General features: G+C 72.6%; 56 protein-coding genes and 1 pseudogene (1 of these 57 cut by a window edge). 39 read left to right on the top strand and 18 right to left on the bottom strand.

Annotated elements, in window-relative coordinates; all coding sequences use genetic code 11:
• On the bottom strand, positions 1-201 hold the 5' portion of the coding sequence (locus tag AB0F98_RS22810; RefSeq protein WP_076467128.1) for a hypothetical protein. The gene continues 162 nt to the left of window position 1, outside the view; the window shows 201 of its 363 coding nt (coding positions 1-201); its start codon is at positions 199-201; its stop codon lies off the left edge, out of view.
• 12 nt (positions 202-213) lie between these two features.
• Positions 214-528, bottom strand: coding sequence for a hypothetical protein (locus AB0F98_RS22805; protein ID WP_076467126.1), 315 nt, complete (start codon positions 526-528; stop codon positions 214-216).
• A gap of 355 nt (positions 529-883) precedes the next feature.
• Between AB0F98_RS22805 and folP the strand changes: the two genes are divergently transcribed.
• From folP to AB0F98_RS22770, 7 genes are all read left to right on the top strand, one after another.
• Positions 884-1,774, top strand: coding sequence for a dihydropteroate synthase (folP, locus tag AB0F98_RS22800; protein WP_357738378.1), 891 nt, complete (start codon positions 884-886; stop codon positions 1,772-1,774).
• Entirely contained in the window at positions 1,771-2,136 is a 366-nt protein-coding gene (gene folB, locus AB0F98_RS22795; protein ID WP_357738375.1) for a dihydroneopterin aldolase, read from the top strand. Before folP ends, folB begins: the two co-directional genes overlap by 4 nt.
• A complete protein-coding gene (gene folK, locus AB0F98_RS22790; protein ID WP_357738372.1) occupies positions 2,133-2,660 on the top strand; it encodes a 2-amino-4-hydroxy-6-hydroxymethyldihydropteridine diphosphokinase in 528 nt (175 codons plus the stop codon). The genes folB and folK overlap by 4 nt, the downstream gene beginning before the upstream one ends.
• A 19-nt stretch (positions 2,661-2,679) precedes the next feature.
• A complete protein-coding gene (locus AB0F98_RS22785) occupies positions 2,680-3,207 on the top strand; it encodes a DUF3180 domain-containing protein (protein WP_357738369.1) in 528 nt (175 codons plus the stop codon).
• A gap of 132 nt (positions 3,208-3,339) precedes the next feature.
• The gene (locus AB0F98_RS22780; protein ID WP_357738366.1) at positions 3,340-4,545 is read left to right on the top strand and encodes an ABC transporter permease; all 1,206 of its coding nucleotides are present in this window, start codon (positions 3,340-3,342) and stop codon (positions 4,543-4,545) included.
• Between the two features lie 54 nt (positions 4,546-4,599).
• On the top strand, positions 4,600-4,908 hold the full coding sequence (locus tag AB0F98_RS22775; RefSeq protein ID WP_350784248.1) for a hypothetical protein: 309 nt from the start codon (positions 4,600-4,602) through the stop codon (positions 4,906-4,908).
• A 37-nt stretch (positions 4,909-4,945) separates the two neighbouring features.
• Entirely contained in the window at positions 4,946-5,446 is a 501-nt protein-coding gene (locus tag AB0F98_RS22770) for a hypothetical protein (RefSeq protein ID WP_357738363.1), read from the top strand.
• Positions 5,447-5,504: 58 nt separating this feature from the next.
• Here AB0F98_RS22770 and AB0F98_RS22765 read toward each other — a convergent pair whose 3' ends face one another.
• Entirely contained in the window at positions 5,505-6,521 is a 1,017-nt protein-coding gene (locus tag AB0F98_RS22765) for an ATP-binding cassette domain-containing protein (protein ID WP_357738360.1), read from the bottom strand.
• A 2-nt stretch (positions 6,522-6,523) separates the two neighbouring features.
• Between AB0F98_RS22765 and AB0F98_RS22760 the strand changes: the two genes are divergently transcribed.
• From AB0F98_RS22760 to AB0F98_RS22745, 4 genes and pseudogenes are all read left to right on the top strand, one after another.
• Positions 6,524-7,210 carry an ABC transporter permease gene (locus tag AB0F98_RS22760; protein WP_357738357.1) on the top strand — a complete coding sequence of 229 codons (687 nt, stop codon included), beginning with the start codon at positions 6,524-6,526 and terminating at the stop codon, positions 7,208-7,210.
• Positions 7,207-7,929: an ABC transporter permease gene (locus AB0F98_RS22755; RefSeq protein ID WP_357738355.1), complete on the top strand. Its 723-nt coding sequence runs from the start codon at positions 7,207-7,209 to the stop codon at positions 7,927-7,929. Before AB0F98_RS22760 ends, AB0F98_RS22755 begins: the two co-directional genes overlap by 4 nt.
• A 165-nt stretch (positions 7,930-8,094) precedes the next feature.
• Positions 8,095-9,213: pseudogene (locus AB0F98_RS22750) on the top strand (glycine betaine ABC transporter substrate-binding protein).
• Positions 9,214-9,342: 129 nt separating this feature from the next.
• Complete coding sequence (locus AB0F98_RS22745) at positions 9,343-10,884, top strand: hypothetical protein (RefSeq protein WP_357738353.1); 1,542 nt, start codon at positions 9,343-9,345, stop codon at positions 10,882-10,884.
• A 20-nt stretch (positions 10,885-10,904) separates the two neighbouring features.
• Here the strand turns inward: AB0F98_RS22745 and AB0F98_RS22740 are convergent, their stop codons facing one another.
• Positions 10,905-12,092: an NADH-quinone oxidoreductase subunit D gene (locus tag AB0F98_RS22740; RefSeq protein WP_357738351.1), complete on the bottom strand. Its 1,188-nt coding sequence runs from the start codon at positions 12,090-12,092 to the stop codon at positions 10,905-10,907.
• A complete protein-coding gene (locus AB0F98_RS22735; protein WP_357738438.1) occupies positions 12,089-13,078 on the bottom strand; it encodes an SAM-dependent methyltransferase in 990 nt (329 codons plus the stop codon). Before AB0F98_RS22735 ends, AB0F98_RS22740 begins: the two co-directional genes overlap by 4 nt.
• A 683-nt stretch (positions 13,079-13,761) precedes the next feature.
• Between AB0F98_RS22735 and AB0F98_RS22730 the strand changes: the two genes are divergently transcribed.
• The 7 genes from AB0F98_RS22730 (at position 13,762) to AB0F98_RS22700 (ending at position 20,672) form a co-directional block, all read left to right on the top strand.
• Entirely contained in the window at positions 13,762-14,727 is a 966-nt protein-coding gene (locus AB0F98_RS22730; protein ID WP_357738348.1) for a DUF2520 domain-containing protein, read from the top strand.
• A 61-nt stretch (positions 14,728-14,788) separates the two neighbouring features.
• A complete protein-coding gene (gene panC, locus AB0F98_RS22725; RefSeq protein WP_357738345.1) occupies positions 14,789-15,634 on the top strand; it encodes a pantoate--beta-alanine ligase in 846 nt (281 codons plus the stop codon).
• A 29-nt stretch (positions 15,635-15,663) separates the two neighbouring features.
• A complete protein-coding gene (panD, locus tag AB0F98_RS22720; RefSeq protein ID WP_357738342.1) occupies positions 15,664-16,086 on the top strand; it encodes an aspartate 1-decarboxylase in 423 nt (140 codons plus the stop codon).
• Between the two features lie 125 nt (positions 16,087-16,211).
• The gene (locus AB0F98_RS22715; protein ID WP_357738339.1) at positions 16,212-17,105 is read left to right on the top strand and encodes a septum formation family protein; all 894 of its coding nucleotides are present in this window, start codon (positions 16,212-16,214) and stop codon (positions 17,103-17,105) included.
• Positions 17,106-17,188: 83 nt separating this feature from the next.
• Positions 17,189-18,892, top strand: coding sequence for an L-aspartate oxidase (locus AB0F98_RS22710; protein WP_357738336.1), 1,704 nt, complete (start codon positions 17,189-17,191; stop codon positions 18,890-18,892).
• Positions 18,889-19,785: a carboxylating nicotinate-nucleotide diphosphorylase gene (gene nadC / locus AB0F98_RS22705; RefSeq protein WP_357738334.1), complete on the top strand. Its 897-nt coding sequence runs from the start codon at positions 18,889-18,891 to the stop codon at positions 19,783-19,785. Before AB0F98_RS22710 ends, nadC begins: the two co-directional genes overlap by 4 nt.
• A gap of 128 nt (positions 19,786-19,913) precedes the next feature.
• Positions 19,914-20,672 (top strand): type III pantothenate kinase, encoded by a 759-nt coding sequence (locus AB0F98_RS22700; protein WP_357738331.1) that lies wholly within the window; start codon positions 19,914-19,916, stop codon positions 20,670-20,672.
• Positions 20,673-20,681: 9 nt separating this feature from the next.
• Here AB0F98_RS22700 and AB0F98_RS22695 read toward each other — a convergent pair whose 3' ends face one another.
• Positions 20,682-21,425 carry a class I SAM-dependent methyltransferase gene (locus tag AB0F98_RS22695; RefSeq protein WP_357738329.1) on the bottom strand — a complete coding sequence of 248 codons (744 nt, stop codon included), beginning with the start codon at positions 21,423-21,425 and terminating at the stop codon, positions 20,682-20,684.
• Positions 21,426-21,512: 87 nt separating this feature from the next.
• On the opposite strand from AB0F98_RS22695, the gene lysS reads away from it, so the two are divergent.
• The 3 genes from lysS (at position 21,513) to AB0F98_RS22680 (ending at position 26,751) form a co-directional block, all read left to right on the top strand.
• Positions 21,513-23,021 (top strand): lysine--tRNA ligase, encoded by a 1,509-nt coding sequence (gene lysS, locus AB0F98_RS22690; RefSeq protein WP_357738326.1) that lies wholly within the window; start codon positions 21,513-21,515, stop codon positions 23,019-23,021.
• Positions 23,022-23,132: 111 nt separating this feature from the next.
• Positions 23,133-23,477 carry an Lsr2 family protein gene (locus tag AB0F98_RS22685; protein WP_165947327.1) on the top strand — a complete coding sequence of 115 codons (345 nt, stop codon included), beginning with the start codon at positions 23,133-23,135 and terminating at the stop codon, positions 23,475-23,477.
• Positions 23,478-24,213: 736 nt separating this feature from the next.
• Entirely contained in the window at positions 24,214-26,751 is a 2,538-nt protein-coding gene (locus AB0F98_RS22680; protein WP_357738324.1) for an ATP-dependent Clp protease ATP-binding subunit, read from the top strand.
• 550 nt (positions 26,752-27,301) lie between these two features.
• On the opposite strand, the gene AB0F98_RS22675 is transcribed toward AB0F98_RS22680, so the two are convergent.
• Positions 27,302-28,213, bottom strand: coding sequence for an A/G-specific adenine glycosylase (locus AB0F98_RS22675; RefSeq protein WP_357738322.1), 912 nt, complete (start codon positions 28,211-28,213; stop codon positions 27,302-27,304).
• Positions 28,214-28,309: 96 nt separating this feature from the next.
• Here AB0F98_RS22675 and AB0F98_RS22670 point away from each other — a divergent pair, with 96 nt between their 5' ends.
• The 3 genes from AB0F98_RS22670 (at position 28,310) to AB0F98_RS22660 (ending at position 30,253) form a co-directional block, all read left to right on the top strand.
• On the top strand, positions 28,310-28,822 hold the full coding sequence (locus AB0F98_RS22670; RefSeq protein ID WP_357738320.1) for an ACT domain-containing protein: 513 nt from the start codon (positions 28,310-28,312) through the stop codon (positions 28,820-28,822).
• Positions 28,823-28,830: 8 nt separating this feature from the next.
• Positions 28,831-29,415: a peptide deformylase gene (locus AB0F98_RS22665; RefSeq protein WP_357738435.1), complete on the top strand. Its 585-nt coding sequence runs from the start codon at positions 28,831-28,833 to the stop codon at positions 29,413-29,415.
• Between the two features lie 118 nt (positions 29,416-29,533).
• Complete coding sequence (locus AB0F98_RS22660) at positions 29,534-30,253, top strand: hypothetical protein (RefSeq protein ID WP_357738318.1); 720 nt, start codon at positions 29,534-29,536, stop codon at positions 30,251-30,253.
• A gap of 83 nt (positions 30,254-30,336) precedes the next feature.
• On the opposite strand, the gene disA is transcribed toward AB0F98_RS22660, so the two are convergent.
• The 4 genes from disA to AB0F98_RS22640 form a co-directional block, all read right to left on the bottom strand.
• Positions 30,337-31,512, bottom strand: coding sequence for a DNA integrity scanning diadenylate cyclase DisA (gene disA, locus AB0F98_RS22655; protein ID WP_355143256.1), 1,176 nt, complete (start codon positions 31,510-31,512; stop codon positions 30,337-30,339).
• Positions 31,513-31,644: 132 nt separating this feature from the next.
• A complete protein-coding gene (radA, locus tag AB0F98_RS22650) occupies positions 31,645-33,102 on the bottom strand; it encodes a DNA repair protein RadA (RefSeq protein WP_357738315.1) in 1,458 nt (485 codons plus the stop codon).
• 113 nt (positions 33,103-33,215) lie between these two features.
• Complete coding sequence (locus AB0F98_RS22645; protein WP_357738314.1) at positions 33,216-33,941, bottom strand: hypothetical protein; 726 nt, start codon at positions 33,939-33,941, stop codon at positions 33,216-33,218.
• A 139-nt stretch (positions 33,942-34,080) separates the two neighbouring features.
• Complete coding sequence (locus AB0F98_RS22640) at positions 34,081-34,920, bottom strand: UbiA family prenyltransferase (protein WP_357738312.1); 840 nt, start codon at positions 34,918-34,920, stop codon at positions 34,081-34,083.
• A 46-nt stretch (positions 34,921-34,966) separates the two neighbouring features.
• Between AB0F98_RS22640 and AB0F98_RS22635 the strand changes: the two genes are divergently transcribed.
• The 4 genes from AB0F98_RS22635 to AB0F98_RS22620 all read left to right on the top strand — a co-directional run bounded on the left by AB0F98_RS22635 (position 34,967) and on the right by AB0F98_RS22620 (position 38,830).
• Positions 34,967-35,728, top strand: coding sequence for a methyltransferase domain-containing protein (locus AB0F98_RS22635; RefSeq protein WP_357738311.1), 762 nt, complete (start codon positions 34,967-34,969; stop codon positions 35,726-35,728).
• 43 nt (positions 35,729-35,771) lie between these two features.
• A complete protein-coding gene (locus tag AB0F98_RS22630; protein WP_357738309.1) occupies positions 35,772-36,938 on the top strand; it encodes an acyl-CoA dehydrogenase family protein in 1,167 nt (388 codons plus the stop codon).
• 64 nt (positions 36,939-37,002) lie between these two features.
• Complete coding sequence (locus AB0F98_RS22625; RefSeq protein WP_357738306.1) at positions 37,003-38,061, top strand: type III polyketide synthase; 1,059 nt, start codon at positions 37,003-37,005, stop codon at positions 38,059-38,061.
• A gap of 22 nt (positions 38,062-38,083) precedes the next feature.
• Positions 38,084-38,830: a hypothetical protein gene (locus AB0F98_RS22620; RefSeq protein ID WP_357738304.1), complete on the top strand. Its 747-nt coding sequence runs from the start codon at positions 38,084-38,086 to the stop codon at positions 38,828-38,830.
• 127 nt (positions 38,831-38,957) lie between these two features.
• Here the strand turns inward: AB0F98_RS22620 and AB0F98_RS22615 are convergent, their stop codons facing one another.
• The gene (locus AB0F98_RS22615; protein WP_357738303.1) at positions 38,958-39,638 is read right to left on the bottom strand and encodes a hypothetical protein; all 681 of its coding nucleotides are present in this window, start codon (positions 39,636-39,638) and stop codon (positions 38,958-38,960) included.
• A 331-nt stretch (positions 39,639-39,969) separates the two neighbouring features.
• On the opposite strand from AB0F98_RS22615, the gene AB0F98_RS22610 reads away from it, so the two are divergent.
• The 4 genes from AB0F98_RS22610 to AB0F98_RS22595 are packed head-to-tail and all read left to right on the top strand — an operon-like array spanning position 39,970 to position 42,742.
• The gene (locus AB0F98_RS22610; protein WP_076467066.1) at positions 39,970-40,455 is read left to right on the top strand and encodes a CarD family transcriptional regulator; all 486 of its coding nucleotides are present in this window, start codon (positions 39,970-39,972) and stop codon (positions 40,453-40,455) included.
• A gap of 56 nt (positions 40,456-40,511) precedes the next feature.
• A complete protein-coding gene (gene ispD / locus AB0F98_RS22605; protein WP_357738300.1) occupies positions 40,512-41,207 on the top strand; it encodes a 2-C-methyl-D-erythritol 4-phosphate cytidylyltransferase in 696 nt (231 codons plus the stop codon).
• Positions 41,208-41,220: 13 nt separating this feature from the next.
• The gene (ispF, locus tag AB0F98_RS22600) at positions 41,221-41,706 is read left to right on the top strand and encodes a 2-C-methyl-D-erythritol 2,4-cyclodiphosphate synthase (RefSeq protein ID WP_357738432.1); all 486 of its coding nucleotides are present in this window, start codon (positions 41,221-41,223) and stop codon (positions 41,704-41,706) included.
• 10 nt (positions 41,707-41,716) lie between these two features.
• Entirely contained in the window at positions 41,717-42,742 is a 1,026-nt protein-coding gene (locus AB0F98_RS22595) for a tetratricopeptide repeat protein (protein ID WP_357738298.1), read from the top strand.
• Positions 42,743-42,798: 56 nt separating this feature from the next.
• Here the strand turns inward: AB0F98_RS22595 and AB0F98_RS22590 are convergent, their stop codons facing one another.
• The gene (locus AB0F98_RS22590; protein WP_357738296.1) at positions 42,799-43,965 is read right to left on the bottom strand and encodes a cupin domain-containing protein; all 1,167 of its coding nucleotides are present in this window, start codon (positions 43,963-43,965) and stop codon (positions 42,799-42,801) included.
• Between the two features lie 94 nt (positions 43,966-44,059).
• Between AB0F98_RS22590 and AB0F98_RS22585 the strand changes: the two genes are divergently transcribed.
• From AB0F98_RS22585 to AB0F98_RS22560, 6 genes are all read left to right on the top strand, one after another.
• On the top strand, positions 44,060-44,941 hold the full coding sequence (locus AB0F98_RS22585; protein ID WP_357738294.1) for a hypothetical protein: 882 nt from the start codon (positions 44,060-44,062) through the stop codon (positions 44,939-44,941).
• A gap of 48 nt (positions 44,942-44,989) precedes the next feature.
• Complete coding sequence (gene fahA, locus AB0F98_RS22580; protein ID WP_357738292.1) at positions 44,990-46,189, top strand: fumarylacetoacetase; 1,200 nt, start codon at positions 44,990-44,992, stop codon at positions 46,187-46,189.
• Between the two features lie 200 nt (positions 46,190-46,389).
• Entirely contained in the window at positions 46,390-46,599 is a 210-nt protein-coding gene (locus AB0F98_RS22575; protein WP_357738290.1) for a DUF397 domain-containing protein, read from the top strand.
• A gap of 154 nt (positions 46,600-46,753) precedes the next feature.
• The gene (locus tag AB0F98_RS22570) at positions 46,754-47,236 is read left to right on the top strand and encodes an SRPBCC family protein (protein ID WP_357738288.1); all 483 of its coding nucleotides are present in this window, start codon (positions 46,754-46,756) and stop codon (positions 47,234-47,236) included.
• Between the two features lie 147 nt (positions 47,237-47,383).
• Positions 47,384-48,637 (top strand): PQQ-binding-like beta-propeller repeat protein, encoded by a 1,254-nt coding sequence (locus AB0F98_RS22565; protein WP_357738286.1) that lies wholly within the window; start codon positions 47,384-47,386, stop codon positions 48,635-48,637.
• A 288-nt stretch (positions 48,638-48,925) separates the two neighbouring features.
• A complete protein-coding gene (locus tag AB0F98_RS22560) occupies positions 48,926-49,342 on the top strand; it encodes an LPXTG cell wall anchor domain-containing protein (protein WP_357738284.1) in 417 nt (138 codons plus the stop codon).
• Positions 49,343-49,444: 102 nt separating this feature from the next.
• Here AB0F98_RS22560 and AB0F98_RS22555 read toward each other — a convergent pair whose 3' ends face one another.
• The 5 genes from AB0F98_RS22555 to hppD all read right to left on the bottom strand — a co-directional run bounded on the left by AB0F98_RS22555 (position 49,445) and on the right by hppD (position 54,714).
• Positions 49,445-50,458, bottom strand: a complete 1,014-nt coding sequence (locus tag AB0F98_RS22555) for a hypothetical protein (RefSeq protein WP_357738282.1) — start codon at positions 50,456-50,458, stop codon at positions 49,445-49,447.
• Positions 50,459-50,477: 19 nt separating this feature from the next.
• Complete coding sequence (locus tag AB0F98_RS22550; protein WP_357738281.1) at positions 50,478-51,032, bottom strand: hypothetical protein; 555 nt, start codon at positions 51,030-51,032, stop codon at positions 50,478-50,480.
• 140 nt (positions 51,033-51,172) lie between these two features.
• Complete coding sequence (gene hisC, locus AB0F98_RS22545; RefSeq protein WP_357738279.1) at positions 51,173-52,276, bottom strand: histidinol-phosphate transaminase; 1,104 nt, start codon at positions 52,274-52,276, stop codon at positions 51,173-51,175.
• Entirely contained in the window at positions 52,254-53,300 is a 1,047-nt protein-coding gene (locus AB0F98_RS22540; RefSeq protein WP_357738277.1) for an RDD family protein, read from the bottom strand. The genes hisC and AB0F98_RS22540 overlap by 23 nt, the downstream gene beginning before the upstream one ends.
• Before the next feature lie 205 nt (positions 53,301-53,505).
• On the bottom strand, positions 53,506-54,714 hold the full coding sequence (gene hppD / locus AB0F98_RS22535) for a 4-hydroxyphenylpyruvate dioxygenase (protein ID WP_357738275.1): 1,209 nt from the start codon (positions 54,712-54,714) through the stop codon (positions 53,506-53,508).
• Positions 54,715-54,851: 137 nt separating this feature from the next.
• Here hppD and AB0F98_RS22530 point away from each other — a divergent pair, with 137 nt between their 5' ends.
• Entirely contained in the window at positions 54,852-55,340 is a 489-nt protein-coding gene (locus AB0F98_RS22530; RefSeq protein ID WP_357738273.1) for an Lrp/AsnC family transcriptional regulator, read from the top strand.
• Positions 55,341-55,423: the final 83 nt, after the last annotated feature.

The raw sequence follows: 55,423 nt of genomic DNA, 5'->3' as shown, positions 1-55,423 counted from the left end.
CACGATGGCGAGCGCGATCTCCCAGGCGGGGAAGAGCTCGACCTGCAACGTGAACAGCCAGTGGATGAACATGTAGAGGGGGACGAGCAGCATGAAGAGTCCGTACTGGGCGTACGGGAGGTGGACGGGAAGGGTGTAGCCGGGCGGCCCGAGGTAGACCAGGCGTGCCCGGTAGATGTCGTCGTCGGTGCGCAGCCGCATGTCGAGCGCGCCCTATTCGAAGATCAGGTCGATCAGGTAGTCGCCGACGAAGAAGAGTGTCGCCGCCCCGGCGATGAAGGCCAGGCCGACGATCGCGATGGCGGAACTGGTCAGCACCTTGGATATCTCGCCGCGGCTGGCCCGTCCGATGAAGATCACGCCGAGGACGGCGAGCAGGATCGGCGCGATCTTGCTGGCGAAGAAGGTGACGACCCCGTTGGTGTCGATGCCCTTCGGTGCCGGCTCGGCGAGTGGAGTCGACGCCAAGGCGGAGAGCGCGTGGGCGACGCCGGACGACGCCTGCTCCATGAGCTCGATGGCGATCACTGAAACCTCCCCAAAACGCGGCCGGCGGCGCCGCAGCGGTGCAGTTGGAAAGCCTGCGAGGGCAAATGTCCTTTTCGAGCGCAGCCAAGTTGCCTTGCGTTCGTTACTCACCACGGAGGGTGGCGAGTTTTGGGCGATTTGGTCCCGCTTCGGCCCTCCCTCCACGCTTCGCCATCTCGATGCTGGGCAATTCCACAGCGTACGGGCCGCCCCGGAATGCGACAAGCCGCGAAGAGGCTGCCCGATACCACCTGGACGACCGATCGTACATCTGTTTCAATGCGCATGTCAGGGCTGCCGTGTGAGGCTGCCCCGGGCCGCCGGAGGCCCGGCCGACGACCGGTACGGTCTAGTCGTGACCGATCTGGTGCGGGCCCCGGCCCCCGTTGTGATGGGCGTCCTCAACGTCACGCCCGACTCCTTCTCCGACGGCGGACGGTACGCCGACCTCGACGCCGCCGTCGGACATGGCGTCCGACTGCACGCCGACGGGGCGTACCTGATCGACGTGGGCGGCGAGTCCACCCGGCCGGGCGCCGACCGGATCGACGCGGACACCGAGGCCGCGCGGGTGCTGCCCGTCATCCGCGAGCTGGCCGCGGCGGGCGTGCCGGTCAGCATCGACACCACCCGGGCCCGCGTCGCCGAGGCGGCCCTGACCGCCGGCGCGACAGTGGTCAACGACGTCTCCGGCGGGTTGGCCGACCCGGACATGGCCCGGGTGGTCCGGGACGCAGGCTGCCCGTGGGTGCTGATGCACTGGCGCGGGCACTCGCGGGGCATGCGTGAGCTGGCCGACTACACCGACGTGGTCGCCGATGTCCGGGCCGAGCTGGCCCAGCGGATCGACGCGGCGCTGCGGGCGGGGGTCGCCGCCGACCGGATCATCGTCGACCCGGGGCTCGGCTTCGCCAAGACTGCCGAACACAACTGGCGGCTCAGCGCGCGCCTGCCCGAGCTGCTCGACCTCGGCTACCCGTTGCTCTTCGGCGCCAGCCGCAAGTCCTACCTGGGCCGGCTGCTCGCCGGTCCGGACGGCACCCCGCGCCCGCCCGGCGACCGCGAGGCGGCCACCGTCGCCACCAGCGTGCTCGCCGTGGCGGCCGGCGCCTGGGGCGTACGCGTGCACGACGTACGCGCCACCGTGGACGCGCTCGCCGTCTGGCGGGCCACCGGCAGCCCGCGCCTGGTCACTCCGGTCGCCGCGGCGACCGGGTCCGCCGCCGAAGGGGAGGGCGGCCGGTGAGCGACCGGATCACGCTGACCGGTCTGCGGGCACGCGGCCGGCACGGGGTGTACGACTTCGAGCGCGAACAGGGGCAGGACTTCGTCGTCGACGTGGTGCTCGAACTCGATCTCGGCCCGGCCGCGCGCTCGGACGACGTCGCGGACACCGTCCACTACGGCGAACTCGCCGATCGACTGGTCGCCGTCGTGACCGGCGACCCGGTCGACCTGATCGAGACGCTCGCCGACCGGCTGCTCGACGTGTGCCTGGCCGATCCTCGCGTGGGCAGTGCGACCGTGACGGTGCACAAGCCGGAGGCGCCCGTGCCGCACGTGTTCACCGACGTCGCCGTCACCATGACCCGCGGGAGCGTGCGGTGACCCGCGCGATCCTCTCCCTCGGCAGCAACCTCGGTGACCGACTCGTCCACCTGCGCTCGGCGGTCGCCGCGTTCGGCGACGCGGTCCGCCTGGTCTCCGGGGTGTACGAGACTCCACCGTGGGGGGACCCGGACCAGCCGACGTACTTCAACGCGGTGCTGCTCGCCGAGGACCCGACCGCGGGCCCGTACGACTGGCTGGAGCGGGCCCGCGCCGCGGAGCGCGCGGCCGGGCGCGTTCGTGACCCGCAGCGGCGTTTCGGCCCGCGCACCCTCGACGTCGACGTCATCGCGGTCTGGGGCGACGACGGCGAACCGGTTCTCGGCGACGACCCCGAGCTGACGCTGCCGCACCCCCGCGCCCACCTGCGGGCGTTCGTGCTGCGGCCGTGGCTCGACCTCGAGCCGCACGGCCGACTGCCCGGTCACGGTCCGCTCGCCGACCTGCTGAACACCGGCGAGGCCGCCGCCGACGCGCTGGAACTGCGCCCGCGCCCGGATCTGGCGTTAGAGTCGACGGCATGACCCAGCGGAGCCGGTCGGCATGACGCAGCCGCAGTCCCCGCCGCCGGGCGGCCCCGGGCGGATGGGCCCGACCCGGATCTCCACCCTCGTGGTGGCCGGTCTGGCCGCCGCCGCGGCGGCCTGGTTACTGATCAGCACCTTCTACTACAACGGCCTACCTCGGCTGCCCTGGCTGCCGGTGGTCACGCTCGCCGTGCTCGCCGTGCTGGAGGGGTACGCCGCGATCAACACCCGGGGTCGCATCGAGCGCCGGCCGGGCCGGGAACCGGTCAACGCGCTGATGGTCGCCCGGTTCGTGGTGCTGGCCAAGGCGTCGTCGCTGGCGGGCGCCATCTTCGCCGGCTTCTACGCGGGGCTGACCGCCTGGCTCTTCGTCGAGTCCACCCGCGCCGCGGCCGAGGACCGGGCGCCCGCGGCCGGCGGGCTGGTCGCCTCGCTCGCCCTGGTGGCCGCCGCACTGTGGCTGGAGCGCTCCTGCCGGGTGCCGGAACGCCCCGAGGACGAGCGGGAGCCCGACGACCGGGAGAGTCGTCCCGGCCAGCGCTGACCCGTCTCCGCTGTGGTCGGGGGGTTACGTGCGACTCGCCGCGCGGGTACGGTGCCTCCGACCGGACAGCAACGGCCGCCGCCGGTCCGCCCGAGCGTCGGACCAGGACGACCGGCCAGGGAAGGCGGCGTCATGGGGTACGACGAACCGGGCCGGGACGCGTCAGTCGAGCCCTCGTCCGGAGTGCCCGCCGCCGTGCTGGACAACGTCTTCGACGACCCGTTCCACGGTGAGCCCGGCCGGGACCGTGTCGGCGTTCACGTCGGCTGGGAGATCGTGCTGTTGATCGCGTTGGCTGCCTGCGCCTGGCTGCTCTGGCGCGAGGATCCGGCCGTCCTGCGCGGTGCGGCGCTGAAGTCGCTGCTGGTCGACGTGGCCGCCCTCGGGCTGCTCGTCCTCGCCGCCGGGCTGAGCCTGCGTACCGCCGCGGTGAACCTCGCCATCGGGCCGGTCGCGGTCGCCGCCGGACTGCACTTCGCCGAGCAGAGCGACAGGGGCCTGGTGGCCGCCGTGGCCCCGGCCGCCGTGGTCGCCGCGGTCGGCGGTCTGCTGATCGCGCTGGCCGTGGTGGTGCTGCACGTGCCGGGCTGGGCGGCGAGCCTCGCCGCGGCGGCTGGCGTGATCGTGTACATCGAGCGCCGCTCGACGCCGGTGTTCGTGCAGGGCGAGTACGACCCGCGTCGTCATGCGTACTACTTCGTCGCCGGGTTCGCGGCGGTGGCCATCCTTGGTGGCTTCTTCGGGGCGATCCGGGCGGTCCGTCGGCTCGTCGGCCGGTTCCGCCCGGTGGCCGATCCGGCACGTCGTCGTGGGGTGGCCGCCGCGTTCGTCACCGCGAGCGCGTTGATCGGCTCGACCCTGCTCGCCATGCTGGCCGGGGTGCTCGTCGTGGCCAACGACGCCGCACCGGTGGTCCCCGCCACCGGCCTGGACTGGACGGTGCTCGCCGTCGGCGTGGCACTGCTCGCCGGCACCAGCGCGTACGGTCGTCGCGGCGGGATCTTCGGCACCGTCCTCGCGGTCGGTCTGGTGTCGGCGTTCCTCGCGTACGCCGAGACGCATGGCTGGACGGTGAGCCGGTGGGCGGCCGGCGGGGTGGCACTGGGCGTGGGGCTGCTGGTCACCCGGCTGATCGAGCGTTACGGCCGCCCTGGATCGGCCACCGTGGAGACGCCGGAGCCGGGCGGCGACGGCACGATCAGCTCGGGTTGGACGGTGCCCGGCCCGGTGGAGAACTGGCCGCCGGCCCTGCCGACGCCCGCCACGGACTCGCCGATGGACCCGTGGCGGTCGCCGCACTGGGAGAGCGAAACCCGGCGGTGGGACGACGCCCGGTGAGCTGGGGCCACGTCCGACGAGCCGGAGGTGATCTCGGCGGTTAGGCTCGGCGGCATGAGCGAGACACCAGCCACCCCCACCGGCGGTCACTCCTTCGAGGAACTGGACGCACTCCCCACCGAGGAACTGCGGGAGCGGTCGTTCGCGCGCGCCCGGGAGCGGCTCGATGTCGGCTTCTTCTGGTCGGTGCTGCGTCACCTGCCGAACGCGGACGAGGCCACCGTGCTCGACGGCGCCCTGAACTCCGTCGGGCCGACCGTCGACGAGGCCGCCGCGCTCCTGCGTCAGCTGATGGGTCACGGCTACGAGGAGTCGGAGCCGCTGCTGCGGGCCGCCTTCATCGACTACCTGATGAAGCACTGACGGGAGCGGTACACGCAGGCCGGGAACGGACAGCATCATGGCGCTCACCAACCGGACCGGCGCGCTGAGCCGGTACGGCACGGCGGCCGGCACCGGCGCGCTCGCCGTGCTCGTGCTCGTCGCCGTCGCCGGCAGCCCGGCGTACGTCGGCTGGGCCGGGAGTCACACCGATCCGAACTCGGCAGCCGGCTGGTATCTGCGAGTGCTCGCCTGGCCGGCCTGGCGGATCGACGCCGGGGATCAGGCCGGCGGGGTGCTCGCCGCGGACCTGCGGGCGATCCTGCTGGTGATCCTCGCGGCGGCTCTGCTCTACGTGCTGCCGGCCTCGCAGGTGGCCCGGGTACCCGGCGGTTTCAGCCAGTTCTTCTCCGGCTGGGCGGCGTTCGTGCTGGCCGGCGGTCTCGCCGGCCTGTTCGCGGTGTTCCTCGGGCCGGGCGCGTCGATGCTCGGCGCGTTGCAGGCCGCCTCGGCGGGAGCCGGTTACGGCTTCCTCACCGGTTGGATCATCGGCACGGCCAGCCTGGGCGGCCGCGCCTGACGACCGCCCCCGGGCCGGGCCCGGGGGCCGATCGGGCGGCGGCCGGAGGGGCCGTGCCTCACTCCGGGCGGGCCAGGTCGAGCAGGCGTCGGCGGTCCAGCGAGCCGACGGCGCGTCCCGCGTCGGTGACCAGCACCCGCTCCGCCGCCGAGGTGAGCAGCGCCGCGAGCGCGTCGTACGCCGAGCCGTCCAGTGGCACGGCCGGCGCGTCGGGTGCCGCGTCGGTGGGTACCGGCTCCAGCGCCTCCCTACGCAGCGGCGTGACCACCAGCCGGCGGATGCCCCGGTCGGCGCCGACGAACTCGCGGACGAACGGGGTGGCGGGGGTGCCGAGCAGCGCTGCCGGCGAGTCGTACTGCTCCAGGTGGCCGCCCTCGGAGAGCACCGCGATCCGGTCGCCGAGCCGCACCGCTTCGTCGAGGTCGTGGGTGACCAGCACGATCGTCTTGCGCACCTCGGCCTGCAGCCGGAGGAACTCCTCCTGCAGCCGGGTCCGCGTGATCGGGTCGACGGCGGAGAACGGCTCGTCCATGAGCAGCACCACCGGGTCGGCGGCGAGCGCCCTGGCCACCCCGACCCGCTGCCGCTGCCCGCCGGAGAGCTCGTGCGGGTACCGGCCCCCGAACGTCCCCGGGTCGAGGCCGATCAGCTCCAGCAGCTCGTCGACCCGGCTCCGGATCTGGTCTCGGGGCCAGCCGAGCAGCTTCGGTACGGTCGCGACGTTCGCCCGTACCGTCTGGTGCGGGAAGAGCCCGACGTTCTGGATGACGTAGCCGATCCGGCGGCGCAGCCGCACCGGGTCGACCCGGGTGACGTCCTCGTCGCCGAGGAGGGTCCGGCCGCCGGTGGGCTCGATCATCCGGTTGATCATCCGCAGCACTGTCGACTTGCCGCTGCCGGACGGACCGATGAGCACCACCAGTTCGCCGGCACCGACCTCGAGGCTCAGCCCGCGTACGGCTTCGGTCCCGTCCGGGTAGCGTTTGCGGACGCCCTCCAACGTGATCGACGCCGCGCGCTGGTCGCTGACGGTCGCGCGCCCGCCGGCGCCGGAGGTCTCCGGGGTAACGTCCACGTATGTCCTTCCGCCTGAGCTACCGGGCCGACCCGGGCAATCCCTGGTTCTCCTGGCAGTACCTGCGGGACAACTCTGACACGCTCGTCGCCGCGCTGCGCGACCACGCCTCGCTGACCGCCCGCGCGGTGCTGATCGCCGCCTTGATCGCCGTACCGCTGGCGGTGGTGGCGTACTGGTTCCGTCCCCTCTCCGGCCCGATCCTCGCCTTCACCGGGGTGCTCTACACGATCCCGTCCCTGGCGCTGTTCGCGTTCATCGCGCCCTACCTGGGCATCGGCACGGTAACGGTACTCACCGTGGTGGTGCTGTACGCCCTGCTCGTGATCGTGCGTAACACGGTCGCCGGGTTGACCCAGGTGCCGCCCGAGGTCCGTGAGGCGGCCGAAGGCATGGGCTACGGCAGGTGGGGGCGGCTGTTCCGGATCGAGTTGCCGCTCGCCCTGCCGGGGATCCTCACCGGTCTCCGGCTGGCCACCGTCTCGACCGTGGCGCTGGTCACCGTCGGCGTGGTCGTGGGTCGCGGCGGGCTCGGACAGGTGATCTTCGCCGGTTTCCAGAACAACTTCTACAAGGCACAGATCATGGCCGGGACGCTGCTCTGCGTCCTCCTCGCCCTGGTGCTGGACCTGATCCTCGCCGGGCTCGGCCGGCTGCTCACCCCGTGGCTCACCCGGAGATCGTCATGAGTGTCATCGAGCAGGCGATCGTCTGGCTCAACGACCCGCTGAACTGGACCAACCCGGGCGGCGTGCTGGACCGGCTCGGCGAGCACCTCGTCCTCTCGGCCGCCGCCGTCGCGCTGGGCTGCCTGGTGGCCTGGCCGATCGGGCTCTGGCTCGGTCACACCGGACGCGCCGGCGGCCTGGTGGTGCTGGTGGCCAACGTGACCCTCGCCATCCCCACGCTCGCCCTGCTCACCATCCTTCCGCTGACCTTCCTCGGGTTCGGTCGGCCGTCGGTGATCGTCGCGTTGGCGGTCTTCGCTCTGCCGCCGCTGCTGGCCAACGCGTACACAGGAGTGCGGCAGGCCGATCCGGAGGCGCGGGACGCCGCGCGCGGCATGGGTCTCTCCGGCTGGCAGGTGCTGCGCCGGGTGGAGTTGCCGCTCGCCGTGCCGTACCTGGCGGCCGGGTTCCGTACCGCCGCCGTGCAGGTGGTGGCCACCGCGGCGCTCGCCTCGTTCGTCAACGGCGGCGGACTGGGCCAGATCATCCGGGCCGGGTTCGGGCTGGATATCGCGGCCGGTGGCGGCCAGATCCTCGCCGGGGGTGTGCTGGTGGCCGTGCTCGCCATCGTGGTGGAACTCGTGTTGGCCCTGGTCGAGCGGGCCGTCACGCCGCGTCCGTTGCGCGGCGCCCGCCGCGGCGCGAACCGCCGCGCCGCCGACGCGGTGGCCGGCGGCTGACCCGCCCGCACCTGACGGAGGCGGACGAAGCGGCACCGTGCCGGGGGCGAGCCCGTGCTCGCGGCCGCGGCGGCGCCCGACCTGAATCCTGTGGCGCGGCTCACGCCGCTGACCGCCCGGTGCCGGCCGACCCGGTGACGATCAGGTGACGAAGGTCCCGTCCGGTTGTCGTACCCGGCCGGAGGATGTTGGGTGGACTCGCGGGCATCCGAACGATCGCCCGTCGGACACGCGGCCGGCCCGGAAGGGTCGCGCCGGGACACGGAAGGCGGGCAGTACATGCACGCACATATTCGACTGGCCGTCGGCGCGGCCGCGGTTCTCACCGCGGCCGGGCTCTTGACCGGCTGCGGTGGCGCCGGTTCGTCCGGCACCGACGCGCCCAAGCAGGAGGCGAGCGGGGCGGGCTGCGCCCCCGTCGCGGGTGACCAGCTGATGGTCCTCGCCGATGACAAGAAGCAGCAGAACAGCGACAACGTCATCCCGGCCGTGAACGCCGACGCGGCGAACCCGCAGCTGTTCGCCGCGCTCGACAAGGTCTCGGGCGCGCTGGACACGCCGAAGCTCGTCCAGCTCAACAAGGCGGTCGACGTCGACCGCAAGACCCCGAAGACGGCGGCGGAGGAGTTCGCCTCGGCGAACAACCTCACCGCGGGTATCGCCAAGGGCCCGGGCGGCCAGCTCGTGGTCGGCGCCGCCAACTTCAGCGAGAGCGAGACGCTCGCCGAGCTCTACCGGATCGCGCTCACCGCCGCCGGCTACCAGGTCCGCGTGCAGCAGATCGGCAGCCGGGAGCTCTACGAGCCCGCCCTGGAGAAGGGCGAGATCCAGGTCGTCCCGGAGTACGCCGCGAGCATGGCCGAGTTCCTCAACACCAAGGCCAACGGCTCGGGCGCCAAGCCGGTCGCCTCGCCGGACCTCGACAAGACAGTGACCGCGCTGCGAGCGGCCGGCGACAAGGTGGGCATCACCTTCGGCAAGCCGTCGGCGGCCCAGGACCAGAACGCCTTCGCGGTCACCAAGGCGTTCTCCGACAAGTACGGCGTCCGTACCCTCTCCGAGCTGGCCAGCAAGTGCTCCGGTCAGGCGACGGTGCTGGCCGGGCCGCCGGAGTGCCCGCAGCGGGTCACCTGCCAGGCCGGCCTGGTCCAGGTCTACAACTTCCACGCGGGCTCCTTCAGCTCGCTGGACGCCGGTGGTCCGCAGACCAAGAACGCCCTGAAGACCGGCAGCGCCAGCGTGGGCCTCGTCCTCTCCTCGGATGCGGCGTTGGCCACCAGCTGACCTGTCCATCGGGCCGGCCCGATCGGCTTCGGCCGGTCGGGCCGGCCCTTTTCCGGGGCCCTCCGCGGTGACCGGCGCCCTCCCGGGTCCGTTCCCACCTGAAGCCGACTCTCGGTAGGCTGCACAGCCATGCCGGCCCCCGAAGCCCTGCGCAGCCGTTCGCTCCTGACGACCCTGTTCTGGATCGGCGTGGGATTGGCGCCGGTGGCGGCGCTGATTCTGCTGGTCGCCGACGGTAACGGGCCGCTGCGTTTCGCGGCGGTGCTCGCGATCGTGGCCGTGGTGCTGATCGGCCTGTCGATCGCGCTCCGATCCGACGGTGAGAGCGGTCAGGACCGCCTGGCGGAAGTCTTCGACGAGATGGACCAGCTCCGCCGTGAGTTGCGTGGCGAGATCGTCGCCGCCGCGCAGCGTGGCAACCAGGCCCTCGACCAGGCCCAGCGGGCGCAGGAGGCGGTGGCCGCGGTGCACCGGAGGCTCGAAGCCACCGGTGCCGCCCTCGCCGGTGCCGCTGTCGGCGGTGCCGCTGTCGCCGGTGCCGAAGAGCCGGTCGGGTCAGGCCGGGCGCGGGTGCCGGTCGCCGAGCCGGAGGAGGATGTGCCGGCCGGTCGGGCTCGGGCGTCCCGGGAGGAGAGCCGGTCCCGCTGGGCGGACGACGAGGAGCCGGCTCCCCGTTCGGCGTCGGGCCGGCACGGCACCGACCGTCCGGACCCCGAGCCGGAGTGGCCGGCCCCCGGAACGTACGGCGCACGCGCCGGCTCCGCCGGGGAGCGCGCAGGATCGGCCGGGTACGGCGGGGAGCGTACGGGTGCTGCCGCGGCCGGCGTCTACGGAGCGGGGCCCCGCCCGGGTGAGCAGGACGGCCGGCCGGAGCCCCGGCAGATGGGTGTGGTCCGGCACACCGAGACGGTGCACGTGACCACCCGGCACACGATCGTGGACGGTGGCCCGGCGGAGTCGCCCGGTGGGCGTTACGGCGGCGGGTACTCGGGCGGCTGGTCGCCGCCGGCCGACGAGCGACAGTGGGGCGCCCCCGAGGAGCGCAGCCCGCAGGAGCGGCAGTGGTCCGGGTACGGCGGTCAGGACGAGCGCTCCCGGCCCGATGACGAGCGCCCGTGGGCAGGTGCGGGCGGTCCGCGCGGCGAGACCGGTTGGGACGATCCGCGCGACGACCGTGGTCGCGACAGCCGGCGGGACGAGCGGGGCTGGTCGGCCCCGGACGACCAGTGGGACCGGGCGGAACCGGACCGGCCGGCGCAGGTCGACGACACCGGACAGTACTGGTCGCAGTTGCGTGCCGGTGACCGCTGGGCGGCGGTCCGGGACGACGACCGGGGCCGGGAGGTGCGGATGGGCGAGCGGCGGGCCGAGGTGCACGCGGACGCGACCGGCAGTGAGTACCGGGTCGCCGACCGCTGGGCGGCGGTCCGCCGGGACGAGCCGCGCCGCGGGTACGACGAGGGCCGGCGGGGCGGCTGGGGTGAGCCGGAGGAGCGGGCGCTGCCCGCCGGCGGGGTGCCCGTGCCCGACGAGTGGCGCCCGCCGCGCCAGCGCGGGCTGGTCGACGCCGAGCCGGAGCGGGTGGGCCGCCGCGCGCGGGTCGACGAGGACGCCTACGACTACCCGCCTCGCGACGACGGACCTCGTGCTGGCGGTTCCCGCTGGCGCTGAACGCCGCCGCCCGGCCCGACCTACTTGTCGATGTCGCCGACCACGAAGAACATCGAGCCGAGGATCGCGATCAGGTCCGGCACCAGGCAGCCCGGCAGCAGCGTCGCGAGCGCCTGCACGTTGGCGTACGACGCGGTGCGCAGCTTGAGCCGCCACGGCGTCTTCTCGCCCCGGGACACGAGGTAGTAGCCGTTGATGCCGAGCGGATTCTCGGTCCACGCGTACGTGTGCCCCTCGGGGGCCTTGACCACCTTCGGCAGCCGGGTGTTCACCGGTCCGGTGAGCCGGTCGACCCGGTCCAGGCACTGCTCGGCGAGGTCGAGCGAGACGTACACCTGGTCGAGCAGAACCTCGAACCGGGCATGGCAGTCCCCGGCGGTCTTGGTCACCACCGGGACGTCCAACTCGTCGTACGCGAGGTAGGGCTCGTCCCGACGTAGGTCCAGGTCGAGCCCGGAGGCGCGGGCGACCGGGCCGGACGCCCCGAACGCCGCGGCGTCCTCCCTGGAGAGCACCCCGACGCCGACGGTGCGGGCCAGGAAGATCTCGTTGCGCCGGATCAGGTGGTCCAGGTCGGGCAGCCGCCGGCGTACCTCGCCGATCGCGGTCCGCGCCCGCCCGGTCCAGCCGGACGGCACCTCCTCCTTCAGCCCGCCGACCCGGTTGAACATGTAGTGGATCCGGCCGCCGGAGACCTCCTCCATCACCGTCTGCAGCGTCTCGCGCTCGCGGAAGGCGTAGAACATCGGCGTGATCGCGCCGATCTCCAGGGGGTAGGAGCCGAGGAACATCAGGTGGTTGAGCACCCGGTTCAGTTCGGCGAGGGCCATCCGCAGCCAGGTCGCCCGCTCCGGCACCTCGAGCCCCATCAACCGTTCGACCGCGAGCACCACGCCGAGCTCGTTGGAGAACGCCGACAGCCAGTCGTGTCGGTTGGCCAGCACGATGATCTGCCGGTAGTCGCGTACCTCGAAGAGCTTCTCCGCGCCCCGGTGCATGTAGCCGACGATCGGCTCGGCCGACACCACCCGCTCACCGTCGAGCACCAGCTTCAGCCGCAGCACGCCGTGGGTGGACGGGTGCTGCGGGCCGATGTTGAGCACCATGTCGGTGCCGAGCTGCTCGCCGCCGGTGCCCGCCACCAGGCCGGCCCCGGTGCCGACGGTCAGCTCGCGGAGGTCCCCGGCGTCGGTGGTCATGCCCGTCATCGTGCCACGCCCGGGTCGAACGCCATGTCGACCGGTTGCCACAGCCACCGATGCCCGCCCAGGCCGGCCGGGTCGGTCAGCTCGGCCACCGTGGACGCCGCGGCGAGCGCCCGCACGTACCCGGCCGGGTCGGTGGCGGCCATCGTCAGCGGCGGTCGGCCGCCGTCGGCCCCGAGCGCTCGAAGCGCCTCCCGCTGCGACGACAAGGAGTACGCGCACCGCGCGACCCGCTCACCGGCGGAGGCGACGGAGTCCATGGCGACGTGCGCGGTGACATCGCAGGATCCCCCCGGCACCGGCGCCACCTGCCGTCCGCCCCGGTACCCGGTCAGCGTCCCGCCCACCGGCCGCTCCGCCCTCAGGTGTCCGTAGTCGACCGCCAGCGCCAGCCCCCGGTCGATCCTGCTGACCGCGTCGGCCCACGCCTCGTCCCTGGCCCGTCCGATCTCGGCGCGCACACCGATCGTCGTCCGACTCTCCGGGCAACCCGATTCGACCGGTTCGCTGCTGGTCGCGGTAGAGGTTTCCGGGCGGCCGGACCGGTTCGGTTCGTCGCTGGTCGCCGTGGAGGTTTCCGGGCATCGGGACCGGTTCGCTTCGTCGGTGGTCGCCTTGAGGGTTTCCGGGCAGCCCGACCCGGTCGTTCCTGGACCGTCCGTGACGGTTCCCGGCAGCAAGCCCACATCGTCGGCGAGGTTGCCGCCGGGTACCGGCCACCACGTCGCCAGCCACTCGGCGTCCTCCGGTGCAACCAGGTCACCCACAGTCTCCGCACCCGAGGTGTGATCGACCAGCAGATACCGCCACCCGTCGGACCCGTGCACGGCGATATCCAAGGGCACGTTGTCCAGCCACTCAGTGGCGAGGAGCAGCCCGGTGATCCCGGACGGGATCTGGTCGACCCAGCGGATCTCCGGAGAGAGGTCTTCGGGGCGAGAAGCGAGTTCGACGGCCGTGAACCGTACCCGCTCGGCGAGGGGGACCACGCTGGTGGGTGCCGGGTCGGCGGGCCGTGCCCCGGGTGCAGATCGTGGCGGTTCGGGACGCGCGGCGGCCGCGGAAGTCAGGGTTTCCGGGGAGCCCGCCCGCGGAGGGATCAAGCCTGACCGCCCGGAGCGGGTGGGCTCCCCGGAAACCCCCGAAGCGGACCCGGCACGCCCCGTCGAAGCGGACGCGGCAGCCGCCGGAGCGGACCCGGCAGCCGCCGGAGCGGACCCGGCCGCCAACCCCGCGAGAGCCCGCAGCAGCTCCCCGCGACCGGCGCCCACGTCTACCACGTCCAACCGGTCGGGGTGGCCCAGCGCCGTGTCGACCTGTTCGACGACGCGGAGCAGTGCGGTGGCGAACGCCGGGGACGCGTGCACCGAGGTGCGGAAGTGGTCGACGGGGTGGGATCCGGAGACGAAGAAGCCGCCCGGGCCGTAGAGCGCCCGGTCCATCGCGTCCTGCCAGCGGATCGGCATCAGTTCGTTCCTCGTTCAGGGCCCGTCACCGTGCCGACCCTACGGTCACCCGGCGTGAAACGGCGGCTCGTCCCCGCCCGTGGCAGGTCCCGGTGGACAGGCCGGCCCCGGGGTGGTGAAGGTTTTCACATCAGGGGTTTCGATACCGTCGCCCGGGCGCATACTTGCGATCGACCGGTACCCCTCTCGAGGACTGGATCATCGCCATGAGCGCACCGCTGCGCCCACGCCCGGCCGCCCCCAGGCGGGCCGCCGCAACCGTGGGCTCCGCCCGTCCGGGCGTCCTTCCCCGCAGCCTCACCGTCGGCGTCATCGGCACCGGCCGCGTCGGCGCAGTGCTGGGCGCCGCGCTCTCCGCCGCTGGGCACCCGGTGGTCGCCGCCACCGGCGGGTCCGGGGTGAACCGCAACCGGCTCGCGCTGCTGCCCAGCGTCGCGCCCGGCTCCGCGGCCGAGGTCGCCCGAGCCGCCACCGACCTGCTGCTGATCGCGGTGCCGGACGACGCCCTCGCGCGCGTGGTCGCCACCCTGGCCGATGGTGGCCTGCTCCACCCCGGGCAGGTGGTTGCGCACACCTCGGGGGCGCACGGGCTGACCGTACTGGACCCGGCCGCCGCGGTCGGGGCCCGGCCGCTCGCCCTGCACCCGGCGATGACCTTCACCGGTACGCCGGAGGACCTCGGCCGGCTCGCCGGCATCTCGTACGGGGTGACCGCTCCCACCGATCTTCGGCCGCTGGCGGCACGGCTGGTCGCCGATCTCGGCGGTGTGCCGGAGTGGGTCGGGGAGGCGGACCGGCCGCTCTACCACGCGGCCCTGGCGCACGGCGCCAACCACCTGGTGACCCTGGTCAACGAGGCGGCCGACCGGCTGCGTGACGCCGGGGTGACCCAGCCGGAGAAGGTGCTCGCCCCGCTGCTGCGGGCCGCCCTGGAGAACGCCCTGCACTACGGCGACGGCGCGCTGACCGGCCCGGTCTCCCGCGGCGACGCCGGCACCGTCGAGCGGCATCTCGCCCGGCTCGCCGCCACCGCGCCCGAGTCGGTGGCCCCCTACCTGGCGCTGGCTCGGCGTACCGCTGACCGGGCCATCGCCAGCGGCCGGCTGGCCCCGGCCGACGCGGCGTCGCTGCTCGGTGTGCTCGCCGACACCCAGGGGCAGGTGGCCAGGTGACGGTCCGGGGAATGGCGGGGGGCGTGCGCACGCTGACGAGGATCCGGGAGGTGGCCGCCGCATGGAACTGGTGACGACCCGCGAGGAGCTCGCGAAGGCGCGGGCCGGGCTGACCGGCACGGTCGGCGTGGTGATGACCATGGGTGCCCTGCACGAGGGGCACGAGACACTGCTGCGCGCGGCCCGGGCGCAGGCCGACCACGTGCTGGTGACGATCTTCGTGAACCCGCTGCAGTTCGGCCCGAACGAGGACTTCGACCGCTATCCGCGTACGCTCGCCGCCGATCTTGAGGTCTGCCGGCGGGCCGGGGCGGACGTGGTCTTCGCACCGAGCCGGGACGAGATCTACCCGGGCGGTGAGCCCCGGGTCCGGGTCGACCCGGGCAGCCTCGGTGCGGAACTGGAGGGGCAGAGCCGCCCCGGCTTCTTCCACGGGGTGCTCACCGTGGTGCTGAAGCTGTTCCAGCTCACCCGGCCCGACCTGGCCTTCTTCGGTGAGAAGGACTACCAGCAGCTGACCCTGGTCCGGCGGATGGTCCGCGATCTCGACGTGCCGGTGCAGGTGGTCGGCGTGCCGACCGTACGGGAACCGGACGGGCTCGCGCTCTCCAGCCGCAACCGGTACCTCTCGGAGCCGGAGCGGGCCGCCGCGCTGAGCCTGTCCGGCGCGCTGCGTGCCGGTGCCGAGGCCGCCGAGCAGGGGCAGGACGCGGGCGTGGTGCTCAGCGCCGCGCACCGGGCGTTCGGCGCCGGTACGCCCGGCGCGCAACTCGACTACCTGGTGCTGACCGACCCGGACCTGGAGCCGGGGCCGGTGGACGGTCCGGCGCGACTGCTCATCGCCGCCTGGGTCGGCAGCACTCGCCTGATCGACAACATGCCGATCCACCTCGGCCCCCGTTCTTGAACCCCCTGTTCCGCGAAAGGCCCACCCCGATGCTGCGAACCATGCTCAAGTCGAAGATCCACCGCGCTACGGTCACCCAGGCGGACCTGCACTACGTCGGCTCGGTCACGGTGGACGAGGATCTGCTCGACGCCGCCGACCTGCTCCCGGGTGAGCAGGTGGCGATCGTGGACATCACCAACGGAGCCCGGCTGGAGACGTACGTGATCCCGGGCGAGCGGGGCAGCGGCGTGATCGGCATCAACGGCGCGGCGGCGCACCTGGTGCACCCCGGTGACCTGGTCATCCTCATCTCGTACGGGCAGATGGACGACGCCGAGGCGCGGACCTACCGGCCGCGGGTGGTGCACGTGGACGTGGACAACCGGATCGTGGACCTGACGGCGGACCCGTCGACCGCCGTCCCCGGCACCGCCGGCGACCCGGTCCCGAACCCGTACGCCGTGGTCTGATCGTTCCGCGAACGGGCCGTCCCGACCGGTTCGGGGGCGGCCGATGCGGTCTGTCACCGGAAGGTCATTCCTGGTTACCCTTGTCGCACCTGCCGGGAGGCGGGCGGTGCCTGGGGGAGGCCGCGATGCGCCGTTCGATGACCGTCCTGTACGCGGTCGCCACCACGGCGGTCCTGCTGGCGGGCTGCGCGACGGGTGACGGGGACGGCGACCTCACCGACGACTGGCCCGCCCTGCCGGCAGCGGCGGCGTTCACCCCGGCCGTCGGGGTGTGCCAGGCGGCCGACTTCACCGACGTGGTGACCCTGGCGGCCTACCAACCGATCGACTGCGCCGAGCCGCATCGGGTGGAGACCGTGCACGTCGGCGCGTTTCCGGTGGCGTCGCCCGCGCCGCCGTCGGGCGGCTCCGCCGAGATGCGGGGCGCCTTCGCGGACTGCGACACCCGGGCCAGCGGGTACGTGGGCGACGACTGGCGGGCCGGCCGGCTGAGGCTCTCCGTGGCGGTGCCCTCCCGGGTGGGCTGGGCGGCCGGCTCCCGGTGGTACCGGTGCGACCTCTCCGAGCTGAGCACCGTCGAGGCCGCCGCCACCGTGGTAGCCCGTACGGGCGGCCTCCGCGACGCGCTGAAGGGCCCGTATCCGCTGCGGCTGGGCTGCCAGCAGACCCGTGGCGGCAAGGGTGGTGGCGTGCAGGGGTTGGTGCCGGTCGCCTGCGCGACCCGCCACGACGCCGAGTTCGTCGGGGTGTGGCGGGCGCCGGAAGGCGCGTATCCGACCCGACAGGCGGACTGGCTGCCTCTCTACGCCGGGTGCCGCTCGGTGCTCGGCCGCTTCGTGGGTGTGCCTGACGACGCCGAGCTGCGGTTCCGCAGCGGCGTGCTGGCCCGCCCGCCGGGCGAGGGGCGGTGGCGGGTCGGCGATCGGGGGGTGCGCTGCTATCTCTGGCTCAGCCACCGTACGGTGACGGGCTCGCTCAAGGGCGTCGGCCCGGCCGGTCTGCCCGTCCGCACCAGCTGACCGCGGGTACGGACGGGGTAGCCCAAACCACTCGTCCCGCCCCCGCCGCCTCTCGCGAGCCTCGTTCGGGGTTGACTGTGTCCATGGAGCTTCCGACCGTCGACCTGCCGGCCCTGCCGGCCCTGCCGAGGCTGCTGGCCGCGCCCGCTCCGGGCTGGGTGGAGACCACCGACGTGGTCGTGGTCGGCTCGGGCGTGGCCGGACTCACCGCGGCGTTGCACCTGCGGGAGGCGGGCCTGCACGTCACCGTCGTCACCAAGGTCAACATCGACGACGGTTCGACCCGGTGGGCACAGGGCGGCATAGCCGCGGTCCTCGACCCGGCGGACACCCCGGCCGCGCACGCCTCGGACACCGAGATCGCGGGGGTGGGCCTCTGCGACCCGGCCGCGGTCCGCGTGCTGGTGGAGGAGGGGCCGATCCGGCTACGTGAGCTGATGCGGATCGGCGCCGAGTTCGACCGGAACCCGGACGGCTCGCTGATGCTCACCCGGGAGGGCGGGCACCGAGCCGACCGGATCGTGCACGCCGGTGGTGACGCGACCGGCGCCGAGGTGCAACGGGCCCTGCACGCCGCCGTACGCCGCGATCCATGGATCCGGCTGGTCGAGCACGCTCTCGTGCTGGACCTGCTGCGGGCTCCGGGCGACGGCCCCGGCGGGCTCGGCCGGGCGTGCGGGGTGACCCTGCACGTGCTGGGCGAGGGCAGCGAGGACGGGGTCGGCGCCATCCTGGCGCGCGCCGTGGTGCTGGCCACCGGCGGCATGGGGCAGATCTTCGCGGCCACCACGAATCCGGCGGTCTCCACGGGCGACGGTGTGGCGTTGGCGATGCGCGCCGGCGCAGCGGTCACCGACGTCGAGTTCGTCCAGTTCCATCCGACGGCCCTGATCGTGCCGGAGCCGGCGAGGGTGCCCGGCGCCGGTCGCGCCCAGCAGCCGCTGGTGTCGGAGGCGCTGCGCGGCGAGGGCGCGTACCTGGTCGACGGCGACGGCAAGCGGTTCATGGTGGGCCAGCACGAGCTCGCCGAGCTGGCGCCGCGGGACGTGGTGGCGAAGGGCATCCACCGGGTGCTGCTCGCCACCGGGGCGGACCACGTCTTCCTCGACGCCCGGCACCTCGGCGGTGACTTCCTGGCCCGGCGCTTCCCGACCATCGTGGCGTCCTGCCTGGCCATCGGGGTCGACCCGGCCACCGATCTGATCCCGGTCGCGCCGGCCGCGCACTACGCCTCCGGCGGGGTACGCACCGATCTGCGCGGCCACACCTCCATCCCCGGCCTGTACGCCTGTGGTGAGGTCGCCTGCACGGGGGTGCACGGTGCCAACCGGCTGGCCAGCAACTCGCTGTTGGAGGGGCTGGTCTTCTCCCGCCGGATCGCCGAGGACATCGCCGCCGGGCTGCCCGAGCAGGCCCGGCCCGCGGAGACCGGGGCCTGGGTCGGCGGTCAGGGCTGGGTGGTTCCGGCGGAGGGAACGCCGGCGCTGCAGCGGGCCATGACCCGGGGCGCGGGGGTGCTCCGCTCGGCGGAGACGCTCGCCGCGACGGCCGGGGTGCTCTCCGACCTGGGCGCCGGGCGGGGACGAGCGCGGATGGCCGACTGGGAGGCGACGAACCTGATCACGGTGGCGTCGACGCTGGTCGCCGCCGCGTACGCCCGGCAGGAGACGCGCGGGTGTCACTGGCGGGAGGACTTCCCGGCGGCCGACGACCGGTGGCTGGGTCACCTCGTCGAGGCGGTCGGTGCGCAGGGCCGATTGACGCAGCAGTGGGAGGAGACCCGATGAGGGAGTCGACGGAGCAGGCGTTGCGGGTCGACGGCCTGGACCCGGACGAGGTGCGCCGGTTGATCGTCGGCGCGTTGACCGAGGACCTGGGACCGGACTTCCTCGACGTCACCAGCGTCGCGACCATTCCGGCCGAGCAGACCGACACCGCCGACCTGGTGGCGCGCGCCGACGGCGTCGTGGCCGGTCTGGTCGTGGCCGCCGCCGTCTTCGAGCTGGTCGGCGAGGTGACGGGCGCCGGTCGTACGGTCGAGGTGTCGCTGGTGGCCCGCGACGGTCAGCGAGTGGCCCGCGGCGACGTGCTGGCGACGGTGACCGGGCCGACCCGGTTGCTGCTCACCGCCGAGCGGACGGCGCTCAACCTGCTCTCCCGCATGTCCGGCGTGGCCACTCACACCCGAGCCTGGGCCGACGCGTTGGCCGGCACGAAGGCGACGGTGCTGGACACCCGGAAGACCACGCCGGGCCTGCGGTCCCTGGAGAAGTACGCGGTGCGCGCCGGTGGCGGCACCAACAAGCGGCTCGGCCTCTACGACGTCGCCATGATCAAGGACAATCACAAGTTCGCCGCGGGTGGGATCCCCGCCGCCTACCGGCGGGTCCGGAAGGCGTTCCCGGACGTGCCGGTGCAGGTGGAGGTGGACACCGTCGCCGAGGCGGTGGAGGCGGTCGAGGCGGGTGCCGACTTCCTGCTGCTGGACAACATGACCCCGGCCCAGCTGCGTGAGGTGGTCGCGCAGGTGGGGGACCGGGCGGAGCTGGAGGCGACGGGCGGGCTGACCCTGCCGGTGGCGGCCGAGTACGGGGCGACCGGAGTCGACTACCTCTCGGTCGGCGCGTTGACCCACTCGTCGCCGATCCTCGACATCGCCCTGGATCTGCGTACCGAATGACCGGCCCGGCCCGGGCCCACCGGGCTGGGGCGAAACCCCCGGCTGGGGCGGGGCCGGGCCGTGGCGCGGGCCGCTCCCGTGCCGCCCGGTCCGCACCCGACCCCACAACCGTTGTCTAGGCTTCGTCCGTGCTGCTCTGCATCGACATCGGAAACACCAACACCGTGCTGGCGACCTTCGACGGCGACAAGCTGGTGCATTCGTGGCGGATCAAGACGGACGCCCGGTCTACCGCCGACGAGCTGGGCCTGATGTTCCGGGGCCTGCTCGCGGGGGACGCCGTCGAGATCACCGGAGTGGCCGCCTGTTCCACAGTCCCGGCCGCGCTGCGCTCGCTGCGTACGATGCTCGCCCGCTACTACGACAAGCTACCCAGCGTGATCGTCGAGCCGGGGGTGCGGACCGGGGTCCAGTTGGCGATCGACAACCCCAAGGAGGTGGGCTCCGACCGGGTGGTGAACACCCTGGCCGCGTACACGCTCTTCGGGGGGCCGTCGATCGTGGTCGACTTCGGCACCACCACCAACTTCGACGTCATAAGCGAGCGCGGTGAGTTCCTCGGTGGCGCCTTCGCCCCGGGCATCGAGATCTCCTTCGACGCGCTCGCCGCACGGGCGGCCCAGTTGCGCAAGGTGGAGGCGACCCGACCGCGGTCGGTGATCGGCAAGAACACCGTCGAGTGCCTCCAGTCCGGCCTCTACTTCGGTTTCGCCGGCCAGGTGGACCGGATCGTCGAGCGGATGGTCGAGGAGCTCGGCGACGTCAAGGCGGTGATCGCCACCGGCGGCCTCGCCTCACTGGTGATCGACGAATGCCGGACCATCACCCACCACGAGCCGATGATCACGCTTATCGGTCTGCGGATGATCTACGAACGCAACACGTGATCGGCAGGCTCAGCGCCGCCGCGCCCGCAGCACGAACGTCCGGTACGGCAGCTCCACCGTCTCCCGGCCGGCCAGGTCGGGATGGGTGGCGAGGAGTTCCCGCAGCTCCCGCTCCACCTTCTGCCGATCCTCGGCCGGCGCGGTCAGCCAGTACGAGCGGGTCCTGATCAGGGCTACCACGTCGTCCGGCGTGAGCGTGGTGCGCTGGTGGAACTCGCCCACCTCGATCGGCTCGAACTCCGGGCCGAAGTCGGTGTACTTCTCGATCACGTTTCCGGCGGTCCCCCCCATGTGGGCGATCCGGCCCAGCTCGGCCACCCAGCCGACCCGGTCGTCGCGGGTGTTCCAGACCGGTGCGAAGATGCCGCCGGGACGGAGCAGCCGGGCGATCTCGGCGTGCGCCCGGTCCCGGTCGAACCAGTGGTACGCCTGACCGACCAGCACCGCGTCCGCCGCACCGTCGGGCAGCGGTACGGCCTCGGCGCTGCCCGCGAGCGCGGTCGTGCCGGGGGTGGTCGCGTCGAGTTGGGCGCGCATGCCCGGATCGGGCTCCACCGGCACCACCTCGTGCCCGAGGCGCAGTACGCCCCGGGTCAGGATGCCGGTGCCGGCGCCGAGGTCGACGACGCGGACGGGTGCCCCGGCCAGGCCCTCGAGTGCCCAGCGCAGCGCCGGTTCCGGATAGTGCGGCCGAAAGCGGTCGTATTCGGCTGCGGCGGCCCCGAAGGAGAGGGCTTGAGTGTGATCAACCATGGCGCGGAGGTTATCCCGTAACGGTCGACTGGGGGCTTGAGTACGCTCGGGCGTGACCCCCTGTATCTCCTGACGAGGAAGCATGCCGTGACCGAGCAGAACGCCCTACCTGTGGATCCCGCCGACGACCTTCCCGAGCAGATGAAGGTCCGCCGGGAGAAGCGGGACCGCATGCTCGCCGACGGTGTCGAGCCGTATCCGATCGGCTACCCCCGGACCGCCACCCTCGCCGAGGTGCGCGCGCGCTACGCCGAGCTGCCGACCGACACCGCGACCGGCGACCGGGTATCGGTCACCGGTCGAGTGATCTTCATTCGGAACACCGGCAAGCTCTGCTTCGCGACACTGCGCGACGGTGACGGCACCGAGTTGCAGGCGATGCTCTCCCTGGACCGGGTCGGCCCGGAGCGGCTGGAGGACTGGAAGCGCCTGGTGGACCTCGGTGACCACGTCGGCGTCACCGGTGAGGTGATCACCAGCCGCCGCGGTGAGCTCTCCGTGCTGGCCGACGAGTGGGCGGTCACGGCCAAGTCGCTGCGTCCGCTGCCGGTTGCGCACAAGCCGCTCTCCGAGGAGGCCCGCGTCCGGCAACGCTACGTCGACCTGATCGTGCGCCCGCAGGCGCGGCAGATGGTCCGTACCCGGGCCGCGGCCGTCCGGAGCTTGCGGGACTCCCTGCACGGGCGGGGCTTCATCGAGGTCGAGACTCCGATGCTCCAGTTGCTGCACGGAGGGGCCGCGGCGCGCCCATTCGTGACGCACAGCAATGCGTTGAACACCGATCTGTATCTGCGAATCGCGCCGGAACTGTTTCTGAAGCGCGCCGTGGTCGGTGGCGTCGATCAGGTCTTCGAGATCAACCGCAACTTCCGGAATGAGGGTGTCGACTCTTCGCACTCCCCGGAGTTCGCGATGCTGGAGACCTACCAGGCGTACGGCGACTACGACACGATGGCCGAGCTGACTCGTAATCTCGTGCAGCAGGCGGCGATCGCGGTGAGCGGCTCGACGGTGGTCACCCACGCCGATGGGCGGGAGTTCGACCTGGGCGGCGAGTGGCGGTCGGTGACCTTGTTCGGGGTGCTTTCCGAGGCGCTTGGCGAGGAAGTGAGCGTCCACACCGAGCGCGCCCGCCTCGTGGAGTACGCCGACAAGGTGGGGCTGGCCGTCGATCCGAAGTGGGGGCCGGGGAAGCTCGCTGAGGAACTGTTCGAGGAACTGGTCGTGCCGGGGCTGCGGGAGCCCACGTTCATCCGGGACTACCCGGTGGAGACGAGCCCGCTCACCCGGGCCCACCGCAGCGAGCCGGGGCTGGCCGAGAAGTGGGACCTCTACGTGCTCGGCTTCGAGCTGGCCACCGCGTACTCGGAGCTGGTCGACCCGGTGGTGCAGCGGGAGCGGCTGGTGGCCCAGGCGCAGCTGGCTGCCCGTGGCGACGACGAGGCGATGCGGCTCGATGAGGACTTTCTTCGGGCGATGGAGTATGGAATGCCGCCGGCCGGCGGTATGGGAATGGGAATCGATCGCCTCTTGATGGCGCTCACCGGGCTGGGAATTCGGGAAACGATCCTGTTCCCCTTGGTCCGGCCCGAGTAGTCGCCGGTCGCCGCCGGGTCGTCATACCGCATCCTATTGACGTGGCGCGCGTCGTACGGGTTATTGTGCTCTGAGTTAGCAGGAGCACCCTGCTCGAAAGGAATGTGGGACGTGGCCAAGCAGATCATTCACAAGCTGGTCGATGACCTGGACGGCGGGGACGCGGACGAGACGGTCAAGTTCGCGTTGGATGGCGTTCAGTACGAGATCGACCTGTCGAGTGCGAACGCCGAGAAATTGCGTGACGTATTCGCGCCGTACGTCGGAGCGGGCACCAAGGTCGGCCGGGGCGGCGTGGTGGTCGGTGGCCGGGCGGCACGCGGCCGGGGCGGTGCGACTGCCGATCGGGAGCAGAACCGTGCGATCCGGGAGTGGGCCAAGAAGGCCGGGAAGGACATCTCCGACCGCGGCCGGATCCCCCAGGAGATCGTCGACGAGTACCACGCCCGCCGCTGATCGGGTCGACCACAGCGGCGAACGACGCCGGGCCGGAGCACTCCGGGCCGGCGTCGCCGCATTTCCGGCCCCGTGCGGGACCTCCTGGCAGCCGGTCAAGGTGGCTGCCCCAGGTGGTCGAGGCGGCCAGCGCGCCGATCGGGGGACCGGACGGTGAGCTTCGTACGAGGCCGACCGTCCGGTCCAACGTCGGACAGCCGTCCGGGGGAATGTCCGTAACATCCCTGGACGTGATGTTCCGACCGGTATCGGGAGTGCAGTGATCCTGGCGGACGATCGCGTACGGAAGCCCTCGACGACCGGGTCCGGCCGCACCCCGACGGGCGAGGTCGTGCACCGGTGCCGCCTCCCGTGGGGTGGGGAAGAAACCCCCGTGGGGCGGCGTTGTCCACAGCCGGTGGAATTTTCGTCCACAGCCTGTGGATGACCGCCGGCGGTCCGTCGAGGGGCCGCCGCCGACGCGGATCCGGCCCGCCGGAAGCCTCGGACAGCTCGTTCGAGTGATGGTGAGAATTTCGCTCTACGCGTAGCGCTGGGGGTACCGGAACACCTCCTGAGCGCGCACGGTTGTGCAAAACGACGCGTACGCGGCTGCTGCCGGAGACACACGACCTCAGCTGAGTCGGTCCGCGGCGATAGAGTAATGAGGCACGGACGCCCGTCCCGGACGTCCGCGCACCGGCCCCGCCAAGATCTTTGACCATCAAGGCGCACGGCACGTGAGGAGCACGAGGGCATGTTCGAGCGGTTCACCGACCGAGCGCGACGGGTTGTCGTCCTGGCCCAGGAAGAGGCCCGGATGCTCAACCACAACTACATCGGTACGGAACACATCCTGCTGGGCCTGATCCACGAGGGCGAGGGCGTCGCGGCCAAGGCTCTGGAGAGCCTGGGCATCTCCCTGGAGGGCGTCCGGCAGCAGGTCGAGGAGATCATCGGCCAGGGTCAGCAGGCGCCGAGCGGGCACATCCCGTTCACGCCGCGGGCCAAGAAGGTGCTGGAGCTGTCGCTGCGTGAGGCGCTGCAGCTCGGCCACAACTACATCGGCACGGAGCACATCCTGCTCGGTCTGATCCGCGAGGGTGAGGGCGTCGCCGCCCAGGTGCTGGTCAAGCTCGGTGCGGACCTCAACCGGGTCCGCCAGCAGGTGATCCAGCTGCTCTCCGGCTACCAGGGCAAGGAGCCGGCGGCCGCCGGCGCCGCCTCCGGTGAGGCCGCGCCGTCCACCAGTCTCGTGCTGGACCAGTTCGGCCGTAACCTGACCCAGGCCGCCCGCGAGGGCAAGCTCGACCCGGTCATCGGGCGCGAGAAGGAAATCGAGCGGGTCATGCAGGTGCTTTCCCGCCGTACCAAGAACAACCCGGTCCTGATCGGTGAGCCCGGCGTCGGTAAGACCGCCGTGGTGGAGGGGCTGTCCCAGAAGATCATCAAGGGCGAGGTGCCCGAGACGCTGAAGGACAAGCAGCTCTACACGCTCGACCTCGGCGCGCTGGTCGCCGGTTCCCGCTACCGCGGTGACTTCGAGGAGCGCCTCAAGAAGGTGCTCAAGGAGATCCGTACGCGCGGCGACATCATCCTCTTCATCGACGAGATCCACACCCTCGTGGGTGCGGGTGCCGCCGAGGGTGCGATCGACGCGGCGAGCATCCTCAAGCCGATGCTGGCCCGCGGCGAGCTGCAGACCATCGGTGCCACCACGCTGGACGAATACCGCAAGCACCTGGAGAAGGACGCCGCGCTCGAGCGCCGCTTCCAGCCGATCCAGGTGGGTGAGCCCTCGCTGGCCCACACCATCGAGATCCTCAAGGGTCTGCGGGACCGCTACGAGGCGCACCACCGCGTGTCGATCACCGATGCGGCTCTGGTCGCTGCCGCGACTCTGGCCGACCGCTACATCTCCGACCGGTTCCTGCCGGACAAGGCGATCGACCTGATCGACGAGGCCGGCGCCCGGATGCGGATCCGCCGGATGACCGCTCCGCCAGACCTGCGCGACTTCGACGAGCGGATCGCTCAGGTCCGCCGCGACAAGGAGTCCGCGATCGACGCGCAGGACTTCGAGCGGGCCGCCCAGCTGCGGGACAAGGAGAAGCAGCTCCTTGGCCAGAAGGCGCAGCGGGAGAAGGAGTGGAAGGCCGGTGACCTGGACGTCGTCAGCGAGGTGGACGACGAGCAGATCGCCGAGGTGCTCGGCAACTGGACCGGCATCCCGGTCTACAAGCTGACCGAGGAGGAGACCTCGCGCCTGCTGCGCATGGAGGACGAGCTGCACAAGCGCGTCATCGGCCAGGAGGACGCGGTCAAGGCGGTGTCCAAGGCGATCCGGCGTACCCGCGCCGGCCTGAAGGACCCGAAGCGTCCGTCGGGCTCGTTCATCTTCGCCGGCCCGTCCGGTGTCGGTAAGACCGAGCTCTCCAAGGCGCTGGCCGAGTTCCTGTTCGGCAGCGAGGACGCCCTCATCCAGCTGGACATGTCCGAGTTCCACGACCGTTACACGGTCTCCCGGCTGGTTGGTGCCCCTCCCGGCTACGTCGGCTACGACGAGGGCGGGCAGCTGACCGAGAAGGTCCGGCGTCGGCCGTTCTCGGTGGTCCTCTTCGACGAGATCGAGAAGGCCCACCCGGACGTGTTCAACACGCTGCTCCAGATCCTGGAGGACGGTCGGCTCACCGACGGTCAGGGCCGGATCGTGGACTTCAAGAACACGGTCATCATCCTGACCACCAACCTCGGTACGCGTGACGTGGCCAAGGCGGTGTCGCTGGGCTTCCAGGCGTCGGAGGACTCCGACTCCAACTACGACCGGATGAAGCAGAAGGTCAACGACGAGCTCAAGCAGCACTTCCGGCCTGAGTTCCTGAACCGGATCGACGACACCATCGTCTTCCACCAGCTGCGCGAGTCGGAGATCCTCTCGATCGTCGACATCATGATCCAGCGGATCGAGACGCAGCTGAAGAACAAGGACATGGGTCTGGAGCTGACCGACAACGCCAAGAAGTACCTGGCGAAGAAGGGCTTCGACCCGGTGCTCGGTGCGCGTCCGCTGCGTCGCACGATTCAGCGCGACATCGAGGACAACCTCTCCGAGCGGATCCTCTTCAACGAGCTGACCCCGGGTCAGATCGTGGTGGTGGACTGCGAGGGCGACCCGAGCGACATCGACAAGTCGAAGCTCGTCTTCCGGGGCGCGGACAAGCCGGACACCGTTCCGGACGCCGTGCCGGCGGACCTCGGTGGCGCAGCCACCGCGGGCGCGGACGACGCGGCGTAACGTCGGGTAGCGGCAGTAGGGGCGGGGCCCCGGTGGCGAGAGCCGCCGGGGCCCCGCCTTTTTGCCCTCCCGGGCCTGCCGCGGTCTCGGGTCCTCGTCCGGGCCGGTCGTGGTCTCGGGTCCTCGTCCGAGCCGGTCGCGGTTTCGGATCCTCGTCCGGGCGGGCTGCGGGCGGTTCGGGTCCTGGTCCGCTTCGGCTGCGGGCGGTTCGGGTTCTCGTCCGGGCCGGTTCGGGTCCTGGTGCGCGTCGGCTGCGGTCTCGGGTCCTCGTTCGGGCGGCCCCGCACCGGCCGCCCAGCCATTGCGTGCGGCTGACTGGGGGCCCTCCGACTGTGGATGCGTGGCCCGGTCGGACGTGGTCTTTGTGTGGGCCAGGTCGTTGATCGACTCGGGATCAAGGAAGTCGGCCCATCCGACGCACGCGGACACCCCGACTTCAAGGAAGCCGAGTCGATCACCGACCCCCGGCCGCCCGCCCATCGCGGGCCGCCGGCCAGCGCCCGCCGACCGCCCACTGTCGGCCGGTGACCGCGCCGGCAGGGGCCGGAGGTCAGTGGGTCAGATCGGGGAGAGGGAGGGTGGGGCCGTCCCCGAGGAGGCGGTACGAGTCGTCACCGACCGGCTCCACCAGGCCGTCCCGCACCAGACCGGCGAGCGCGCGGGTGCGCTGTGCGTCGTCGGTCCACACCTGGTCGAGCCGGGGCCGGGGCACCGGTCCGGTCGACTCGCGCAGCACACCGAGCAGCAGACCGCGTACCTGCCGATCGGTGCCCGCGTACCGCTGGGGCCGCCGGGTCGGACCGGCCGGCGCGGCCTGACCGGAGGCGCGCCAGGCGCAGGTCGACTCGACCGGGCACTGGCCACAACGCGGTGACCGGGCGGTGCAGACCACCGCTCCCAGCTCCATGAAAGCCGCGCTGGCCAGTGCCGCGGCGGCCGGCTCCGCAGGCAGTAGCGCCTCGGTGGCGAGCAGGTCGGCGGGGCGCGTGGCCGGTCCCGCGTCGGGTTCGCCGGCCACGGCCCGGCAGACCACTCGGCGTACGTTGGTGTCGACCACCGGGTGCCGCTGCCCGTACGCGAACGCGGCGACGGCACGAGCCGTGTACGTTCCGACCCCCGGCAACGCCAGCAGCTGGTCCAGCCGATCCGGGACCTCCCCGCCGTGCCGCTCCACGATCGCCGTCGCGCACTCCCTCAGCCGCAGCGCCCGGCGTGGGTAGCCGAGCCGGCCCCACATCCGGATCGCCTCGGCGGGAGTGTCCGCTGCCAGGGCGGCCGGCACCGGCCACCGGGCCAGCCACGCCTCGTACGCGGGCAGCACCCGGACCACCGGAGTCTGCTGGAGCATCACCTCGCTGACCAGGATCGCCCACGGGCTGACGCCCGGTTTGCGCCACGGCAGGTCCCGGGCGTTCTCCTCGTACCAGCGGCTGACCAGGGTGGCGAACGTCGGCTCACTCATCGTCCGTCGATCATGTCACGCGTCGGTGTTCCCGGAGCGTGGGCAGCCTGGGCGGGGCAGCTCCGCCGCGGGTGATGGGTCGGGCAGAATGCGCGGATGAACGAGCTCGCGATCACCGTCATCGGCCGGGACCGGCCGGGCATCGTGGCCGACGTCGCCGAGGTGCTCGCCCGGTTGGGCGCGAACCTCACCGACAGCACGATGACCCGGCTGCGGGGTCACTTCGCGATGACGCTGATTTGTGTAGGTCCCGCCGCCGCCGAGGTCGAGGCCGCGCTGGCGCCGCTCGCCGCCGACGGTCAGCTGCTGGCGACCGTACGGGCGGTCACCCCGGACGGTGGCGCGGCGACGGGCGGCGAACCGTACGTGATGGCGGTGCACGGGGCCGACCGGATGGGGATCGTCGCGGCGATGACGCGAGTGGTGACCAGCGTCGGCGGCAACGTCACCGATTTGAGCACCCGGCTGGCCGGTTCGCTCTACGTGGTGGTCGCCGAGGTCGACCTGCCGCCCGGCGCCGCCGACGAACTGACCGGCCGGCTGGACCGGGTCGCCGCCGACCTGGGCGTCGAGGTGAGCCTCCGGCCTGCGGATCCGGACCTGTTGTGAGCGGCGAGATGCGCGAACCGGACGCGGTCTCGGCCGGCGAGGAGTACGCCGGGTTGGGCGACTGGACGCCGGAGGCGTTGGGCTTTCCCGGTGAGGTCCGCCCGGTGGTCTGTGCTCCGCATCCGGCGCTCAGCCGGGCGGGTGCGACCGTGGATCCGACCTCGGCGGAGACCGTACGGCTGGCCGCCGACCTGATCGCCACCATGCGTGTCTCGCCGGGTTGCGTGGGCCTGGCGGCTCCGCAGGTCGGTGTGGGCGCCCAGGTCTTCGCGGTTGAGGTGACCGGACATCCGAAGGCGGTCACCGTGCACGGCACCTTCGTGCTCTGCAACGCCCGGGTGGTCGAGGCGACCCGGTGGAAGGCGGGGCGCGAGGGGTGCATGTCGGTGCCGGATCTGACCGGGGACGTGAAGCGGGCCAGCCGCCTGGTGGTGGAGGGCGAGCTGCCGGGCACCGGCACTCCGGTACGGCTGGTCACCGACGGCTTCGAGGCCCGCGCGCTCCAACACGAGATCGACCACTGCTCGGGGCTGCTCTTCCTGGACCGGGTCGCCGGCGCGCACGCCGTCTACCAGCGCAAGGTCTACCTCTGATCCGAGGCGCCCGTTCGACTACCCTGTCGACAGTGGATGCCGATCTTGACGCTCCCGGGAACCTTCCGGCGAGTCGTGCCGCACCACGACTCGGCTACGCGGCTACGGTGGGGGCATCATGCGTCTGACGGTCGGCCCCCTGCCACCCGCCGTGTACTGGCGGCGTCGCGCCGTTGTACTCGGAGCGGGGCTTCTCTTCCTGATTGTCCTGCTCAACTCGTGCACCGGATCGGGTAACACCGGCGACAAGAAGCCGCAGGCCGGGGTGAGCCCGACCTCGTCGGTCAGTCCGAGCCCGACCCAGACGCTGCTCACCCCGACGACCGGGACACCCCCGCCCGAGGCGTCCGGAAGCTCCGACGGCGGAGACGAGAGCGCCGACGCGCCGGCCTCCCCGGGCGAGGACGCCCCGGCGGCTCCCGTCAACGGCGGGTCGAACGACGGAAGCTGCGCCGACGCCGAGATCAAGGTGACCGCGGTGGCGTTGCCCGCCTCGGTGGGCGTCGGAGCCTCCGTCGACCTGCAATTGCGGATCAAGAACATCTCCGACCGGACGTGCAGCCGCGACGTCGGCGCGACTCTCCAGGAGATCTTCATCAAGTCCGGTGCGGAGAAGATCTGGTCCTCCGACACCTGCGGTCAGGCCAAGGGCTCGGACGCGAAGTCCTTCACGCCGAACATCGAGCACATGTTCCAGGTGACGTGGAACGGCCGGGACACCACGCGGTGCGCGGACGGGTTGGCCGCGGGGCCGCAGGTGCCGCCGGGGTCGTACCAGGTCTTCGCCCGGGTGGACACGAAGCTCAGCGAGCCGGTCAAGCTGACCATCAACGGCTGAGCACGGGCGCGCGCCGATCTCCGGACGCGACGGGTCGCGGGAACCGGCGAGGAGCCGAGCAGGGCCGACGGATGTCGGAACGGTCAGACGTACCGTTCGAGGATGGACGCTTCGGCGAGCCGGGACAGGCCCTCGCGTACGCCGCGGGCCCGTGCGTCGCCCACTCCCTCGACCGCCTGGAGGTCCTCCACGGTCGCGCCCAGCAGCCGCTGGAGGCTGCCGAAGTGCAGTACCAGCCGGTCCACCACCGCGGCCGGCAGCCGCGGCACCTTGGCCAGCAGCCGGAAACCGCGTGGGCTGACCGCCGCGTCGAGCGCGTCGGACGCGGCCGGATAGCCGATCGCCTTGGCGACCGCGACCAGGTCGATCAGCTCGGTGGCACCGAGCAGGTCCAGCTCGACCAGCGCCTCGTCGAGGGTGCGCGACTTGCGGCCGGCCGGAAGGTAGTCGCGGATGACCAGTGTCCGGTCGGCGTCGACGCCCGCCATCAGCTCGTCGAGCTGCAGCGCCAGCAGGCGCCCGTCGGTGCCCAGCTCGACCACGTAGCCGGCGATCTCGTCGGCGATCCGGCGGACCATCTCCAGCCGCTGCACCACGGCCACCGCGTCCCGTACGGTGACCAGGTCCTCGATCTCCAGCGCGGAGAGCGTGCCGGAGACCTCGTCGAGGCGGAGCTTGTAGCGCTCGAGGGTGGCCAGGGCCTGGTTGGCCCGGGACAGGATGGCGGCCGAGTCGTCCAGCACGTGCCGCTGGCCGTTCACGTAGAGGCTGATGATCCGCATCGACTGGCTGACCGAGATGACCGGATAGCCGGTCTGCCGGGCCACCCGCTCGGCGGTGCGGTGCCGGGTGCCGGACTCCTCGGTGGGGATGGACGGGTCGGGCATCAGGTGCACCGCGGCCCGGACGATGCGGGTGCCGTCGCTGGAGAGCACCACTGCGCCGTCCATCTTGCACAGCTCCCGGATGCGGGTCGCGGAGAACTCGACGTCGAGCGGGAAGCCGCCGGTGCAGAGCCCTTCCACGACCTTGTCGTAGCCGAGGACGATCAGCGCGCCCGTGCGGCCGCGCAGGATCCGTTCGAGGCCGTCGCGCAGCGCGGTGCCGGGCGCCATCAACGCCAGGTTCGCGCGCAGCGGGTCACCTGCGGCGCCGCCGGTCACGTTCACGCTGATCGGACGGGCGGGCGAGCCCACGGCGCCGGTGCGGGCGTGGGGTGTCGCGCCGGCAGGCTTGGTGGTATCGCGGTCGATCGGCACGGGCACAGTCTACGGACTGACGTGCGGTGGGTGCTGTCGTGGTTACTGTGATGTGTCACGATGCCCTCATGTCCGGCCCGTGGCGCGTGCCCCGGTATCGCCCGGGCGGTCCGGCTCGGCGGTCACGGTCGGTCACTCCGCCGATGCCCGCGCGGCGCACTGCAGCGCCGAGCGGACATCGGTGACCTCCATCACCCGCATCTGATCCGGGGCCACGCCGGTCGACTCCGGCCCGCATCCGGGTGGGACGAGCGCGAACCGGAAGCCCAGCCGGGCGGCCTCGGCCAGCCGGCGTGGCACCGCCCCGACCCGCCGCACCTCGCCGGTGAGTCCGACCTCGCCGATGGCCACGAGGTGCGGCGCGATGGCCAGGTTGAGCCCGCCGGAGGCGACCGCGAGCGCCACCGCCAGGTCGGCGGCCGGTTCGACCACGCGGATGCCGCCGACCGTCGCGGCGAAGACCTCCCGGTCGTGCAGGGTGAGCCTTTCGGTACGCCGTTGCAGCACCGCCAGCACCATCGCCAGCCGAGCCGAGTCGAGGCCGGAGACCGTACGCCGGGGGGAGCCGGCGACGGTCGCGCCGATGAGCGCCTGCACCTCGGTGACGAGGGCGCGTCGACCCTCCATCGCGACGGTGACGCAGGTGCCGGGCACCGGCTCGGAGTAGCGAGTCAGGAAGAGGCCGGACGGGTCGGCCAGGCTGGAGATGCCGCCCTCGTGCATCTCGAAGCAGCCGACCTCGTCGGCCGCGCCGAAGCGGTTCTTGACGCCGCGCACCATCCGTAGCGAGGAGTGCTTGTCGCCCTCGAAGTGCAGCACCACGTCGACCAGGTGTTCCAGCACCCGGGGACCGGCGACCTGGCCGTCCTTGGTCACGTGGCCGACCAGCACCGTGGCGATGCCCCGCTCCTTGGCGACCGAGACCAGCGCGGCGGTGACGGCTCGCACCTGCGTCACCCCGCCCGGCACGCCCTCGGTGCCGGGGGTGGAGATGGTCTGCACCGAGTCGAGCACCAGCAGCCCGGGCTTGACCGCGTCGAGGTGACCGAGCACCGCGGACAGGTCGCTCTCGGCGGCCAGGTAGAGCTGATCGTGCAGGGCGCCCATCCGCTCGGCGCGCAGGCGTACCTGGCTGACCGACTCCTCGCCGCTGACCACCAGCGAGGGGCTGCCCGCGCCGGCGGCCCACTGCTGAGCCACGTCGAGCAGCAGGGTGGACTTGCCCACGCCCGGCTCGCCGGCCAGCAGCACCACGGCGCCGGGCACCAGGCCGCCGCCGAGCACCCGGTCGAGCTCGCTGACCCCGGTCGGGCGGGCCCGGGCGGGTGCGGCGCTGATGGTGGCGATCGGTCGGGCGGGTTCGGCCGGCATCCGCGAGCTGACCACCCGGCCGGAGACGGTCGGTCCGGTGATCGTGCTCTCGACCACGGAGCCCCACTCGCCGCACTCCGGGCAGCGTCCCACCCACTTGGGCGGCTGGTGTCCGCACGCGTCGCACTCGTAGGCGGGCCGAGGCTCACGGCTGGACGCGCGGCCGCGCGTGCCGGTCGCCGCGCCGCCGCGTGCAGAGGTGGATCGGGAGGTCGTCACACCAGGACGCTAGCCCGGCGGTACGACCAGATGGCGCAGACCCCGCCGGACGACAAGACACCCCGGCGTGGTGCTCGCCACGCCGGGGTGTCTTCGGAAGCTCGTGCGGCTGGTCAGCCGCCGTGGCCGGTGCTGCCCTCCTGCTCCTCGGCACCCTCGCGGTGCACGATCGGCGACGGCGGGGCGGGCGGGGTGAACGGCACCGCGATCGGGGCCGGCCCGGTGATGGTGTTGCCGTTGCCGAAGTCGAAGGTGACGAAGACGTTCTGGCCGGAACGGAGCGACTCGTTGAGGCCGATCAGCTGCAGCATGCGATCCGACTGCTCGTTCAGCTGGATGTAGCTGAGCGGCGCGATCTCGAAGCGCGCGGGCTCACCGGCCGGCGCCGAGGGCGACGGGCTGGCGGACTCCGACGGGCTGGCCGAGCCGGACGGGCTGGTGGAGTCCGACGGGCTGGCCGAGGCCGAACCGGTCGGCGAAACCGACTCCGACGGGGTCGGACTGGCTGACGCGCCGGTGCCGGTGAGTACGACCTCGCGGGCGTCCTGGCTGGTGACGGTGACCGTGACCGGCTCCTTCGAGTCGTTGTAGATCACCGCGTTGAGCCGGGCGTCCTCGCCGGCCTTGTAGCCATCGACGCCGGGGAACTCGACCAGCAGGCCGCGGACCGCGAGCTGCCCGTTCTCCGTCTCGATGTTGACGCCCTGGACCGACGGCACCTTCTCGGCGGTCTCCGATACCTGGCCGGCGCCGCACCCGGACAGCAGCAGGCTCGTCGCCGCCGCCACCCCGGACAGCAGCAGGGCCGCCCGCCGGGAACCCCTGATCGAGCGCGTCACGTCGGTCCTCCTCGTCACGATCACACCCGGTGCGTACGCCGGGCACGGTGGCCATGCCCGCGCAGACCGCGCTCCAGGGTAATTGGAGCTGATCGAGGGCCGCACCCCGACCCGGCGATGCCACCTCCCGGGGTGACGATCAGACCACCCGGCCGCTCGTGACCAGCAGCACCACGTCGATGAGCGCCACCAGCATCACGGCCCGGAAGGCGGCCACCGGACGCCGCCCCGCTCGGGCCGCCCCGCGCCCGCCGTACCAGCTGAGCGGCGGAACCACGACGGCGGCGAGAACCGCGGCGAGCCCGAGTCCGGACGGTGGCCCGGGCGGACCGAAGACCAGCGTCCCGGTCGCCGCGAGCAGCAGTACCGCGGCGGCCACCCGACTGCCGTTCGCGCCGAGGCGGTGCGGCAGGCCGCGTACGCCCGTACGGGCGTCGTCGGCCAGGTCGGGCAGGACGTTGGCGAAGTGCGCTCCGGCGCCGAGGCACGCTCCTGCGGCGACCAGCCAGGCCGGCGGTGCCGGTGTCCCGGGGAGCGCCAGCACCACGAAGGCGGGCAGAGCGCCGAAGGAGACCGCGTAGGGCAGCACCGACGCCGGGCTGGACTTGAGCGGCCAGTCGTAGATCAGCGCCGAGACGAGTGCGAGCGTCACCCAGAAGGCCGCCGTGGCGTTCGTGAAGAGTGCCAGCACCGGGGTGGCGGCCGCAGCCAGCACCGCGCCCACGGCCACGGTGCGCCGGCGGACCGCGCCGGCGGGGATCGGTTTGTCGGTACGCCCCACCGCGGTGTCCCGGTCGGCGTCGAGCGCGTCGTTGGCCCAGCCCACGGCGAGCTGGCTGGCCAGCACGGCGAGGACGACGGCGGCGACTCCGGCGGGTCGATGTCCGACGCCGACGGCGAGCAGACCGGCCACCAGGGTCACCGCCGCGGCCGGTTCCGGATGGCTCGCCCTGACCAGCCCTAACACCGAAGTCGACATAAGGGAAGTCTGGATGTTACCCGTGAGTCGTGCCACGCTCGGTTCCATGCGAGACGTGGCTCCGGTGCCCACCCGGCCCCGCGTGCTGCCGCGCAACGACCCGCGCCAGTACGACGACCTGGCCGACGAGTGGTGGCAGCCGGACGGCGTCTTCGCGATGCTGCACTGGCTGGCCGAGGCACGGGCGGCCCTGGTGCCGCCGGCCGAGCGTCCCGGCGCGTTGCTGGTGGACCTCGGCTGCGGGGCCGGGCTGCTCGCGCCCCACCTCGCCGGCAAGGGTTACCGGCACGTGGGTGTCGACCTGACCCGTTCGGCGTTGGCCCAGGCCGCCGAGCACGGCGTCACCCCGGTCAACGGCGACGCGACCGCCGTGCCACTCACGGACGGCTGCGCGGACGTGGTGGCGGCCGGGGAGATGCTCGAGCACGTGCCGGACTGGCGTCGCGCGGTCACCGAGGCGTGCCGGCTCCTCCGACCGGGCGGTCTGCTCGTGCTCGACACGCTGAACGACACCGCGCTGAGCCGGTTGGTGGCGGTCCACATCGGCGAGCGGTTGCCGACCGTGCCGCGGGGCATCCACGACCCGCGGTTGTTCGTGGACGCCCGCGCGTTGGTCGCCGAGTGCGCCCGGCACGGCGTCACACTGCAACTGCGCGGTGTACGACCGGAGGTGCGCGGCCTGCTCGGCTGGCTGTTGCGCCGGGCGCGGGGCGCCGCGGGGACCGCGCCGGGTGGCCGGGCCCCACGGATGGTCCCGACGCGCTCGACCGCGGTGCTGTACCAGGGCTGGGGGGTCCGGAAAGGATAGTTCCGACCCCGGCGGGGGTAAGGACGCCGAAGAGGGGGCGTAGATGACGGTGCACGCGTTGGAGGCGGCGCGCAGGTTGGCGCCGCGACTCGCCGCCCGGGCGGCCGAGTACGACCGGGAGGGCGCCTTCCCGGTCGAGGACTTCGAGGATTTGCGCGAGGCGGGCCTCTTCGGGCTGATGGTGCCCCGCGAGCTGGGCGGGTTCGGTGCGACGTTCGCCGAGTACGCGGCCGTCGCCACCGAACTGGCCAAGGGCAACGGCGCCACCGCGCTGGTGTTCAACATGCACGCGTCGGTGACCGGCGCGCTGGGCGCGGTCACCGAGGAGCTGGCCGAGGCGCTCGGCGTCCCGGACGAGGCGCTCGCCGCCCGGGACCGGCTGCTGCGCGCGGCCGCCGAGGGCTCCTGGTACGCGGTGGCGATGAGCGAGCGCGGCGCGGGGGCGCGGCTCTCCCAGCTCAGCACCGTCTACGAGCCGGTCGAGGGCGGCTGGCACCTCAAGGGCAGCAAGACCTTCTGCTCGGGCGCCGGGCACGCCGACGGCTACCTGGTCGCCGCGCGCAGCGCCGCCGACCCGTCGGTGGTCTCCCAGTTCCTGGTCCCGGCCGGGGCCGGGCTCACCGTCGAGCCGGCCTGGGACTCGCTCGGCATGCGCGCCACCGCCTCGCACGATCTGCACCTGGAGGCGACGGTTCCGACCGACCGGCTGCTGGGTGGCGTGGAAGGGCTGGCGCTGGTGGTCGCCCAGCTCATGCCGCACTGGCTGGTGGCCAGCTACGCGGCCGTCTACGTCGGCGTCGCGCGGGCGGCGATCGAGGCGGCCGCCGAGCACCTGAATGCCCGCAACCTCGCGGGGCTGCCTGCGGTTCGGGCGCGCCTCGGCCGTGCCGACGCGGCGGTGGCGGCGGCCGAGCTGGTGGTGGGCGAGGCGGCCCGCCGGGTGGACGAGGCGGCCGGCGACGCCGAGACCAACCGCTGGGTGTGGCGGGCGAAGCTGCTGGCCGGTACGACCGCCGCCGACGTCGCCGCGTCGATGCTCGAGGCGGCCGGTACCTCGGCGACCCGGCGAGGCCATCAGCTGGAGCGGCTCTACCGGGATGCCCGCTGTGGATCGCTGCATCCGGCCACCTCGGACGTCTGCGCCGACTGGCTCGGCATCGCCGCGTTGGGAGGTGACCCGGACCGCGACGGCTCGGCGCCTCGTTGGTGAGCGTGGGGCCCGCCGTGGCCGTTCCGGTGGGGACGGTCCGGGCGAGGGCGGCGTCGGACGAGAGGTGGGGATCGTGTCGGTACCAGTGATCGCAGGCCTCGGGACGGCGCAGCCGCCGTCGGCCCGCCAGGACGAGTTGTGGGAGGGCTTCTTCTCCCGGCACTTCACCGGCACCACCCGGTCGTTGGCGCAACGGATCTTCGCCAACTCCGGAGTCACCACGCGGCAGGCGGCGGTCAATCCGCTGCTGGAGGACGTCTCCGACTGGCCGACCGAGCGGCGGATGCGTCGTTACCTCGTGGAGGCGTTGCCGCTGGGCAAGGAGGCGGTCGGTCGGGCGCTGACCGCCGCCGGCCTGGACGCCGGTGACATCGGGCTGTTCGTCGTCTGCTCGTGCACCGGGTACGCCACCCCGGGGCTGGACATCCTGCTCGCCCGGGACCTCGGCATGGCCCCGGGCACCCAGCGGATGTTCGTCGGCCACATGGGCTGCTACGCGGCGCTGCCCGGGCTGGGCGCGGCGAGCGACTTCGTCACCGCCCGGGACCGCCCGGCGCTGCTGCTCTGCGCCGAGTTGACCAGCCTGCACATCCAGCCGTCGACGGCCCGGGTGGACACGCAGCAGATCGTCTCGCACGCGCTCTTCTCGGACGCGGCGGTCGCCGCCGTGGTGCTGCCCGGCGGCCCCGGGTACGCGCTGCGCGAGGTCACGTCGGTGACCGACACCTCCACCGCCGACCACATGACCTGGGACGTCACCGACGCCGGCTTCCGGATGGGGTTGTCACCGAAGGTGCCCCAGGTGCTCTCCACGCACGTGCGTGGCCTGGTCGACGACCTGCTTGCCCGGCACGGCGCCACGCTGGACGAGGTGGACGGCTGGGCGGTGCACCCGGGCGGTCCCCGCATCCTCAACGTGGTGGAGCGCGAGCTGGGGTTGCCGCCGGAGGCGCTCGCGACGTCCCGCGCGACGTTGGACGAACACGGCAACTGCTCGTCCCCGACGGTGCTGCTCATCCTGGACCGGTTGCGCCGTGCCCCGACCCCGCCGGAACGGATCCTCATGCTCGCCTTCGGCCCCGGCCTCACGCTCTACGCCGTACTGCTCGATCGACAGGCCTGAGCGTCCGGCTTACCCTCGGTTGGTGGACGTGCGGACGCAGGACCGGCTGCGTGGTCGGGTGTTGGTCGGCTTGACCGTGCTCGTCCTGGTCGCGGGCGGCTGGTGGTGGCGGGCCAACGCCCCGGCGGACGAGCGGAATCTCGGCCTGGCCGTGTCGTTACCCGCGTTGGCCGCCCGGGCACCCGGCGGGGCCCCTCCGGTGGCCGGTCTCGCTGCTCCACCAGTGCTGGGTGCCCCGCTCGTTCCCCCGGGATCCGGCACCGGCCAGGTGGCCGTGGTGGATCCCGCCACCGGCGTGGCTCTGCGCGTCGATCCCGGCAGCCGCTACGTCTTCCGGGTGGAGGAGGACGGCTCCGTCCTCCGCGTCGACCCGGAGACCGGCGCCGCGCACCCGCTCGACCAGGGCAGTCGCACTGGCCGGGTCCAGCCCCGTCCCAGCCCGAACGGAGAGTGGGGCAGCGGCGGGCTGTCGCGGTACCCGAACACGCTCTGGCGTGAGCGGACCCTCATCGCGCCGGAGCGGAGCGTGATCCGACAGGTGAACAGCAGGCCGGACGACCCGTACCTGTTCGAGTACCTCTGCACGGGGTCGAGTGGGCTGATCGTCACGATCGAGGGCGGCCAGAGCGCCGAAGATCTCCGGCCGATCTGTGACGGCCAGGTCCGAAGGAACCTGCTGATCGCTGTCGGTGGGCCCCTACGTGTCGAGGTCGGGCCTCTCGACGCCGAGCCGATCCGGGTGCAGATGCAACTCGCCGCGGTCGACTGACACCCGGCGGTGCCGATCAGGCAACTGCGGTTCGCGCAAGTTGATGCTGTCGACGCCCCGGATGGACCGGCCGCCATTCCGGCGCGCGCTCACGCCCTGCGGTGGGCGGAGCCGCTGATCGGCCCGCTCAGGCGGCGAGGCGATCGAGGTCGGCGCGGTACGCCTCGACCGGACCGAGCTCCGGCAGCACTCGGACCACCACGCCGGACCGGTCGACGAGCACGGCCACCGCAGCGTCCGGACGGGGCGACAGGTGCAGGAAGGAGCGCAGACCACCGGCGGGGTCGGCGAGCGTACGTACGCCGGTCCCGCCGGCGGGTGGAGCGCTGGGGACCGACCGCCCCCCGGTTATGGCCACCAGGTTCACCTGGGGCGGTGCGGCGGCGACGGCCTCGCTCACCCGTTCGGGGCACGCGCAACCGTCGACCAGGATGATCATCGCGGGCAGCAGACCGCGCAGTGGCACCGGATCCTGCCCCGCGTCGACCAGGTCCAGGGCGGGCAGCGGCCGCCCGGCGAGCGCGGCGGGTGGTGCTGCCGGGCTGGTCGCGGGGGCGGGGGTCGGACCGGGCCGGGTGACGGCGGCCAGGCCGGCGAGCGTGATGAGCACCGCGACCACCAGCCAAACGAGGGGCATCCGGAGCGCTGTGAGGCGCTTCCTGGTGGCCAGGCGAGCGCGCTCGCGCAGCTCGCGTCGGACCTGGGCGGCCTCCTGCGCCAGCGCCGAAGCGTCGTCGGGTACGACTACCCGACCCCACTCCGGCGGCAGGTCCGGCAGCCCGTTTCCCTCCGTGCCCGGCGTATTCATCGCCGTCCCCCTGGAACCGTCTCTTGGAGCCGACATTGGCTCGCCTTCCAGCCTCGCGTACCGAGGGCAGCTCCCGCTACACCTGGGCGCAGAAGCGGCCGGCGGGATACCATGAACGAAGCGCATAGCCCTTGATCTCGACGTTCCGTTCACCCGACCCGGGTTGTCATCCGGCGGCTACGGAGCGTGTTCAAACCATCGATTTGACTGCCTGTCAAGTCGAAGAAATACCTCTCACAGGGCCCCTGAGCTGCGCCAACGGTCAGGACAGCGGTGAGACATCGGTGCCTGAGCGTGTTACCCTAGACACAGCGAAAGGGGTTTCGAACCTATGGTTTTCAGTGTCGGCGAGACCGTTGTTTACCCCCACCACGGGGCCGCACTCATCGAGGCAATCGAGACTCGGGTCATCAAGGGCGAGGAGAAGCAGTATCTCGTCCTGAGGGTCGCGCAGGGTGACCTCACGGTCCGGGTTCCCGCTGAGAACGCCGAGATCGTGGGTGTGCGCGAGGTGGTCGGCGAAGAGGGCCTGGGCAAGGTCTTCGACGTGCTCCGTGCCCCGCACACCGAGGAGCCGACCAACTGGTCGCGGCGTTACAAGGCCAACCTGGAGAAGCTCGCCTCCGGCAACCCGTTGAAGGTCGCCGAGGTTGTCCGCGACCTGTGGCGTCGCGAGCGGGAGCGGGGTCTTTCCGCGGGTGAGAAGCGCATGCTCGCCAAGGCCCGGGACATTCTCGTCGGCGAGGTCGCGCTGGCCGAGAAGAGCACCAAGGACGAGGCGGAGACGCTCCTCGACAAGGTGCTGGCCGAGGCCTAGTCCGCACAGCATCGTCGTACCCAGTTCGTAGCGAAGAAACCACCGAGGACCGCGACGTGACCGCGCAGCTCAATCCGCGCGGTGACGTCGCGGTCCTCGTCCCTGCGGCGGGTGCCGGCGTACGGCTCGGTCCCGGTCGACCCAAGGCGCTGCGCCTGCTCGCGGGGGAACCACTTCTGGTGCACGCGGTGCGGCGGCTCGCCGCGGCCCGCAGCGTGCACACCATCGTCGTCGCGGCACCCGTGGCCGAGGTCGAGGCGGTCCGTGAGCTGCTCGCTCCGGTGGCCTCGGTGAGTGTGGTGCCGGGCGGCGCGGAGCGGCAGGAATCCGTGGCCGCCGCGCTCGCGGCGGTGCCGCCCGGTCCGGAGATCGTCCTCGTGCACGATGCGGCCCGGGCGCTCACGCCGCCGGACCTGGTCGAGGCGGTCGCCGCGGCGGTCCGCGCGGGGCGGCCGGCGGTCATCCCGGTGTTGCCGGTCGTCGACACGATCAAGGAGGTCGGCGCCGAGGAGGTCGTGCTCGGCACCGTCGACCGTTCCGCCCTGCGAGCGGTGCAGACCCCGCAGGGCTTCCGCCGGTCGGTGCTCAGCGCGGCGCACGCCGCGGCCGGCGACGCGCTCACCGACGACGCCGGCCTGGTGGAGAAGCAGGGCGTACCGGTCTCCTGCGTACCCGGTTCGGAGTACGCCCTAAAGATCACTCGCCCGTTCGACCTGGCACTGGCCGAGTATCTGCTGGCCAGCGGTGCTTGACGCGTACCCTCTGATCATGATCGTTCCCCGGGTGGCCATCGGCACCGACGTGCACGCCTTCTCCGCCGGTCGGCCGTGCTGGGTGGCCGGCCTGCACTGGCCCGACCAGGACGGGTTGGCCGGTCACTCCGACGCGGACGTCGCGGCCCACGCGGCCTGCAACGCCCTGCTCTCCGCGGCCGGCCTCGGTGATCTGGGCGCGAACTTCGGCGTGGACCAGCCGGAGTGGGCCGGGGCATCGGGCGTCGCGCTGCTCACCGAGTCGGCCCGTCGGGTCCGCGCCGAGGGGCTGACGATCGGCAACGTCTCGGTCCAGGTGATCGGGAACCGACCGAAGATCGGGCCGCGCCGGGCGGAGGCCGAACAGGTGCTCTCCGCCGCCGTCGGCGCGCCGGTCACCGTATCCGCCGCGACGACCGACGGGCTGGGCTTCACCGGACGCGGCGAGGGGCTCGCCGGAATCGCGGTGGCTCTGGTGTACGAGGCTCCGGCGGCCTAGGCTCGCCGCGATGTCCAGCGACGCCGCCCCCGATCAGTCCGCCGCCGACGGCTATCTCCAGCGGGCGAAGCTCCTCGCCGAACTGGGCCGCTACGACGAGGCCGCCGCGGAGGTCTCGTACGCGGTGGCGATCGAGCCGGCGAATCCGTTGGGACTCACCCTGCTCGCCCGGCTGCACCTGGCCGCCGGCCGGCCCGCCGAGGCGCTCACGGCCGCCGACGCGGCGATCGCCGCCGCCCCGGGCACCGTGGCGCCGCTGCTGGCCCGGGGGATGGCACTCGCCGACCTGCAGCGGTACCCGGAGGCGGCCCGGTCCGCCGAGGAGATCCTGGCGATCGGCCCGGACGACGCGTACGCCCAGCGGAGCGGCGCCGCGATCCTGGCCGGTTCCCGTAACGGCCAGACGGCGTTGAACGCGGCCTGGCGCGCGGTGGAGCTGACGCCGGAGGAGCCCGAATCGCACCTGGTGCTCGGTCTGGTGGCCGCGAACATGCGGCTGTACGACCTCGCCGAGCGGGCCTACGGGGAGGCGCTGCGCCTGGACCCGCGGCTCGCCGAGGCGCGGCACGACATCGGTGTGATCCGGCTGGAGCAGCGGCGCTGGAGTGAGGCGCTGGAGCATCTGGCCGAGGCCGCGACGATGAGCCCGGGGCAGATCGACTCGGGCCGTACGATCTCCGCCGGCCTGCGGCAGTTGGTGCTCTACGGCGCGGGCTGGTCGATGATCACGGCGGTGCTGATCGCCTGCCTCGCGCCCGGCAGCGGAGGGTTGTCCCGTGTCGCCGCGGCGTTCGCCGCGCTCGGTGGGGCGTTGGTCATCTGGCGCTTCGCCGCCCGGATGCCAGGCCTCGCGCGGACCGTCCTGCCGGGGTTGCTCCGCTCCGACCGTGCCCTGGCCCTCGCCGTCTACGCGGCGATCGCCTCGCCGGTGCTGATCGTGCTCTACGCCCTCGTCGGCACCCCATGGCCGCTGGTGCTCGCCATCGCCGTAGCCGCCGTCGCCGAGATCGTCGTAGCCACCCGAACCCCAGCCTGACCGCCCGCATCGTGTGGAAGATCCGTTAGCGCGGCCTGGCTCGTGGTCGGGGACGATCAGGCGCGACGCGCCCAGGTCCAGGCGTAGCCCGGGTCCTCGCAGGCGCCGGCGGCGCCGCAGAGGTCGAGCGGGCGGAACGTGTCGACCATGACTGCCAGTTCGTCGAAGAAGTCGACGCCGATCGCCCGCTCGGCGGCGCCGGGCTGCGGGCCGTGGGTGAAGCCGGACGGGTGCAGCGAGATCGAGCCCTGCTCGATGCCGGAGCCGCGCCGGGCCTCGTAGTTGCCGCCCGTGTAGAAGAGCATCTCGTCGGAGTCGACGTTGTGGTGGTTGTACGGCACCGGGATCGCGTCCGGGTGGTAGTCGACCTTGCGCGGCACGAACGAGCAGACGACGAAGTTCGGACCCTGGAAGGTCTGGTGCACGGGTGGCGGCTGGTGGATCCGCCCGGTGATCGGTTCGAAGTCGTGGATGGAGAATGCCCACGGGTACATGTGCCCGTCCCAGCCGACCACGTCGAAGGGGTGGTGGGCGTACGTGTGGCGGGTCCAACCACGACGGTGGCGAACCAGGACCTCCACGTCCTCGCCGTCGACCAGCAGCGGCGCGTCCGGGCCGCGGACGTCGCGCTCGCAGTACGGCGAGTGCTCCAGGAACTGCCCGCGGACGGAGAGGTAGCGCTTGGGTGGGCCGATGTGACCGGACGCCTCGATGGTGAGCAGTCGCACCGGCTGGTCACCGGTGGGTACGAGCCGGTGGATGGTCGAGGTGGGGATGATGACGTAGTCACCGGCGGTCACGTCGAGCGTCCCGAACGTCGACTCGACCCGCATGTCGCCCGCCTCGACGTAGAGGCAGTGGTCGCCGATGGCGTCCCGGAACAGCGGGGAGGGGCGGTCGGCCAGCACGTACGCGATGCGTACGTCGTCGTTGGCGAGCAGGTACTGCCGGCCGAGCACCGGGTCGGCGCCGGTGCCGTCCAGCTTGTGCGTGCGCAGGTGCCGTGGCTTGAGTGGCAGGTTCGGTGCCCGGGTGAAGGCCGGCGGAGTGAACTCCTCGGCGGCCACGATCGCGGTCGGGGCGTGCCGGTGGTAGAGCAGGGACGAGTCGGACGAGAAGCCCTCCTGCCCCATCAGCTCCTCGGCGTAGAGGCTGTCGTCGGGCTGGCGGAACTGGGTGTGGCGCTTGCGCGGCACCTCGCCGACGCTGCGGTAGTAGGGCATCTCGCCTCCCGGTGTGTCCCGTTAACCGGCTAGGGACGTCCGATAATCGGACGCTGTTGTCCGTTCCTTGTAGCGTCCCGTAGATTCTTGTTCCGTGTCAACGCAGGTGCCCGCGCTCCTCGACGGCCTGGTGGACGACGCGGCCGTCTTCCCGCCCGGCAGCGCGGCGCTGCCGGACGCCGTCGCCGCACATCGACGCCATCGCGCCGCCTGGTACGCCGACCTGGTCGGCCCCCTGCTGGTGCCCGCCTCGAAGTTGCCCGAGCTGCCCGCTCTGCTCGCCATCGACGAGCGGATCGCGGTCGGGGTGATCGCCGACGTGCCGATCGGCCGGCTCGACGGGATACGTGCCGGGGTGGATCGACGTATCCGCGTCCGCCAGGTCGAGGCGGCCGTCGCCCGGCGCGGCGAGGATCCGCAGCCGGGCCTTGCCGAGCTGGTCGACCTGGTTCGGCGTGAGCGGGACACCGCGTCCGGCGACGACGGCCAAGGCCTCGACGTCTTCGCCGAGATCCCGTTGACGTTCGGGCTCATGGGGGCGCTGGACCGGCTCGCCTCGATCCGCGCCGAAGGGCTGCCGATCGCGGCGAAGTTCCGCACCGGCGGGCTGGCCGCCGAACTCTTCCCGACTCCGATAGAGCTGGCAGCGGTGATCTGCGGCTGCCGGGACCGGGCTCTGCCGTTCAAGTTGACCGCCGGGCTGCACAACGCGGTCCGGCACCTGGAGCCGGAGACCGGCCTCGTCCACCACGGCTTCGTGAACGTGCTGGCCGCCACGCTGGCCGCCGCGCAGGGCGCGGGTCTGGCGCAGGTCGCCGAGCTGCTCACGGTCACCGATCCGCGTCCGCTCCTTCAGGCTGTCGAGGGCCGACTGGGCGGGCCGCGTCCGCTCTGGGTGGGCTACGGCTCGTGCAGCATCGGCGAGCCACTGGCGGACCTGGCCCGCCTGGGCCTGCTGGACCGGCCGAGGACGTGACGGGCCGGTGGCGATGAACGGGACCGACATGAACGGGGGCGAGGACGTATGACCTGGGTGGCGGGTGCCGAGGGCTCGGCGTACGGGATGACCAACCTGCCGTACGGGGTGTTCGTGCACGACGGGCGGGAGCCGCGGATCGGTGTACGCATCGGCGGTTTCGTGCTCGACCTGGCCGGCGCCGAGGCGGCCGGCCTGGTGCTGGCGGCCGGCGCGCTGGGCCGACCCACCCTAAACGACTTCATGGCGCTCGGGCGTCCGCAGTGGACGGCGGTGCGGCAGCGGATCACCCAGCTGCTCACCGACACCGCGCACCGGGCAGTGGTGGAACCGCTGCTGGTGCCGCTGGACGAGGTGCGCCTGCTGCTGCCGTTCGAGGTCGCCGACTACGTCGACTTCTACTCCTCCGAGCACCACGCCGGCAACGTCGGACAGATCTTCCGGCCGGGCCAGCCGCCGCTGCTGCCGAACTGGAAGCACCTGCCGATCGGCTACCACGGCCGGGCCGGCACGGTGGTCGTGTCGGGGACCCCGGTGATCCGCCCGTCGGGTCAGCGGCCCGGCGCGGACGGCCCCACGTACGGCCCCTCCGTTCGGCTGGACATCGAGGCCGAGGTGGGGTTCGTGGTCGGCGTACCCAGTCCGCTCGGCGCGCGGGTCTCCGTCGACGGCTTCACCGACCACGTCTTCGGCGTGGTGCTCGTCAACGACTGGTCCGCCCGGGACATCCAGGCCTGGGAGTACCAGCCGCTCGGCCCGTTCCTGGGCAAGTCCTTCGCCACCTCCGTCTCGGCGTGGGTGACACCGCTGGACGCCCTCACCGACGCGTTCGTGCCCGCGCCGGAGCAGGAGCCGCCGGTCGTCGACTACCTGCGCGACGTGCCGCACCGCGGGCTGGACCTGCGGATCGTCGTCGAGTGGAACGGCGAGCGGGTCAGCGAACCTCCGTTCGCCACCATGTACTGGACGCCCGCCCAGCAGTTGGCCCACCTGACCGTCAACGGGGCGTCGCTGCGTACTGGTGACCTCTACGCGTCCGGCACCGTCTCCGGTCCGGAGCGCGGCCAGGTCGGCTCGTTCCTGGAGCTGACCTGGGGCGGGGCCGAGCCGGTGCAGCTCGGCGGAGGCGAGCAGCGGACCTTCCTGCAGGACGGAGACACGGTCACGATCACCGCGACCGCGCCCGGCCCGGACGGCACCACCATTGCCCTCGGCGAGGTCACCGGCACCATCCTGCCGTCCCGCTGACCAGGCCGGAGACGCTGGTCAGCGGGCGTACGACAGGTCGTCCCAACCGTGATCGGCCGATCGCACAGTCGGTGCGACCGGGCCGACGACCTCCCGCGTTGATCGCTCCGGATTCCGACGCCCCGTCGCGCCGGACGGGCCCGCGACTGGTCCCGCCGGTCGTGGACGGGGCGTCCCGACGCAGCGGGAGGTAGTTCACGATGCACGATCTGACCGGCGCCGTCTGGCGTACCAGCAGCCGCTCCAACGACCAGGGGCTCTGCGTGGAGGTGGCGGACAATCTGGCCGACGTCCTCGGGGTGGTCGCGGTACGCGACTCGAAGGACCAGGCCGGTCCCACACTCGCGGTCAGCCCGCCCGGCTGGGCGGCCTTCGTCGGCGCGATCCGAGCAGGCCAGTTCGACCGCTGACCGCCGGCCTCGCGGACCAGGTCGCCCAGGGGCCGGTCCGCGCGGACCCGGTATGGGTGGCAGACGTGCCGTTTCGGGGTCTCCGGCAGGAATTGCGCCCGGAGACCCCCGTAGAGCGCTCACGCCGCGTACCGTCGACGCCACGGGAGGTGGCATGTCGGCAGTGACGGTTACCGGGCGCATCGAGGCGCACGCCGTCGACGTCTGGCGCCTGCTGACCGACCTGCCCGGCCGGGCGCGGCGACACCTCGCCGGCCCGGTCGAGCTGCTCACCCCCGGGCCGTTCGGGCCGGGTACCTCATGGCGCGAGCCCCGCTCCCAGCCGGACGGCGGTCTCCTCGTCGAGGAGTTCTGCGTCGTGGAAGCGGTCCCTCCTCGACGCCTCGTCCTCGTTTCGTCCGGAGTCGGCGTCGACTACCGGATCACCTGGGAGCTGCGCAGGCCGCGACGCCGGCACCACGGCTGCACCCTGGCCAGCGTCACCCTGGAGGCGTTGCCGGTCGATCCGTACGGTCGGGTGGCCGCGCTGTTCCTCGGCGCGCTGGCGGCGCGGGCGATGGAGCATGCGCTGCGGACGGACCTCGCCGACCTGGCTAGCGCCGTCGCGGGGTGCCCCGGCGCGGTCCGGGCCGCCTGAACCTCACCACCCAGAATCCGGCGTGCGCGTCGCTCAGGCACCTTCGGGGACGCCCTGCCCGGCCGCGCCGGACCGCCGCCCGGGCCTCGGCTCGCTCGCGCGAGCCTCGTGAAACCTGCCCTAGTACTGTGCCGGGCGGAGGTGCGCATGGGGTTCCGGAACGGCCGGCGACGTGTCGTGCAGGCGGTCGCAACGCTGCTCGTCGCCGCCGCGGTAACGGTGACGGTCTACCGGGTGCTCGCCCCTGCCGAGGTCAGCACGGTCGCCCACGCCGCCTACCCGGCACCCGCGCAACCTCCGGTGGGAGTGATCGGGCGCTTGCCCGTCGCTCCACTGATAGTGGACGGCCGCCTACGCGTGTACGCGGGCCACCGCCAGGTGTACGCGGACACCCCGGTCGACGGTCGGCACCGCACCACCCCGTTCTGGTCGTACCGCCGCTGGCCGGCGGAGCTGATCGGCGTGGTGGCGAGCGGAACCACCGTGGTCAGCCGATGGTCGGACGGGCGGCTGGTGGCGTTGGACGCGCGGGACGGGCGGGTGACCTGGCGAGCCGACGGGCCCGTGCCGCAGCAGCGGCCGAGCGTCCGGCGTACCGGATCGGCGATCGTGTGGGATCCCGAAGGGCTCTACCTCACCCGCACGGCCGACGGCCGGGACGTGCTGGTGGCGACCGGTGACGGCGAGGCGCGCGGCGTCGACCTGGCCGGGGGGCGCGAGCTCTGGCGGTCGGAGGTCGGAACGCGGTGCCGGAGCGATGTCGGTACCACGCCGACCGGGCAGCTGGTCAGCGTCGACGGTTGTGCGGGGGAGGCCGCCGTCGAGTTCCGGGACGCGACCAGCGGCGAGGTGACGAGTCGTTGGCGGCCGTTCGGCGCGGGCGGCGAACTGGTGGTGACCCCGGTCGGCTGTCGCACGGCGAGGTCCGGCTGCTCCGCTCTGCGTACGGCCGGTCCGGGTGACGCGGCGGGTCGGGCCTGGCTGATCGGGGCCGGGGCACCGGTGGCCGCACCAGCCCTGGACGGGCGCGACACCCAGCTCGCCGGCGAGCTGGCGGTCGGGACCGTCGACGGGGTACTGGTCGGCCGCTCCGCCCGGAACGGGGCCGAGTTGTGGCGTCGCCCCGACCTGGGGCAGGGGCAGGTGATCGCCGTCCAGCCGGGCCGGGTGCACGTGCTGACCGACGCGCGGGAGCTGATCACGCTCGATCCCGCGACCGGCGCCGAGCGGTCCCGGTTCACGCTCACCGTCGGGCAGGACGGGACCGGCTACGCGCTGGGAGCGGTGTACGCGGCGGACGGCTACGTGGTCGTGGAGCGGCTGCGGGAGCCGGTCGACCCGGACGCGGACGACCAGGCGTACTTCCTCACCTCCGAGCCGCTGGTGCTCGCCGCGACCTGAGTGGAAACGCCGCGTTGAATGCTCGACAAATCGGACATTAGTTACTTATAGTCACCCGGTGCGACTCGTGGCAGCCCTGTTGGGCGTGATCATCATCTTGATAAGCCCCGCGCCGGCCGATGCTGCGCCGGCTCCCCGTCCGTCTCCGGTGGCCCCGGCGGCGTTCGGCGCCGATGGTGCCGTCCCAGCGTGCGCTTTGCTCGACGCGCTTGCTCTCGGGTGCGCCGGGATGAGCGAAACCGAATAAACCGCCATCTAGGTTGGAAAAAGTTACATTACGGACGGTTCATGTTCCTGCGGGAAGGGATCGTGCGGATGTGTAGGACGGCGGCCAAGCGACTCGTCGGCGCGGCGCTCGCCGCTGCGGCGGGCGTCATGTTGGTGGTGACGCCGGCGTTCAACCCGGCTGCCGCGTCGCCGGGGGTGCCGGCGGTCGCTCCAGTGCCGGCGCCCGTGGCCGGAGGGGCAGTGGCCGTCGCCCCGACGGAGCCTTCGGGGAGCGGCCGGGTCACCTTCGAGGTGCGACCCACTTCCCCGCAGCCGACCCCACCCACGCCGCAGCCGGCACCGCCGACCCCACAGCCGACCCACGGCGGTCAGCTGCCGGTGACCGGCGGCGGTCGGTCCGTGCCGATGCTCGCCGCACTCGGGTCCGCCCTGCTTCTCCTCGGCTGGCTGGCGGCCCGCCGCCGGCGGCCGATCTGACGCCCGCCGATCCCGCCGGGATCCGGTCTGACGCCCGCCCTGGTCGGTTGAAGCGGGGGAACGACGTCGAGCCGGAAGAGCTGCTGCGCTCGTCAGTCGGGCTCAGCGGTGCGCGGAGATCCGCTCGCGGGGCACGCGCCCCGCTGTCCGCCGGAAGCGGCGCGCCAGCACGGCGAGTCCGGCCAGGAGCAGGAGACCTGCGACGGCGGCGACGGCGCCCCAGCCGGTGAGCATCCGGGAGTAGAGCGTCGCCCGCACGCCCTCGCCGCCTGGTTCGGGGAACCGGATCTGGCCGGTCGCGGTCCGTTCCACCCTGCCGCTCTTCAGGTTGACCTGGATCTTCCAGGGACCGTTCGGCAGTTCGGGCGGAAACCGCGCGCTGACCTGGCCGGTGGCACCCACAGCCAAGGTGGTGCCCTCCGACACCGGGAACGGGCCGACGCGGCTGCCGGCCGGTCCGTCGGTCAGCGTGACCGTCCCGGTCAGATCCACCGCGCGTCCGCCGGTGTTGTCGACCCGGACCGTGACCGACGGCTCGCCGTGCGAACTACGGGCCGGACGCATCTCGCCGATGGTGAAGTCGGAGACCGGCTCGCCGCCCTCGCCCACATCGAGGTAGACCCGCACGCCGACCCGGTGAACCTGGGTCACCTGGCCGCCGGAGGGGGACGGCGAGGAGGCAGCGGACGCCCAGAGCACCCCGTATCGCTCGCCGGCGGGCACATCGGCCGGCACGGCGATCGTCGCCCGGACCCGGCTCTCCTCCCACGGTTCCAACTCGATGGCGTCCCGATCGATGGTGATCCAGGAGGTCAGCTCGTTGGCCGCCCGCCCTCCGCCGAAGACGAACTTCGCGCCCTCCACGCTCGCCGCGGCCGGGTAGAGCTCGACCGCACGACGCTCGGCGCTGCGGTTGACGATCAGTAGCTGGCGCCTGATGGTGGTGCCCGGCCGAAGGTGATCAACGATGTAGCGCAGGGCGCGCGGGTCGTCGCGCCGGTTCGTCGGCGCCTCCAGCAGCCGGATCCCGATGCTGCCCTCGTCCGGCTCGGCCGCGCCGGCCCGAGTCGGCAGACCCGGGCCGGCGAGACCGAGCAGGACGACCGTGATCGCCACGGCCGACCGCAGCCGGCGGCTACGCCACCGAATGAGTCACCGTCCCGGTGTACTCGCCCGCGATGCTGTCCAGCGGAACGTTGACCACCAGGGTGGGGTTCCACTCGGCGGTGTTCCCGCCGGTACCGCCCGAGTGGGTGAACGCTGTCAGCGGTGTGACGCTGTCCAGGGGCTGGGCGTCGCCGGCGGTGAGCTGGCCAGGCGTGAAGGTGCCAGTGCCTGTCGTCGTCGCCGCCGCCCCCGACCAGTAGTCGATCTCCGATGGCAGCACCGTCTCCTGCGGGCTGCCGCCGCCGGTCTGGAAGACGGTGGCCGTGACCGACGCGGTCCACGAGGCGTCGGCGGCGCCCCGGGAGTCGTCGACGAGCACGGTGCCGAGGGCGCCGGTGATGGTGCCGCCCGTGTCGCCGCTACCCAGGTCGGCGGTGGCCGGCGTGACGACGTCGAGGGTGCCGACGAGCACCTCGAACGTGGTGTCCGTGGTGTCGGTCGGCGCGGCGGCGGCCGGCGTGGCGAGGAGGCCCACCGCCGCGGCGGTGGCCGCGACGGTGGTCCAGATCTTGGCAGTACGCACTGGTTCTTACCCCGTTCTCGAAGTGGGCCGGCGTGGTTCGGGCGCCGCTTGAGTCGCAGCAGGCCGGCTACTTGGAAGATAGGGCAGAAACAGGGCTAAAACGGACTAAAGACCCAGAAGGTGATGATTCGCGCTTGGCTTCAGGCCAGCGCCGCCTCGGCGGCGGCCAGGAAGGCGTCGTTCTCGGCCGGGGTGCCGATGGTGACGCGCACCCCGTCGCCGGGGAACGGCCGGACGATCACGCCGCGCGACTCACACGCCTTGCCGAACGCCACCGCCCGGTCGCCCAGCGGCAGCCACACGAAGTTCGCCTGGCTGGTGGGCACGTCGGGCACGAACTTGCGCAGTGCCTCGGTCACCCGGTCCCGCTCGGCGACGACCAGGGCGCAGCGACGCTCGACCTCGTCGGCCTGCGCGAGCGCGGCGAGCGCGGCCGCCTGAGCCACCGCGCTGGTGGAGAACGGGGTGACCACCTTGCGGACCGCGGCCGCCACCTCCGGCTGGGCGACCAGGAAACCGACCCGGAGCCCGGCCAGCCCCCACGCCTTGGAGAGGGTGCGCAGCACCGCCACGTTCGGCCGGTCAAGGTAGGTCAGCCCGTCCGGCACCTCCGGGTCGGTGACGAACTCGCGGTACGCCTCGTCGATCACCACGAGCACGTCGTCCGGCACGGCGTCGAGGAAACGGTCCAGCTCCGGCTTGTGGATCGCGGTGCCGGTCGGGTTGTTCGGGGTGCAGACCAGGATCAGTCGGGTCCGGTCGGTCACCGCCGCCGCCATGGCGGTCAGATCGTGTGCGTGGTCGGCGTCGTTGGGCACCCGGATGCTGGTCGCGCCGCTGGTCGCCGCGATGATCGGGTACGCCTCGAACGAACGCCACGAGTAGAGCACCTCGTCGCCGGGCAGGCTGGTGGCACGGGCCAGGTGCTCCGCGAGCGCCACCGACCCGCAGCCGGTCGCGATCCGGTCGGCGTCCACGCCGTACCGCTCGGCCAGCGCGTCGCGGAGCGCGAGCACGCCCATGTCCGGGTATCGGTGCACCCCGGCGGCGGCCTCGGTGACCGCCTCGACCACGCCGGGCAGCGGGCCGTACGGAACCTCATTGCTGGCCAGCTTGATCGCCTCGGGCAGCCCGAGATCCCGAGCCAGGTCGGCCGGGTTGCGACCCGGTACGTAGCTGGGCAGCGAGTCCAGGTCGGCGCGGGTCAATCGTACCGCCGGCTCAGGTCTTCCGGTGTGGGTCATGGGGTGTCTCCTGGGGGTCGGAACGGTCGTTCAGGGGGCGGTTCGGGTCCGGCGGCGGCAGCTGGACGACGACGGTCTGGGCCCGCTTGTCGTGCAGTGCCTGTCGCAGGGGGTGATCGAAGAGGGGGGAGAGCGCATCGATGAGCTGGATCAGCAGGCCCAGGCCGAAACAGCACCAGAGCAGGGTGGGGACACCCCCGTAGGTGTTCCACCTGGCCAGCGCCCGGCCGAAGCCGAGGGGCGCGTCGGCGGTGAGCGGGACCGCCCTGATCCGCATCGCCCGCTTGCCGATCGTCTGGCCGGACGAGGCCGTCGACGGCACCTCGTACGCGAGCCAGAGCGCCGCGGCGATCGCCACGATGGCCAGCTGGAGGCCCCCTGCCTGCTCACCGATCTGGGGCAGCCCCTCGCGGGACGTGTTGCCCTCCATCGCCCGCCGGACGACCTCCCGCCAGTACGGTTCCATCTCCTCGAGGAACCGCCAGACGAACCAGCCGTTCACCACGACGTTCAGCGCCAGGACGATGGCGAAGTCGATGAGCCGGGCGGCCAGCCGGCGGCCGAAACCGGCCAGTGGCAGCCCGTGCGGCCGGGGCTCGGGCATCCGCCCCGACCAGCCTGGGGGAACCCAGCCGGGCGGGACACCCGCGGGCCCGTAGCCGGGCGCGCCCTGGGGCCCGTGACCGGGTGGGCCGCCCTGCGGGCCGTAGCCGGGTGGCGTGCCGGGCGGGCCGTAGCCGGGGCCCTGGGGGCCGTGACCGGGCGGGGCGCCCGGCGGGCCGTACCCGGGGGGAGGGCCGGGGTGACCAGGCCAGCCCGCAGCCGGTGGCGCGGAGGCCGGGGACACAGGTGCCGGGCCGGGCGCGACAGGCGCCGGCGGCTCCGGTGGAGCCTCGACCGGAGGCGGACCCTCCGGCGGAATGGCGTCAACGGGGATGGGCGCGCCGATCCAGCCCTCGCCGTCCCAGTACCGTCGGGTCTCGCGGTCGGCGGGGTCGATGTACCAGCCGGGTTGCACGCTCACGCAGCCACCTTAACGACGGCCGTCCCGGCGAACCGGTCGTGGCGGCACAGGGCCGGACTCGGCGGCGGGGGCGGGACAGCGCCCGGGTGATCGCGGTACGGCTGGCGGGCGGGACCGGCGGGCGGCGCGAAGCCGCCGGCGGTGGGCGTGGGCCCACCAGCCGGCGGCGTCGGGTACGACGGGGGTTGCGTCACGCTGGCAAGTGTTACAGGTTGCCGCGGGCTTCCTGTTCACGCTCGATGGCCTCGAACAGGGCCTTGAAGTTGCCCTTTCCGAAGCCGAGCGAGCCGTGCCGCTCGATCAGCTCGAAGAAGACGGTCGGCCGGTCCTGCACCGGCTTGGTGAAGATCTGGAGCAGGTAGCCGTCCTCGTCCCGGTCGACCAGGATCTTGCGGGCCTTCAGCTCCTCGATCGGCGCGCGCACCTCACCGATGCGGGCGCGCAGCTCCGGGTCGTCGTAGTACGAGTCCGGGGTGTCCAGGAACTCGACGCCGGCGGCCCGCATCGCGTCGACGCTGGCCAGGATGTCGTTCGTGGCGACGGCGATGTGCTGGGCGCCGGGGCCCTGGTAGAACTCCAGGTACTCGTCGATCTGCGACTTCTTGCGGGCGATCGCCGGCTCGTTGAGCGGGAACTTCACCTTGCGGGTACCGCTGGCGACCACCTTGCTCATCAGCGCCGAGTAGTCGGTGGCGATGTCGTCGCCGATGAACTCCGCCATGTTGGTGAAGCCCATGACGCGCTTGTAGAACTCCACCCACTCGTCCATCCGGCCGAGCTCGACGTTGCCGACCACGTGGTCGACCGCCTGGAAGAAACGCTTCGGCTGGATGCCGGCGGCGATCATCGGCTGCCGGTCGACGATCGGCCGGCGTGCGACGAAGCCCGGCAGGAACGGCCCGGTGTACCGGGACCGGTCGACCAGGGTGTGCCGGGTGTCGCCGTAGGTGGCGATGGCCGCCATCCGCACGGTGCCGTGCTCGTCGCTCACGTCGTGCGGCTCGACGAGGCCGGTCGCGCCCTGGGCGGTGGCGTGCGCGTACGCGGTGTCGACGTCCGGCACCTCGAGGGCGATGTCGCTGATGCCGTCGCTGTGCTTCGCGACGTGCTCGGCGCCCTCGGCGTCCGGGCGGACGACGCCGGTCAGCACGAACCGGGCCGAACCACTGGTCAGGACGTACTGGGCGTGGTCCCGGTAGCCCTGCTCGGGACCGCGGTACGCCACGCAGGTCATGCCGAACGCGGTGGAGTAGTAGTGCGCCGCCTGCTTGGCGTTGCCGACCAGGAAGTGCACGTGGTCGAGGCCCTTGACCGGGAAGGGGTCGCGGGTGATGTCGTGGTCGACGGCGCCGATGAGCCGGTCGACGTCGACCGTGTCGTCGCCGGACTGGGGTCGGTCGATCGCCTGGGTCATGGTGGTCTCCCTTGCGTACCGGCCGGCCTCGTGGGCCGCCGTGCGTGGTTTGAGCTGAGGATTGCGGTGCCGCCGTTGGTTGGGCAATAGTTCGCCGTATCTCTGGTCAGGTTGTGCATCCAGTAAGGTGAAACCCCATGAACACTGGTCAAGATGTTCAGCTCGACGACCTGGACGCGCGGTTGATCGAACTGCTCGCCCAGGAGCCTCGGATCGGTGTGCTGGAGTGCTCGCGGCGGCTCGGCGTGGCGCGCGGGACCGTCCAGGCGCGCCTCGACAAGCTCATCGGCCGGGGCGTCATCTCCGGCCTCGGCCCCGAGATCTCGCCGGCTGCCATCGGATTCGGAGTGACCAGCTTCGTCACCCTGGAGATCAGCCAGCGGCACGGGCACGACCCGGTCACCGCCCACCTCGCCGGCATCCCCGAGGTGCTGGAGGCGCACACCATCACCGGTTCCAGTGACCTGCTCTGCCGCATCGTGGCCAGGTCGAACACCGACCTCCAGCGGGTGATCGACCAGATCGTGTCCTCCGAGGGGATCACCCGCGCCTCGACGATCATCGCGCTGGCCGAGCAGATTCCGTATCGCACGCTGCCCCTGGTCCGCTCCGCCGCCCGCAACTGAGCAGGGCCACTGCTCGACGACTCCTTGGCCGGCCGCGACCGGTCCGCTTTTCCGTGGAAGTCGACAGTGGTCGGACGGGGCGA

It is taken from the genome of Micromonospora sp. NPDC023737 (genome assembly GCF_040639715.1).
In the GTDB taxonomy this organism is placed as follows: Bacteria; Actinomycetota; Actinomycetes; order Mycobacteriales; family Micromonosporaceae; genus Micromonospora.
The sequence above is the reverse complement of the archived record's forward strand: the minus strand, read 5'-3'. Positions and strand labels throughout refer to the sequence as shown.

What these genes read in the sequence shown, in the direction of transcription:
- AB0F98_RS22575 (WP_357738290.1), top strand. Translation starts at nt 46,390, where the DNA reads ATGCACGATCTGACCGGCGCCGTCTGGCGTACCAGCAGCCGCTCCAAC.
- AB0F98_RS22695 (WP_357738329.1), bottom strand. Translation starts at nt 21,425, where the DNA reads ATGGTTGATCACACTCAAGCCCTCTCCTTCGGGGCCGCCGCAGCCGAA.
- AB0F98_RS22570 (WP_357738288.1), top strand. Translation starts at nt 46,754, where the DNA reads ATGTCGGCAGTGACGGTTACCGGGCGCATCGAGGCGCACGCCGTCGAC.
- AB0F98_RS22745 (WP_357738353.1), top strand. Translation starts at nt 9,343, where the DNA reads ATGCCGGCCCCCGAAGCCCTGCGCAGCCGTTCGCTCCTGACGACCCTG.
- AB0F98_RS22715 (WP_357738339.1), top strand. Translation starts at nt 16,212, where the DNA reads ATGCGCCGTTCGATGACCGTCCTGTACGCGGTCGCCACCACGGCGGTC.
- AB0F98_RS22775 (WP_350784248.1), top strand. Translation starts at nt 4,600, where the DNA reads ATGAGCGAGACACCAGCCACCCCCACCGGCGGTCACTCCTTCGAGGAA.
- AB0F98_RS22610 (WP_076467066.1), top strand. Translation starts at nt 39,970, where the DNA reads ATGGTTTTCAGTGTCGGCGAGACCGTTGTTTACCCCCACCACGGGGCC.
- fahA (WP_357738292.1), top strand. Translation starts at nt 44,990, where the DNA reads ATGACCTGGGTGGCGGGTGCCGAGGGCTCGGCGTACGGGATGACCAAC.
- AB0F98_RS22770 (WP_357738363.1), top strand. Translation starts at nt 4,946, where the DNA reads ATGGCGCTCACCAACCGGACCGGCGCGCTGAGCCGGTACGGCACGGCG.
- hppD (WP_357738275.1), bottom strand. Translation starts at nt 54,714, where the DNA reads ATGACCCAGGCGATCGACCGACCCCAGTCCGGCGACGACACGGTCGAC.
- AB0F98_RS22590 (WP_357738296.1), bottom strand. Translation starts at nt 43,965, where the DNA reads ATGCCCTACTACCGCAGCGTCGGCGAGGTGCCGCGCAAGCGCCACACC.
- AB0F98_RS22595 (WP_357738298.1), top strand. Translation starts at nt 41,717, where the DNA reads ATGTCCAGCGACGCCGCCCCCGATCAGTCCGCCGCCGACGGCTATCTC.
- AB0F98_RS22680 (WP_357738324.1), top strand. Translation starts at nt 24,214, where the DNA reads ATGTTCGAGCGGTTCACCGACCGAGCGCGACGGGTTGTCGTCCTGGCC.
- AB0F98_RS22670 (WP_357738320.1), top strand. Translation starts at nt 28,310, where the DNA reads ATGAACGAGCTCGCGATCACCGTCATCGGCCGGGACCGGCCGGGCATC.
- AB0F98_RS22730 (WP_357738348.1), top strand. Translation starts at nt 13,762, where the DNA reads ATGAGCGCACCGCTGCGCCCACGCCCGGCCGCCCCCAGGCGGGCCGCC.
- AB0F98_RS22760 (WP_357738357.1), top strand. Translation starts at nt 6,524, where the DNA reads ATGTCCTTCCGCCTGAGCTACCGGGCCGACCCGGGCAATCCCTGGTTC.
- AB0F98_RS22755 (WP_357738355.1), top strand. Translation starts at nt 7,207, where the DNA reads ATGAGTGTCATCGAGCAGGCGATCGTCTGGCTCAACGACCCGCTGAAC.
- AB0F98_RS22615 (WP_357738303.1), bottom strand. Translation starts at nt 39,638, where the DNA reads ATGAATACGCCGGGCACGGAGGGAAACGGGCTGCCGGACCTGCCGCCG.
- AB0F98_RS22785 (WP_357738369.1), top strand. Translation starts at nt 2,680, where the DNA reads ATGACGCAGCCGCAGTCCCCGCCGCCGGGCGGCCCCGGGCGGATGGGC.
- AB0F98_RS22530 (WP_357738273.1), top strand. Translation starts at nt 54,852, where the DNA reads ATGAACACTGGTCAAGATGTTCAGCTCGACGACCTGGACGCGCGGTTG.
- AB0F98_RS22630 (WP_357738309.1), top strand. Translation starts at nt 35,772, where the DNA reads ATGACGGTGCACGCGTTGGAGGCGGCGCGCAGGTTGGCGCCGCGACTC.
- AB0F98_RS22565 (WP_357738286.1), top strand. Translation starts at nt 47,384, where the DNA reads ATGGGGTTCCGGAACGGCCGGCGACGTGTCGTGCAGGCGGTCGCAACG.
- AB0F98_RS22635 (WP_357738311.1), top strand. Translation starts at nt 34,967, where the DNA reads ATGCGAGACGTGGCTCCGGTGCCCACCCGGCCCCGCGTGCTGCCGCGC.
- panC (WP_357738345.1), top strand. Translation starts at nt 14,789, where the DNA reads ATGGAACTGGTGACGACCCGCGAGGAGCTCGCGAAGGCGCGGGCCGGG.
- AB0F98_RS22675 (WP_357738322.1), bottom strand. Translation starts at nt 28,213, where the DNA reads ATGAGTGAGCCGACGTTCGCCACCCTGGTCAGCCGCTGGTACGAGGAG.
- AB0F98_RS22710 (WP_357738336.1), top strand. Translation starts at nt 17,189, where the DNA reads ATGGAGCTTCCGACCGTCGACCTGCCGGCCCTGCCGGCCCTGCCGAGG.
- AB0F98_RS22660 (WP_357738318.1), top strand. Translation starts at nt 29,534, where the DNA reads ATGCGTCTGACGGTCGGCCCCCTGCCACCCGCCGTGTACTGGCGGCGT.
- nadC (WP_357738334.1), top strand. Translation starts at nt 18,889, where the DNA reads ATGAGGGAGTCGACGGAGCAGGCGTTGCGGGTCGACGGCCTGGACCCG.
- AB0F98_RS22640 (WP_357738312.1), bottom strand. Translation starts at nt 34,920, where the DNA reads ATGTCGACTTCGGTGTTAGGGCTGGTCAGGGCGAGCCATCCGGAACCG.
- AB0F98_RS22665 (WP_357738435.1), top strand. Translation starts at nt 28,831, where the DNA reads ATGCGCGAACCGGACGCGGTCTCGGCCGGCGAGGAGTACGCCGGGTTG.
- AB0F98_RS22560 (WP_357738284.1), top strand. Translation starts at nt 48,926, where the DNA reads ATGTTCCTGCGGGAAGGGATCGTGCGGATGTGTAGGACGGCGGCCAAG.
- panD (WP_357738342.1), top strand. Translation starts at nt 15,664, where the DNA reads ATGCTGCGAACCATGCTCAAGTCGAAGATCCACCGCGCTACGGTCACC.
- AB0F98_RS22740 (WP_357738351.1), bottom strand. Translation starts at nt 12,092, where the DNA reads ATGACGGGCATGACCACCGACGCCGGGGACCTCCGCGAGCTGACCGTC.
- AB0F98_RS22780 (WP_357738366.1), top strand. Translation starts at nt 3,340, where the DNA reads ATGGGGTACGACGAACCGGGCCGGGACGCGTCAGTCGAGCCCTCGTCC.
- hisC (WP_357738279.1), bottom strand. Translation starts at nt 52,276, where the DNA reads ATGACCCACACCGGAAGACCTGAGCCGGCGGTACGATTGACCCGCGCC.